Source organism: Nocardia sp. NPDC060255 (assembly GCF_042727395.1).
Taxonomy (GTDB): domain Bacteria; phylum Actinomycetota; class Actinomycetes; order Mycobacteriales; family Mycobacteriaceae; genus Nocardia.
Window position 1 is genome coordinate 1 of sequence record NZ_JBHXAU010000015.1, and the last position, 57002, is coordinate 57002.

Sequence of the window (57002 nt, forward strand, 5' to 3'; positions counted from 1 at the left end):
CAATGCCCAATGTCCACAGAACCGGGATCCCGAGCAGGAAACCGAGTACCAGCAAGACGACACCCAACGTAATAATGACGAACTCCTAACCGTGGTGCTCTCGCATCGCATCCGATCGGCTGCGCTGCGAGAATCTGTGATCGACCAGCTGATACCCCGCGTTGTTGATCTCAAACCGGCGACGCGACTGCATCTGCCACACTGAAGTCAGCCTGCGTGGATGCGGACTTGCGCTACTTATCGTGTATCGCCAGGAGGCTGATTTCCGAAGAAAGTCAGCAATCGCGCGGTCAGCCACAGCGGTTGTTCTTCGGGTACGAAATGTCCGCAGTCCGGGATGGTTTCGAGTTGCATGGCGTCGGTGTAGTCGGGGTAGCTGTGCGGGATCCCTTGGGAGAGAGGGTCCTCGGCGCCGTTGAGGTGCAGTGTCGGCACTCGTAGCCGGAGCAGGCGGTAGTGCCGAAGGAAGTGCGGGACTTCGTGGGCTATCACGTTGCGGTTGAAGGCGGTTGTCGCCGTATAGGCAGCGGGGGTGTGCATGCGCTGTTGATATACCTCGATCTCGTCGGCACTGAACCGGCCGTGGTGGCGCCATGCGTGCAGGCTTCGTTTACTGAGCCAGTCTTGCAGTGAAGGTGAATTCCCTTGTAACGCAAGCAGGTATACGTGCCAAGGGCCCAGGACTGCTGGAGGCCGGACGCCGTCGGCGGTCCATGGGTGGACCCCGGCTATGGCCACGAACTGCTCGAACCGATCAGGCCAGTTGAGACATGCGCGGTAACCGGCCACCAGTCCCCAGTCCCGCCCGACGAGCCGAGCCCGATGCATTCCCAGGCGATCCATCAGTTCGATCAGATCGCGCGCCAGCCGTTCGAAGGTGTACCCGCGGGCACTTCCCTCCGACCAGCCCAGTCCGCGGATGTCGGGGCAGATGACGTGGTACTGCCGGGCCAGCGGACCGATCAGGTGGCGCCATTCCCACCAGTGTTGCGGCCATCCATGCAGCAAGATCAGCGTTTCGCCCGCACCTGCCTCGGCATAGTGGATGCGCAGGCCGTCGATCCGCACGAATCGGTGCACCACGTCGGCCTCGATATCAGACGAGAGTGATTGCAGCACAAGGGTTTCTGGGTCTCTCAGCGGTGTGGTCACGGTGTCTCCTATCCGTCGCCGGGCCCCGGAATCGACGGTACTATATAATTTTAAAGTAAGCACTAGATGATTCAGTATCCAGAGGAACCGAGATGTCGAAACGCTCCTACAACCAGTACTGCGGGCTATCTCGCAGCCTCGACCTTGTCGGCGAGCGCTGGACGCTGCTGGTCGTGCGCGAGCTCATGGTCGGGCCCAAGCGCTACTCCGATCTGGTCAACGCCCTCGACGGCATCGGCACCAACCTGCTCGCCACCCGCATCAAACAGCTCGACCAGGACGGCCTGATCGTCCGCAAACATCTACCGCCCCCGGCCGCCTCACAGGTCTATGAACTGACCCCGGCGGGTCGTGAACTTGCCGCCGCCCTCGTCCCGCTGGCTATGTGGGGATTACGTCATCGGTTCGACGAGCCGCGTCGGAGTGACGAGAACTATCGCGCGGAGTGGACGGTGGTATTTCTGGCGGCCCTGATCGACCCGGCCGCCACGACAGCGATGCATCGGGTCGTCCAGTTCCGCCTCGACGACTCCGCTGCGACACTGGTTATCGACGACGGCCGAGTGTCGGTGACTCCGGGGGCGGTCGACCACGCCGACGTGGTAGTCACCACTGACCTGAAAACACTCGCCGAATTCGCAACCCGCGCCCCGGCTTCCGACTTCACCAAGGTTGCCGAATGCCTCACTGTCGAAGGTGATATGGCAGTCGCACAGTCATTCTTCGAATTGCTAGTCGGCAGCGGGACCGGATAACCCCTGGGTTGTAAAGTCCTTTGACGGCCGTCCTCAACCCGATCGCACTGGCCAACTGTCCCGATCAAGAGGCGCGATCATCGGCAGAAGCGGACGCTCTGCACCGCAGCTGATCTCGCCGCGCAGAACGCCCGCCCAGCGGCTAGTTACCGGATGGGTGATCGGCCCAGGGCTGCGCTCGTGATCAACCGGAAGCCAGGCCACAAGCCCAGACCGAGTAGCGATACTGACTCAACCGACCGGCTTCAGCATCCACAGAAATTCGGCTGCGAGGGCGTCGCCCTTGATCGACTCGCAGTCGGTGGCAGTTCGGATGCTGCCGACAGCACCGGTGCTGCTCGGGCCGCCCGCATAGGTGAACGCCTGCCAGCACCGGGCGGGAGTACCGCGTGAGTACGCCTCTCGTTCGATCACTCCTCTGTCGGAGTGCCCCGCTATGGTGACGTACTTCCACCGCTGTTCACTCAGACCGCTGTACCCGCAGTCGACGCCCCGCAGCCGCACGGCGCCCTCGAATGACTCGGCCAACAGGCATTTCTGGGTGGCGCCGTTGCGGACGCGTGTCCCTTTCACCCCGTCCACCGCCACCCACGTCTGGTCGGTGCTGACCGGGCTGGCGCAAGGCTTCAGAACGACAAGCTCGCCCTCCGCACTCAAGCAGGTACCGGAAACCTTCACATTGGTAATGCTGAAGCCCTGTGGGGCAGCGGGCCAATCCGCCGACGCCGGACCGGCTGCCACGACACCGCCGAGCACGACCGCACCAACGGCAGTCCACACGAACCTTCGACGCGAGATGCCACACGAATTCCGCACCACGACAAGTACCTCCGAGCCTCGGTTATGGGCAAGCAGAGCTTTCAGATGATTCGGTGCACCCCACGTCACGCAGACGCTCCTTCTGGCATTGCACCGATGAGGTTTTGGATCTAGACAGGACAACAAGGTCCTGTCTGCTCATGCAGTATTCGGTACCGGTCGAGCAAGGGATTGGCCGATCGCACGGCACAGTTCCAGGAGTCGTACCGGCGACGTACTGAAATCGGCAAGAGCGGACGTTGAGAAGCTCTGCCGGTCAATCATTCTGGACCACTGACCAACGCCCGGCTCGCGGCATAGAAAGACGTTTAGTGCGTCGATTCCGTCCGCTGTGTGTAGGCAGTCGGTGGTGCGGCTACCCTCGCGGGCCAGTGTCCGCTGCCGGACTTATCACCCACATCCGCTGGTCCCCGACCAGTCTGGCGACATCGCACGCGCCCCATGGACTCCACCAGGCGCGCGCCGAGTGCATCGCGCACTCACACCATGAACCCGCCATCTTGATATCCAGAGGCGCTGCCCAATCCTGTTGAGGTGCGGGGATACTCGACGTATGGGAGCGATTGCGGAGCAGCTGTTGACTTCGGTTGGACTGGTTGTGTATGCGGCGGCGATGTTTTTGGGGACGGCTTGGCGCGAGCGGGCGAAGTGGCGGCGCAGGCAGGATGTGCGGTTGGCGGCGTATGTCGATTACTCGAATGCGCTAGAAGAGTATGTGCAGGTGGCGTATCGGCTTGCGGCGGCGCATGAGTATCCGGCGGTCAGTCAGCCGATCGAGGTCGAGGCCGGGCTGGTGGCGTTGGCCCAGGCCGACGCTGTTCGGACGGTGAAGTGGGAGTCGCTGAAGTTGCTGGGGTCCCGCGAAGCGATTGCGGCGGCGCGTAGTTGGCATAAGGCGGCGTGGGAGCTCAGTTGGATTGCGCGGAGGCAGACGATGAGTCATGCCGAGTACATCGGTAAGCATGAGGAGATGGGGTGCAGGCGGAACGAGTTCTACACCCGCGCGCGAGCCCATCTCGGGGCGCGTAATGGCGACCATGCGTGGCTGTCGCAGCTGGAATCCGGAAACGGTGAGGGCGGCCGATAGCGAAGCTGCCTCCAACGTCACCGACGCAGGTAATACCGCTGCTGACGCCGCCGACGCCTTCGAGGCCGCTCGCGAAGCCGAGAAGGACCCTACCTGGCCAATAAGGCAGCCGAAGCTGAGGAGAAGGCCGTCAAACGTCTAAGGCGGCCTGGGGTAAACCTGAACTGGTAAAGATCCCGCGACTTACAGCAGCGCAGTCGTAGGCATCGCACGCTCGGCTCCTTCTACACTCAGCGCCCGTTTCTCGCGGAATTCGGTACTGCGCGCGGCGTTGCGCCAACACCGCATAATCGGCAGAAGAGTGTGTTCGGTGGGCGCGCCGATGCAGTGGGGCACGCCAATCGGTGACGTCAGTTTTCGCGGATATCGACAGGATTCGACTGTGCTGGCGCGACGCCACATTCGACCGATGAGCGATCTCCGATTTCGCCAGTACAGCCGATACGACCGGCGGGATCGATCTGGCGACCGTACGCGAATGGTCGTGGTATGACCGTGATTCGAAAGTGCCCGGCCCCGTCGGCGCCCCAGTTTACGCCGGGCACCGACGAGAGCCGGACCCTGACACCCGGTCGTCGGTGCTCAAGAGGCTACGGCATCCGCAGCCCCTCGCCGCTAATCCTCGTTGATGGTCTTGTTGGCCTGCACGCCCATGTCGTTCGCGCCTTTCGTGCTGAAACCGACGCCGATCCGCAGCGGTCCGAGATCAGCTTTATTCTCGGCATTCCCGACTTCGACGGTGATCACATGGATCTGGGAGGCACCGGTGCACTTCACCGGGGTCGGCTTGGTGGAGAACAAGCTATCGGTGTCGTCGTCTGGGCCGAGTAGGTCGCCAGTGGCCCAGACGTCGAACCCGTCCTGTTCGGAGCAGGTGTAGTCGGCGGGTGACAGCGTGGACCCTAACCGGTGGCGGGAGGAGTCAGGCTGGAGTGCTGGGCTGATTTGTCTCGGACAGTTGGCGTCTCGGCGGACGGTGTGCGTATAGCGCCGTCCCACAAGGAAACCCAGTGGTATCGGTGAACCGTGGCCTGGCGGTTCGCGTGATCCCTATATGGCCGGATGAAGGGTCCGGCCCGGTCAACTGAACTGAGAGAAAGTCATGAAAAAGCCTGTCGCCCTGTTGTTCGCTGTCGCGATGACAACCGTCGGTGTGGCGGTCGCATTGCCGGCAAGCGCGTCCGCCGCCCCGCGGGCGGGCTGCCTCGTCGACGGGGACTGGTCCGGTGTCACCGGCCACCCGCCGCACCTGAACCTGCACGGTGAAAATTCCTGTCCCCCGGGGGTTCGAACGGCGATCGGCGCTCACGTGTTCGCCAACGGGGTGTTGGTAGGGCAGCCGGGCAGCGGCGGCCCGAACCTCGACTGGTTCCACCTCTGCAACGGCACCGCGCCCACCGACTGGAGGGCGGAATGGAACGACGGCGTCCATGTCACCACGGGGCGCTTCAACTGCGGATGATGCCCGCTCCGGCTGGGACGCAGCGGAGTCATCTGGGTGGGCCTGGTCGGGTGACATCGAGCACCACGAAATGGTTGCGCTGAAGGCGATTTGAGCAACCATTTCGCCAACACCGTTGTTGGATAACACTTCTCGGTGTCGGCTCAATTGCTGGTCGGCTCCGTCTGCTACCGCGAATTCACCACGGGCGCGCTACGGCAACGCAGCTGGGCCGGACTACGCATCGACCGTCACCCCCGCGCCTCGAACGCGAGCCACAGCCCTGAGGGATTCTCGCGGCGGGTCGGCGAAACCCGGTGCCGCTGGGATGAAATGGCCCGCACCGGGCGCTACGAATCGTCGCCCCGAGCGTGTCGGCGCGGTCAGATGTACAGGGCGCGGCCGCCGTCGACAAGGAGGCGTTGGCCGGTGACGAAACCGGCTTGTTCCGAGGCGAAGAACCCGACGGCGTTGGCGACATCCGCGGGGGTGCCCAGGTGGCCGACCGGCACCGTGACGCGGTAGGCCTCGACATCGACTTCGGCTACGGCATAGTGGCGTTCGACCGGAATGAAGCCGGGGGCGACGGTATTCACTGTGATGCCGTAGGGCGCGAGTTCGCGAGCCCAGCTACGGGTGAGCCCGATCTGCGCGTTCTTGGCGGTGCCGTAAGCGGATCGGCCCGGTGGAGTGCGGTCGGCGACCTCGGAATCGATCTGCACGATGCGACCGAACCGGCGTTCTCGCATACCGGGTATCACCGCGTGGCCCAGCAGTATCGGGCTCTTGACGAAGAAATCGAGCTGGGTGAGATGATCGGCCCACGAGACCGCGGTCAGTGGCGCTTCCGGTTGCGGGCCGGTCGCATTCAGCACCAGCACGTTCACCGGACCAAGGGTGCCGGTGATCCTGACGACGAGGTCGTCGACCTGTTGCTCGTCTGTGATGTCGGCCGACATGGCCTCGGCGACACCGCCTTCGGCACGGATGGTGTGCACGACCGCCTCCGCCTTGTCGCAGTCATGTAATCCGTTGACCACCACGGCCGCCCCGTCGGCGGCAAGCCGCCGCGCGATCGCGCTGCCCAAACCGCGCGAACTCCCCGTCACCAACGCCACGCGCCGATCCGGCGTCACCATCTCTCGATCATGCCACGTGCCGGAGGCACCGTGCCCTGGGAATCTGACGTGTGATGGATCGAGTCACCCCGCCAAAGTCAAGGTCTATCCCGCGGACAGGAGCCAGAAATTCGGCGCGGACGATGTCCTGCAGGTGAAGCCGTTTCTCCTCGATGGCAGCGGCAAACCGATTGCCGAACAGACCGAGAGACCCTGCTGAAAGGGTGGGCCCAAGTTCTCGAATCCTACGTGCCACAGTGACTAGATTCGTCATCCGATGGACCATCACATTGGCATGGACGCGTTGAGAAGTGCTGTCAGCCAGTCAATTTGGATGGTTGACCAACGCGCCATGTGGCAGAAGCGGGTGTTAGGGCCGGAGGGGGCAGGGTTTCTCCGGATGTGTGTATTGTCGGCGCCTGCGTAAGGTTCTGGGTTAGTCCGGCGTCGACAAGTTAGCGGTCCGCGCTGTCGGTCGGGTGATGAGGAGGGGCGCGATGACATCGCCAACAGGCAGTGCTGGACGTACCTATGTGGTCACCGGTTCGGCATCCGGAATCGGCGCGGCGACTGCCGCGTTGCTGCGTGCACGCGGTGCCGGGGTCATCGGATGCGATCTCGACGACGCCGAGGTCCGGGCCGATATCTCTACGCCTCGGGGACGTCGCTCGCTCGTCGACCAGGTCAGTGCGCTGGGGCCGGTCGATGCGGTGCTGGCGATCGCGGGCGGCGGCCGGACCGGCATGCTGGAGACGAACTACTTCGGCGCTGTCGCGACATTGGAGGGTCTTCGTCCGCTGCTGGCACAAAGCGCCGCGCCGCGGGCGGTAGTCGTGTCCTCGACCTCATCGCTGGCACCCGCGGACGAGCGGATCGTGCAGGCATGCTTGGCCGGAGACGAAGCTGCCGCGGTCGCGTATCTGGCGAACGATCCGGCCACCGGTGGCGCGACTGCTGGTTACGGGACTGCCAAGCGCGCCTTGAACCGCTGGGTGCGCAATGTCGCTCCCACCGAGCAGTGGGCCGGGGCCGGTATCGCGCTCAATGCTGTTGCCTCCGGCGTCGTCGACACTCCTGCGGCAGCGTGGATCTTCGCTGACGACAACGTGCGCAAGGCAGTCGAAACCGCTGCGCCACAACCTTTCGGCGGGTTTCCGGGCCGTCCGGAATGGGTGGCAGAACTCATCTGCTGGCTTTCCAGTGCGGCCAACCGTTTCGTCACCGGTCAGGTCGTCTTCGCCGACGGCGGTGCGGAAGCAGCGGCGCTCGGCGACCGTCACTGGCGGTAGTCCGTACCCACCGATTCAGTCCACGAGATGAGCTCTGCCCGTTCATCTTCGACCGACCGGCGGGTGGCACGGTCGTCGGCATTGTGGGGACCTCCACGGAGTCGGCCAGGTCCCCGATTGGCCCGGAGGATGCGGGTAATTCGGACTGGAGTCTGATATGGCGTAGTACCACAGTCCAATGTGCTTGCGGGCCTGGGTTTCCTACCGTCAGATTATGCGTATACACATTTTCGCTCTCCCGATCTGCGCGGCCGCAGTACTCCTGTCCGCCTGCACGACGCACCCGGCCGAGGCGGACCCTTCGGTTGCTCTCGTCCGTGTGGACAAGGTGCGTGGCGACCTCGACGCGCTGATCGGCTCGGGCGCTGTCGGCGCCATCGCCACCCTGACCGACAACGGCACCACCACTGTCGCGACCGCCGGCCGCACCGATACCACCGCACGAACCCCGATCCCGACCGACCGTCCCGAGCACGTCCGGATCGGCAGCATCACCAAGACTTTCACCGCCGCGATCGCCCTGCAGCTGGTGGCCGAACACCGAATCGACCTCGACCAACCGATCGACACGTATCTGCCCGGCCTGCTCACCGGTGACGGCGTCGACGGACGCACCATCACCGTCCGCCAGATCCTGGGCCATCGCAGCGGGCTGCCCGAACCGGCCGAATCCCCCGCCACGAACGAGCACACCGCGGCGCAGGACGGCCGAACCTACACTCCCGCACAGGAAATCGCACTCGCCCTGCAACAGCCCGCGCAGTTCGCCCCCGGCACCCGATTCCAATACGCCAACACCAACTACATCGTCGCCGGCATGCTGATCGAGGCGGTGACCGGACACGGCTACGCCGACGAGTTGCGCAACCGCATCCTCACTCCACTGGACCTGTCGGACACCTACCTACCGGCCACCGGCGAAACCGGTTTGCGCGACCCGCATCTGTCCGGCTACGACACCGTCGATGGCACCGTCACTGACCAGACGCTCATGGAACCTTCGCTGCCCTGGGCCTCGGGCGCGCTGATCAGCACCGGCGCGGACCTGAACCGATTCTTCACCGCACTGCTGGCCGGGCAGGTAGTACCGCAGTCCCTACTGCAGCAGATGCTCGACGGCAGCGACATGGGCAACGGTGACGGCATGTCCTACGGTCTCGGCCTCGGCTACACCCAACTACCTTGCGGCGCACAATATGTCGGCAATGTCGGTGGTGTCCACGGGTTCACCGCCATCTCCGGCGCCACCGCAGCCGGACGCGCAGTCACCATCTCCTTCACCGGCACACCCACGGCCCTCGACATCGGCAGCTTGCTGGACCACGCACTGTGCTGGTGACCATCCCGAGCGCGTCTCGGCGGCGGGCAGACTCTATAGGGATTGGTACCTGAAGAAATGCGGTGCGCCCGAAACAGGCAACGCAGGATGATGATCCGATGCCCACCCTGCTCTCGTGTATGGATCCGCTCAACCAGCGCCGCACCGATCCTCATTTCGCCGCCGAGACAGCCACCGCCCGAGCACTCGGCGCGGACATCGGGCTGATCGACCACGATCTGCTGCTGGCAGGCGACGCCACTGCGGCGGTGCGTTCCGTGCCACGCGATCGCGGACCGGCCTGGTATCGCGGCTGGATGATCCCCTCGACCGCATATGCGGCACTCGCCGCCGCCCTCGCCGCCCGCGGCACACCCCTGATCGTCACCCCGGCGTCCTACCAGGCAGCACACGAATTACCCGGCTGGTACCCAACATTCACACCCCTGACCCCGCCAAGCCGCTGGCAGCCCAACTCGCCGAACCAGGTACCGGACACCGCCACGCTGTCGGCACTGGCCGCCACACTCGGCACCGGCATCGTCAAGGACTACGTCAAATCAGCCAAACACGCCTGGACGGAAACCGCCAACGAGATCGCAACCCGCACACTCGACGAGGTGCGTGCGGTGATGGGAACGGCGTACTGAGATGCGCGACAGGAATGTAGACATCGTGGCGGCGGCTCCGACGTTCGGGTATGGATGAGTCAGTCGGACGCATCCGCAATCGCCGAGGAGCAGCGATGAAATACGTGATCCTGATTCACTCCAACCCACAGCCCTGGGGACATCCGACGGGCGATTATCTGCCCGAGTTCCAGGCGATGCCGCAGGAAGAACGGGAGCGGATGACCGCCGATTTCGAGAAGTTGCTCGGTGAGATGCAGGAGAAGGGTGAGTTGGTGACGGGTGAGGCGCTCGGGGCACCCGAGTCGTCGCGGCTGTATCGGTGGGCTGACGGGAAACCGCTGGCAACCGATGGTCCGTATTCGGAGGCCAAGGAACATTTGGCCGGGTTCTTCCTGATCGATGTCGAAAGCCACGCGCGCGCCGAGGAGATCGCGGCCCAGTTCGCCGGTCCTGGCGAAACTGTCGAACTGCGGCCGACGATGTGGCCGGGCGGCGACGACCAGTGAGTAATCGGGTGGTGGAGGACGTGTGGCGACACGAGTCACCGCACGTCCTCGCCGCCCTGCTGCGCAGGCATGGCGACCTCGGTGACTGTGAGGACGCTGCTCAGGAGGCGGCCGAGGCGGCGACGGTGCAGTGGTCGCGCGACGGGGTGCCCGCGAATCCGCGCGGCTGGCTCATCACCGTGGCATCGCGACGGTTGATCGACCGGCTCCGAGCCGACAGCGCACGGGCCGGGCGCGAGGAGGCGGTGGCCGTCGCACAGCCGAGCGACGCGCACCTCGTGCCGTCGGCGGAACCAGGCGACGACATGCTGCAGATGTTCGTGCTGTGCTGCCATCCGAGCCTGAGCCGCTCCTCCCAGGTCGCGTTGACCCTGCATGCCGTCGGCGGGTTGGGCGTCGGCGAGATCGCCGCGGCCTACCTCGTTCCGCAACGCACCATGACGCAACGTCTCACCCGAGCCCGGTCCACCTTGCGGTCGGCCGGTGCGGTGTTCGAACTGCCGAGCCGATCGGACCTGCCGGCGCGCATAGCGTCCGTCCTCGATGTGTGCCATCTGCTGTTCACCGAGGGCCACACCCGCTCCGCCGGTGGCGCGCTGGTAGACAGGAATCTGACCGACGAAGCGATCCGGCTGACTCGCCAATTACATTGTGCGATACCGGATCACGACGAGGTCGCGGGCGCACTGGCGCTCATGCTGCTCACTCACTCCCGAGCCGCCACCCGCACCGAGAACGGCAACCTGATCCCGCTGGCCGAGCAGAACCGTTCCCGGTGGGATCGCGACCTGATCGCGGAGGGCGTCGGCATCCTGGAGCGGGTCCTGCCCCGCGGCCATGTCGGCCGGTTCCAGTTGCAAGCGTCGATCGCCGCCGTGCACGCGGAGTCACCCACCTGGGCGAGCACCGATTGGCGCCAGATCAGCGTGCTCTACGACATGCTCGACAGCGTCGCACCCGGCCCGATCGTGACACTCAACCGAGCAGTCGCCCTCAGCATGGCCGTCGACCCGAAGCACGGTTTGGACCTGATCGCACCCCTGCTCGACAACCCGGCCATGCGCCGTCATCACCGCACGCACGCGGTACGCGCACATCTGCTGGAGATGATCGGTGACCGGCCCGGCGCCATCGAAAGCTACCGTCGCGCAGCACAACTCACCGCGAGCGTCCCCGAACAGCGCTACCTCAACGATCGCGTCCGCCGCCTCACCGACCCGGCCTAGTACACCTCCCGCGGCCGCTTGAACCACGCTCCCGCGCTGGCCCGCGACAACGTGATGATCACGGTGACCCCGACGATCAGGCCGAGCAGCCCCGGCGGCAGCTGCGCGCCTATCCCCGCCAGTCCGAAGAGCGCCTCGATCGAGGCGAGCACGATCACCGTCGTCCGCACCCCGTTCCCCGCGGATCCGAAGGCGAGCGCGAAACCCGCGATGATGATCGCGAACAGGAAGCCGGCGATGAGCCCGCCCGCCAGTTCGTACCTGCCGAGCGCCATCGCGACCACAACGAGCAGGATCCCCAAGGCGCCGAAGATGATCGACACCACCTGGGCCGCGCGCACCGACCCGGGCATCGTGGTCAGCGGCGGCGGGAACTGCCCATACGGGTTGCCGCCGTAGGGATTCGGCGGATATACCCCCTGCGGCACTGCCTGGTATGGCGCGTAACCGCCCTCTAGCGCAACAGGATAGGGTGGATATTCACCTTGCGACGCCCCGGGATACGACGCGAATCCGCCCTGCGGCGCGGCCAGATCAGCTTCGTATCCGCCCTGCGTTCCCTCATCCTGCGGCGGATGGGCCCCATACCCACTATCCGACGCCAGCGAGTACGACTGCTGATGCCCAACATACGACCCGTTCGCCGCTCTCCCCGGCGGATTCCACTCCGCAGCAGAACCCGAATCCTTGCCTACCCCTGCATCTTTCCCGAACTCCACCAAGGCCCCACCCCTTATTTCCGTACGGAGGCGACATGCTCCGCCCCCGGCCCACCCGCAGAACCGTACCAGTCCAATCCGACAGCTAACGCCCGAATTGTCCTGTAGTCGAAAGCTACGACGACCACACGTCCGCTCGCACACCCCGCATAGGCAAACCTGCACCCTAACTCGGGACCTGCACTGGCTTTAGGGCCCTATTCCGAGTGCAGATCCCGAGTGAGAGTGCAGATCTTCAGCGACAGCAACGGACATCGCGCACTGGAAGCCGGGTACGGCGCACGACAACACACTGCGATCCGGTCGGCGGCAGCTGCTGGGCAACTGCCCGGAACCTACTGCCCCACAGTCGATCCAGCACACACCCGCACGGAAGCGATCTCGAGTAAACCGTCGAGTTCGACCTTCCCGACAGTCTGCTTCGGGTCGACCCGGAGCCCGTCGCGGCGCACGAGGTCGAGGATGCGTTCGGCCAGCGGCATGACCATGTGACGGCCCCAGCACCGTTCCGAAGCGGGGCCGAACGGGAGGTAACCGGGGTGATTGTCGGGGTCGAGTCCATCCCATCGCTCGGGACGGAATTCGTCCGGAGCTTCCCAGAGCCGCGGGTCGCGCTGGCTGAGCAAGGGCAGCAACAGCAGGTCGTCTCCCCCACCTATCCGTGCGTCGACGGCCGGATACTCAGAACCCTTGAGGCGCAGAATATTCCAGGACGGCGGCAACAACCGCAGGGTCTCGAGCAGAATGTTCCGATTCGAGGTCTCCGGATCCAGCGGCGACGCCAGCCACAGTGCGCTGGTGACCAGGGCCGCCACCGTGAAACACACCGGCGCCGCGACCCGGCGATAGAGGTACATGGCGTACCGGCGATCGCGAAACCCATTGGCCTGGAACACCTGTGTCGCCAGCTTCGACAGCGGTCGCTGCTGACTCGTCCGGCCGATCAGCGCGGCACCCGAGGTGACCGCCGACCAGGTCAGCTTCGGAGTCAACTCGAGCCTGCGGTCGACCAGCAGCCGGAATCGGAAATCCTCACCGCCGAAGACGAGATCGCGAACGTAATCGTGCGCTCGCTGCGGCCAGACGCCGACGAGCGGACGATCGGCATCGAGTGGAGCCTTCAAAGCAGCGCGCACGTCCACGCTGACGGCCTGCATGAATGCGGCGGAATCGGCCCGGCTCACCGACCGTCGACGCACGGGCTTGAAGGTCGGTCGTTCGTCGTGCCGCGCGGGCCTGGCGCCGAGCACCGCGTCCAGCAGATCGGCTCCGGCAATGCCGATGGTGTCGGGCTCGAGGCGGAACAGGTCCTCGGCACGATACTTTTCGAAAAGCTCGGCGATTCGCGGCGCAAACACAACGGTCCGGATATCTCCGGCACTGTGCTGTATGGACATGACGAACTCCCGGATGACTGGACGGGACTCGCGCCCGCTACGGTAACCAGCGGGCGCGAGTGCGATAACCTCGCGTGAGCGTCAGATCCACCCGTACCAGGCGTACTTCTTCAGGCTCTTTTGCTGCTTCATCCGTTTGACCATGCGTACGAGAGTCATGACTCCACCTCCGGTTGTGAGCGTGTCAGAAGAATGCGCCTGGATCACAGGCACCTAACGAGGGTAAGCGAAACATGTTGCGCTCTGGCGCGTTTCGGCGAAGCTTAGCGCCGAATTATTGTTTTGTGACGCATAAATTACGCCTCCTGCGTACCGTGGAAATTGGTCAATCTTGCATACGCGACGAATAGCGAAGGCGCACTATGAATCTCGCTGCCTCGACTCGGATCGAAACGCTGGACGACGACTTTCACGCCAATCCACACCGGTACTATCACCGGTGGCGAGAGCAGGGACCGGTGCTGCGCATCCACGCACCCTCCGGAGTGGTGAGCTGGCTGATCGTCGGCTACACCGAAGCCTATGCGGCACTGCGGGATCCGCGACTACGCAAGAGCGCCGACGGCATCGGAGAGCTCTTCCGCCGAAAGTACCCGGCGGCACCGGCGAACGCGCCACTTGCCAACCTCGATCACAACATGGCCAATAGTGACTCGCCCCAACACATCCGGCTGCGAAGGCTCGTCAACAAAGCCTTCACCCACCGAGCCATCGCCGAGCTGCGGCCACACATCGAGGAGACCACCCGGTCGCTCCTCGACGAGATGGCCGAACACGACGAGGTCGATCTGCTCGCGGCATTCGTGCTGCCACTGCCAGTCCGAATGATCTGCGACATGCTCGGAGTACCGCGCAGCGACGTGCCGGGATTTCAAGAGTGGGCACGGGAGCTGTTCCGGGTCGTCGGCGACGAGCGCGCCGAGGCCTTCCGCGAGTTGCGCTCGTATCTACGAGGATTGGTGACGCGAAGACGAGCGAACCCGGGTGCCGATCTGCTCTCCAAGCTGATACACGCTCGCGACAACGGCGACTCGCTCTCCGAAGTCGAACTGCTGGACATGACCGTCATGCTGCTGGTGTCCGGGCACGGAACGACGGTCGATCTGTTGACGACCGGGTCACTCGCACTACTGCGTGATGATTCGCTCTCGGATACGTTGCGCGCCAACCCCTCAGCGCTACCCGCAGCCGTCGACGAGTTCCTCCGCTTCGACGGCCCGATCCACTTCTCCACAATTCGCTACACCGCGGAACCGGTGCTGATCGGAGATACGGAAATCCCGGCAGGTGAATTCGTGCATATCGCCGTCGCCGCCGCAAACCACGACCCGGCGATTTTCCCCGAGCCCGACCGCCTCGATATCGGCCGCGATGCCGGGCAACACCTGGGTTTCGGTCACGGCGCTCACTTCTGCGTCGGTGCCCCCTTGGCACGCATGGAGGCAACCGTCGCCTTCTCCGCCTTGCTGCAGCGCTTCCCGGACATGCGATTGGCGTGTTCTTACGCAGATCTGTCCTGGCACCACAACTTCGGCTTTCCCACTCTCACCGCATTGCCAGTTCGGCTGGGGCGCAACGAAGTACCGCGCCACACGGCCGGCATCCCACCTGCTGCACCCGTTCCCGATTCGGCAGCGACCGAAGGCGAAATCGAAGTGCCCCAATACTGATTCGACCAGCACCTACCCAGGATCCGCGCACGCGGACGCGAATCCTGGGCGTGACCGCTCACTAACCCTGACAGGCCTTCGCGGCGGTGAGGATCACGTCGATCACCAGGTCGGGCTGGGAGAGCATCGGGACGTGGCTGCTATCCGCCTCGTAGGTGGCGGCATCCATCCGCTTGGCGCAGAACCGCTCCAGCTCCGGTTGGACGGTGCGATCGTGCTTGCCCACGATGTACCAGCTCGGCTTCGACTTCCATGCGGTGCCCTCGACCTTCTGGTCGAACAGGTCGGTGGCCGGCACGCCCTGGGTAGCCCAGACCAGCTGCTGCTCCTGCTCGGAGAGGTCACCCGCGAAGCACTCGATACCGTCCTGGCGCAACCAGATGCGACCGTCCACGATCTCGATGTGCTCGAACACGTCCGTAGGCGGGAACTTGGCCTGCAGACTCTGCGACGTCTCGTCCTCGTCCGGGGCAAGGGCGGCGATGTACACCAGCCCGGCGACGCGGTCGTCGATTCCCGCGCCCGTGATGACGGTTCCGCCGTACGAGTGACCGACGAGGATAGCCGGGCTGCTGACCCGGCCCAGTGCACGCTTGACCGCGGCGATATCGCCCGCCACAGTGTCGAGGCTGTTCTGGGTGGACACGACCTCGTGCCCCTGCGCCTGCAGTGTAGGAATCAGTTTGCTGAAGCACGAACCGTCAGCCCACAATCCGTGGGCGAAAACGATGCTCGGCTTGGTCGGCGTCGACATGATGCGCGCCCTTCCTCGGCGCGAGGCCACCGACCCGCACCGCCTATGGTCGTTCCCAGTGTGCGAACCGTGACGGCCGGGGCGGCCCCCACAACGACTATCGTCCTCCGGCCACCCGCCAACGCGCGGAACTTTCGCCAGGTTCGCCCCAACCGAAGCCTATGCACCGCAAACGTTCTCGAGCATTGCCGGATCAGTAGGCACCGAGCGACCTCGTTGGCAGGTGTGATCCGGTCTCGACGGCTCCTACGCGAATCATGGCCAATCGCGCCCGCACGATCTACCGTGGGTGCAGATCATCCATGCACGGGGGGATTTCATGGATCTCGGTTTTCACCTTTCCGATTTCGAAATCGACGGTGGCACCGCCGCCATCGCGAGCGAACTGGCCCGGGTCGGTGCCGCAGCGGAAGCTTCGGGTGCGACCTGGTTGTCGTTGATGGACCACTACTTCCAGATCGAGCTGACCGGCCTTCCAGCGGAGTCGGCCATGCTGGAGGGGTACACCACCCTCGGCTATCTCGCCGCGCACACCTCGACGATCGGCCTGGGCCTGCTCGTCACCGGCGTGACCTACCGACATCCCGGCCTGCTCGCCAAGATCGTGTCCACCTTGGATGTGCTGTCCGGCGGCCGGGCGATACTCGGCCTCGGCTGCGCCTGGTTCGAACGCGAACATCGCGGGCTCGGCGTGCCCTTCCCGCCGGTCGCGGAACGGTTCGAGCGACTGGAAGAGACCTTGCGTATTTGCGCACAGCTGTGGGATCCGCAGAGCAACAAGCCATTTCGAGGCAAGCACTATCAGCTAGCCGAAACTCTCTGCTCACCACAGCCGATCAACCGGCCCAAGATCCTCATCGCCGGTGGCGGCGAACGTAAAACGTTACGACTGGTCGCGCAATACGGTGACGCCTGCAACCTCGTCGGCTCATCTCCCGAGGATGTCGGGCACAAGCTCGACATCCTGCGTCGCCATTGCGACGACGTCGGCAGGGACTACAACGAAATCCGCACCACAATCGTCGCCAGCAACCCGCGCCCCACCCCCGCCACCTGCGACGAATTCGTCCGTGGGATGGCCGATTACGCGAAACTCGGCGTGCACGAGGTCCTGGTCATCCCGATGGGCGGCGCGCCGGCGGCGTGGATCGACGGCATGGCACCGGCCGTCCCGCAGCTTGCCGAACTCGGGTAGCGACCCGAGTCGGAGCGGCGGATCACCGTAATCTCCCTGGCCATCAGGCAAGATGCCAGGCATGAAGGTAATCCTCTTCGGCGCGACCGGCATGATCGGGCAGGGGGTGCTCAACGAGTGCCTGCGGGACGAGCGGGTCGAGCAGGTGCTCGCCGTCGGGCGCAGCGCGCTGGGCATCGACAACCCCAAGCTGCGCGAGCTGGTGCAGTCCGATCCGACCGACCTCGCCGCGATCGCCGACGAGCTGCCGGATTTCGACGCCTGCTTCTTCTGCCTCGGCGTGTCCTCCGTCGGCATGAAGGAGGAGAACTACCGCCGGATCACCTACGACCTGGCCTTGAAAGTCGGCCGCACACTCGCGGCCGCGAACCCGACGCTGATCTTCATCTATGTTTCCGGACAGGGCACCGACAGCACCGAGCAGAGCCGCACGATGTGGCAGCGGGTGAAGGGAAAGACCGAGAACGATCTGCTGGCACTTCCCTTCCAGGCGTACATGTTCCGGCCCGGATTCGTACAGCCGATGGACGGCGTGGTCTCCAAGACCCGGCTGTATCGCGCCGCCTATGCGGTTACCGGGCCAGTGATCCCACTGTTCAAACGGCTGGCACCGAACGCGGTCAACGACAGTCGCGAGATCGGTCGCGCCATGATCGCCGTCGCGGCGTCGGGGGCCGACACTCGTGTGCTCACCCCTCGCGAGATCACCGCGCGAGCTACGCCGTAGCGGTCGGCGAAGTGACCCTACCGAGGGCCGTCGGCACTGCGCGCATACTGTCCGGGCGTCGTGCCCAGAATGCGTTTGAAGTGCCGAATCAGGTGGGGTTGGTCATGAAACCCGGTGGCAGCGGCCACATCTCGCGCGGACATACCGCCGAGCAACAGCGGCCGGGCATGATCGACCCGGCGCGAGATCAAATACTGATGCGGTGGCATGCCGAACTCGCGGCTGAACGCCCGAATGAGATGGGTCGGGTCGGCGTGCAACACCGCCGCCGCCTCGGTGAGCGAAACACCTTCGGCGGTACGGGAATCGAGTAGTTCGCGCAGTCGATGCGCCAACCCGGGATCGGCGCGCCGAGGCGACGGATCGGTGCCGCGCAACAGGTTACCGAGCCGGTCGTGGATGAACGCGAGCCGACTGGCGGCCTCCAGTTCATCGCCGACGTGGCTCAGTACCGCATGCAATTCTCGGACGCGGCGGTGCAGCAGCGGATCGGTGAAGGTGGGACTGTCGACGGCGCGGCCGATCATCGCCTCGGGCAGATGGAGGTCGTCGAGGTACAGGACCCGCTTGCGGAATCCGTGCGCGGTCGCGGCCTGACCGTTGTGCGGGACATGCGGCGGCAGCAGCGAGACCACCGAGCCGAGGGCGCCGTGTTCGTGCCGGTCGAGGTCGTAGCGGACCGCACCGTCGTCGACGATCAGCAGCGTCCAGGAATCGTGGGCGTGCATCGGGTAGACGTGCCCGATGAAACGGGCATGAAAGACCTCGACGATGCCCGGCACCCGCGGCTGCCAGGCCCTGACCTGCTCGACCGCGCTGCCAACCATGCCAGGATCGTACAAGCCTCGGCGGGCCGGTCGGCGGCAGAGTCATCGGCATGGAGAACGTACGCTTCGACACCAAGATCGCGGTACTGCTGCGCGAAGACCTCCCCACCTGGCAGCGGCTGAACGTGACGGCTTTTCTGGTCAGCGGCCTCGGCACGGCAGAACCGGAGGTGATCGGCGAACCATACGTCGATGCGGACGCGACAAGCTACCTCGCGATGTTCCGGCAGCCGGTCCTCGTCTTCGAGGGTGCCAAGGAGGTACTACGCAGCGCGCACAGCAAGGCATTGACGCGGGGACTACGGACGGCGATCTTCACCTCCGACCTGTTCACCACCGGGAACGACCACGACAACCGGGCCGCGGTGCGAGCGGTCGGCGCGGCCGATCTGGACCTCGTCGGTATCGCCGTATACGGACCGCGCAACGTGGTGGACAAGATACTCAAAGGTGCGCGAATGCATCCGTGAAATCGAACCCGCCGCCCGGCATTGTTCAAGCAGAAGAGTCCTTCGTACCAGCCACTCCCACAACCACTTTGAAATCCCACGACCATCGCCACGTCCAAGACCATCGCCATGGCCATCGCCACGACGAACTGCCGCTGGTCGAAACTGCCGGGTCGGCGCCGCGCGGCGCAACGCCACCAGCTACTACGGCCGCAACGGTAGCGCTGACCAGCACCGTCTATCGCCTGCAACGAGCATGTCGTTTAATTACGACGAGGGCTGCCGACTCTGCGGGTTGGTCGATCGCCAGAGACCCGGTGTGTGCGCTTGGCCCGCCAGTTGGGGAGTTCGGGTCGTGCGAACGGGTGTGAAACGGACGGGCAGGGACGTGATTCCGCCTAGAAAGGGTGACGGACGTCGGACCAAATTCGCTGCGGGGACGGCGAGTTCGAGATCGGGCAGCCGGTCCAGGAGCACTTCGATGCCGGTCTGCGTGATGATCTCGGCGATCTGCTGCGCCGCGAACGGGCACCGGTACTCCCCGTGGCCGAAAGCGAAGTGTGCGCTGTTTCCGGTGTCGGCCGCCGCGCTGTTCTCGGCGGGCTGCCTGCCGACGTGTGGGTCGGCGTTGGCGGCGGCCAATCCGAGCAGCAGCATGTCCCCTGCTCGGATGTCCTTGCCGCCGAGCCTGGTGTCGGTGGCTGCCCAGCGACCCGGGAAGATTTGGATCGGCGTGTCTTCCCACAGCACCTCGTTCATCGCGTACTCCACACTCTGCGGCCCGCCGCCAAGTGCCCTGGCAAATCGCTCGTCGGTGCGCATCAGCCGTATCGAGTTCCCGATCCAGTCGACGGTCGGCAGATACCCCGCGGCGATCACCGCCAGCAGATCCTGCGCATATTCCGCATCGGTGCACGACGCGGGATGGGTCAGCATCCGCGACACCAGATCGGCACCGGGCCTCGCTCTTTTGGCGGTGAGCAACTGCTGCATCCGCGTGGCGAGGCGCGGGTATACCGACCCTGCGGCGGAACTGCCGTCGGTCAGCGCCTTCAACATCCCGATGAACTGCGACCCATCATCCTCGGCGAAGCCGAAGATCCAGCCCAGCGCCGACATCGGCAGCGGTTCGGCGAACTCGGCAACGAGATCGGCTGTGCCCCTTCCGCAGAAGGTATCGATGAGTTGGTCGGCCAGGTGCTCACAGGTGTGCCGCAACGCGACGAGGTCGACCGACTCCAGCGCGGGCTCCACCATCGCCACCCGGCTGCGATGAATCGCACCCACGGTAGAGGTAATCGACGGATTCGGCCGGTCGATCATCGGAAGCAGCGGCCACTTCGCGGGGATGTTCGCCCGCTGGCTCCACAGTCTGCTGTCCCGGGGAAACAACACGGGATCGCCGGTAACCTGAAGCAATTCGAGGTAGCCGATGACCAGCCACGCCGGAACACCGCCTGGCAGTTCGACGGCGACCACCGGCCCGTGCTCGTGGCGCATCGTCCGATACAGCTCGTCGGGGTCGGCGCGGAAACCGTTGTCACTCAACGACACCCGTGTCAGCTCCCGGTGCACCGGGCAACCGCTGGGTTCGGTGATGGCATCAGCCCGCGGCGACCGGTGCTGCGCAGCGGGATCGGGCCCGAAGGCCGTGCCCATCGCGTGTTCGGTCATTGGGACACCTCCCCGTTTCCGGTGTGCGGCGACCCGAGGTAGTCGCCGTTCATAGCGGAAGGCGAAGGGTCACTGTCGGTTTCGGAACCGACCGGCACGCGCGAGCGCGGCGCCCAAGCCCCATGGATCGACATGCCATCCTGAGATACGGGCCGGAGCCCGACCAACGTGCGCCCCCGCTGTTGCGGCTGCCTCGAATCGGTGACGTCGGGTGCGTCTTCCGGCGCTGTCGCGTCGGGCCGGATGACCGGCGGCAGCGACTCCCGTGCCGTGGCCGTGGGAATCGATGCGGGCGAGCCGTTCACCGGGGTGGTCAGATCCCGCGGCACCAGCACCACCGCTGCCGTCCCGCCGATGGCGGAGGGGCGAAACGACACGGTGAGTCCGTGCTTGCGCGCCAGCGATCCCACCACCGCGAGACCGAGCCGGGTGCCGGTCAACGAGGAAGGATCCGAGGTGGCGCCTTGCCTGCTGTCCCCCAGGTCCGAACCCGATACGAGCAGCTCGGCCCGCCGCAGTGCCGATTCGCTCATGACCAATCCACTGTCCTCGATAGTGATCACCAGCCCGGCGGGAATCTCGGCCGTGTACACCAGGACCTCGGTGGTGGGCGGAGAGAAGTTGCACGCATTGTCGAGAAGTTCGGCGACGGTGTGCATCACGCCCTCCGCCGCATGGCCCGCGATCGCGATATCGATCGCGGTCCGCAGCCGAACTCGCTGATAACCCGCCACGCGCCCCATGGCGCCCCGCACGATCGACTCGACGGAAATCGGGTTGGGCCACCGACGCCCGGATCGACCGCCGCTCAGCACGGCGAGACTGTCGGCGAGCCTGCCCGCCTGCGCGGAGCGATGATCCAGCAGAAACAGATCGGCGAGCATACTCGAATCGTCGTGCCGGTCCTCCATGCCGCGCAGCTCCGCCAGCATGCCGGTGGTCATCGCCTGCAGGCGGCCTGCCACGACGGCGAATGCGGCCATCGCCGCGACCCGGCGGCCCTCACTCTCCGCCGACTCCCGCGCCCACCCTGCGGCAGCTGCGTTCGCGGCCTCGATCCGGACGGCCGCATCGGCGGCCGACGCTGCGCTGGCCTGGCGGTAGTGCGCAGCCGCGGCCACCGCGACGCACAACACTATCGAGACCACGGTGGCGCCCAGCGCGAGCGGAACCCGGAATGCCGCCGGCGCGCTTGACACGGCGGCCACGACGACAACCATGCTCGCGAGAGCGCACGCCAACGCCTCCGGATACAGCACACGTGCAGCTCTGGCGGCGTACTCCTCGATGCGGCCGCTCGACGACTTCGACATCTGTGACAAGTTTTGCATTTCTGCACCGCTTTCCAGGGGCGCATGCGGAGCAGCCTGGATAAATGAAAACCGCATGCGATGTATTTGCCTGACCGTAGCTGCCTAATTAAAGAACAATGTCCAAAATGCGACAATAGCAATTGTCTATGAATTTGGACACACCGCCAGCAGTGCCGCAGTGGCGAAGTGTTATGCACTCCAACAGGGAAAACCTGCCCGGCTTCGTCATGTTATCGCACGTTGACGCGCACTTCATATGATCCGCAGGCTCGATTCGCCGCCAGTTAACGATTCATCCATCAGATCAAAGTTGGACAACTGACCGAATTCCCGAATCGCCAATATGGCAAGAGGCAAGACATTTAAATTTGGTAAAGAAAATCCCCCTGCGGATAACTTCTCGAAGATTTCGATTGACGTACCGGACGTCAGCTTGTAGAGGACCGTGCCCGCCGAAGCGATCTCGCCGATGCCGCTGAATGCGGATTCGCCTAGCGGCCGGATCGCGACATCCGCAACCAGGGCCGGGCACGTAGAACCGAGTCGCCTCCGAGTGATGCGCAACACATTGAGCCCACCGATTGGGGCAATAGAATAATATTGTACCAAACGGTACAACCTCACTTCGGGCGCACGAACCTGGTCGAACAGGAGAATGTCGCGAACAGGTCGAAAGAGGTCAACCGCACGAATGTGAGATATCGACCCCACTTCCGAACAGGAGATCGATCATGTCTGAAAGCGCTTTGACAGCAGAGGTTTTCGTTACTCCGACGATCCCGGCGGAGACCGGCATTCCTGGGCAGAAGTCGATCTGGTCACCCATGTCGGCCACGCTGATCTCCGGTACGCGCGACGCAGTCCTCGTCGACGCCTTCCTAACCGTGGATCAAGCCCGGGACCTGGGCGACTGGATCGAGGCTTCGGGAAAGAACCTCACCACCATTTACCTCACCCACGGCCACGGCGACCACTTCTTCGGCATGACACCACTGCTACAGCGGTTTCCCGGCGCCCGCGCCGTCGCCACTCCCGGCACCGTCGCGCACATGCACCAAGAGCTGGAACCCGAGTTCTTCCAATCGTTTTGGGGATCGACCTTCCCCGGCCAACTCCCGAAAGGCCTCCAGGTGGCCCAGCCGCTGACCGACGGAGTGATCGACCTCGAAGGGCACGAACTACGCGCCGTCGAGGCAGGCTACAGCGACACCCACGACACCACATTCCTGCACGTACCCTCGCTCGACCTCGTCGTCGCGGGCGACATCATCTACAACGGCGTGCACCAATACCTCGCCCAAACCAGCAAAGCCTCACGGCAACAGTGGATCTCAGCAGTCGACCAAGTCGAAGCCCTGCATCCGAAGCGAGTCGTCGCCGGTCACAAAGCACCGGGCGCAGCGGACTCACCGCAGGCAATCGCCGAAACGCGCTCCTACCTAACCGATTTCGACCTGCTGCTCGACAAGGCCAGCGAACCGGCCGAACTCATCGATGCGATGCTCGCCCGCTACCCCGACCGCATCAACCCCAACGCCTTGAAACTTTCCGTACGAAGGGTCTTCGCCCGGGAAAAAGCCCCCACCCCTGCATGATCGGCATACTTGTGACGTGACGATCACGGTACGTCCGGGGCGACCGGATGAGGCGGCACTGCTCAGCGATCTCGCGTTGCGGTCCAAGGCATTCTGGGGCTATGACGAGCGGTTTCTTGCGTCGTGCCGGGACGAGCTCACTCTCACCGCGACCGAGGTTGCGGTCCGCCGGACGGCGGTGGCCGAGTTGAACGGCGGCGCCGTTGGTTTCGTGACCGTCGAGGGGACTGCGCCGATCGGTGAGCTCGGGATGCTCTACGTCACTCCAGAAGCGATCGGAAAAGGTGTCGGCGGCGAGCTGTTCCGGCATGCGGTCGAGACCGCGCGCAGCGCCGGCTTTCATCGTCTGACGATCGACTCTGATCCGAACGCCGAGTCGTTCTATCGCGCGATGGGCGCTGTGCGGGTAGGCAGCGTCGCGTCAGGATCTATCCCGGGTCGCGAACTGCCGCTATTGGCAGTGGATGTGATCCCAGCAGTCGGCCGGCTTTCAGCGACTCCCCGAAACCCGGGATCGCCGCCGGACGCCTGATTTGATTCCGCCGAAACACCCACCGACAGAAGAATTCCCGTGCGGTTGGAAGTATTTCCGGCAGGGCCAGTAGGGTCGGGGGCATGTCGACGACGCCCGACTCCTTCCCCCGGCTGAGTGCGCGCACCCAGCGATTTACGCTCGGCGCACCGCGAGCTTTCACCGTCGCACCCGACGGCACGCGCGTCGCATTCCTGCGCTCGACCTCGGGTACGGACCGGGCGAGTTCGCTGTGGGTCCTCGATCTGGCGCAGGGCGAGGAGCGGGTAGCGGCCGATCCGCGCGTCCTGCTGGGCGGCGCTACCGAGGACCTGCCGCCCGAAGAGCTCGCGCGTCGCGAACGCAGCCGCGAGGGCGGCGAGGGTATCGTCGGCTACGCCACCGACACGGCCGTGGAGTTGGCGGCTTTCGCTTTGTCCGGCCGGTTGTTCGTGGCCGACCTGAAGGCCGGCACGGCACGTGAACTCCCAGCCGCCGGATCGGCGATCGACCCACGCCCATCCCCGGACGGTCGGCACGTCGCGTATGTCGCGCACGGTGCGCTGCGGGTCGTGAGTGTCGAGGGTGAGGACGAGCGGGCGCTCGCCGAACCGGAGTCGGCCAACGTCACCTACGGTCTCGCCGAGTTCATCGCGGCGGAGGAGATGAGCCGCTACCGAGGATTCTGGTGGTCGCCGGACTCGCAGCGATTGCTGGTCGCCCGCGCGGACGACACGCCGGTACAGCGCTGGTGGATCGCCGACCCGGCCCGGCCGGCGGATGCCCCACGACAGGTCGCCTACCCGGCGGCGGGCACCGACAACGCGGACGTGCAGCTGTTCGTGATCGGCCTGGACGGGATGCGCACGGAGGTCATCTGGGATCGGGCGCGTTATCCGTACCTCGCGCAGGTGCATTGGTCGGGTGCCGGTGCTCCGCTGCTGCTCGTGCAAGCGCGCGATCAGCGCAGTCAGCTGTACTTGGCGGTGACCCCGGAGACCGGCGCGACCCGGACCGTGCACACCGACGAAGATCCGGTGTGGCTCGACCTGTTCCCCGGCGTGCCCTGCTGGAACCCCTCAGGACAGCTCGTCCGGATAGCCGACGAGGGTGACGCACGCGTCCTCGCGGTCGGTGAACGTGCGCTGACCGGCCCACAGTTGCACCTTCGCGCGCTACTCGACGTCGGGTCGGACGATGTGCTGATCACCGCGTCGGCCGGTGCCGAGGCCGACGCACCGGAAACCGGCGAGGTTCACGTCTATCGCGTCAACGAGCTTGGCCTGGAACGTGTTTCGCACAAGCCGGGCGTGCACTCGGCGGTGCGGGCCGGCGGCATCACCGTGCTGGTATCCGCCACACTCGACCGTCCGGGCGCCGATGTGCAGGTGCTTCGCGACGGGACGCAGGTGGCGACGATCGCCTCGTACGCAGCCGATCCCGGCCTGTCCCCGCGGGTCACCCTGACCGAGGCAGGCAAACGGCGCATCCCGTGCGCCGTCCTACTCCCCCGTGATCACAACGGCTCGACCCCACTCCCTGTCCTCCTGGATCCCTACGGCGGACCGCACGGCCCGCGGGTACTCGCCGCGCACAATCCACATCTCACCTCGCAATGGTTCGCCGACCAAGGTTTCGCCGTCGTGGTCGCCGACGGCCGCGGCACCCCCGGCCGCTCCCCCGCCTGGGAGAAAGAAATCCGCGACGACCTCGCGGCAGTCGTCCTCGAAGACCAGGTGGACGCGCTGCAGGCGCTCGCCGAAGATTTCCCCCTCGACCTGAACCGAGTCGCCATCCGCGGCTGGTCCTTCGGCGGTTACCTCGCGGCGCTCGCGGCACTCCGCCGCCCGGACGTCTTCCACGCAGCCGTAGTAGGCGCACCGGTCATCGACCTGCGCCTCTACGACACCCACTACATGGAGCGCTACCTCGGCCACCCGGACGAGCAGCCAGAAATCTATCGACGCAACTCACTCATCGACGACGCAGGCCTGGTCGACGCAGCCGACCCGCACCGCCCCATGATGATCATCCACGGCTTCGCCGACGACAACGTGGTAGTAGCCCACTCCCTCCGCCTGTCCTCAGCCCTACTGGCCGCCGGCCGCCCCCACGAAGTACTCCCCCTCTCCGGCGTCACCCACATGACCCCCCAAGAGTCGGTCGCCGAAAACCTACTCCTCCTCCAACTCGACTTCCTCCGCCGCTCACTCCCCTGACCAACCAGCTCGGCAACCACCGAACCGCCACTCCACCTAGCGGATTCGGGGTGCTGTCGCTCATAAGGTTCCCTCGGTCAAGTCTCGGGTGGTGGGAACGACGTCGCCGATCCAGCGGCGGAGTTGGGTGTTGTCGGCGGATTCGGGCCAGTAGACGAAGGTGTCGAAGCTGGTTTCGACGGCGAGGTCGGCCAGGATGCGGGCCCAGCCTGCGGCGTCGGTGCGGATCGGTTCTTCGCCGCGCAGGGTGATCGGGCCTGGTGCGTCGGTGATGGTGCCGACGAGTTGCGCCATTCGGGTGATGTCGGCCGGTTTGCGTCCCGCGTCGATCGCGGCGGACGAGATAATGTCTTGTGTCGCTTGCCATTTCTCGTACGGCAGATAGTGCGGGATGGGTGCGGCCCAGCCGTCGGCGATCCGACCGGTGAGGGCGTTGGCCTTCGGGCCGACGCTGCCGAACCAGATGCCGACCGGATGCGCAGGCGCGGGCCCGGCCTGCACACCGTGCACGGTGTACTGCGCGCCATGGACTTTCGCCTTCGTCCCCGGCAGCCACATGGCCCGGATGATCGCGGTGGCCTCCTCGAGTGCCTGCAACGCTTCGGGATTCGACCGCACCGGCCCGCCCATCGCGCCGATCGCGGGCCAGAACGCGCCCGCCCCCAACGCAAGTTCGAATCGTCCGCCGCTGAGCAGATCCAAGGTCGCCGCCTGCTTGCCGAGCATCGCGGGCCCGCGCAACGGCAGGCTGGCCACATCCGGAAACACCCGCAGCCGTTCAGTTTCCGACAACACCGTAGCCATCACCGCGAACGTATCCGCCAGCCCACCCGAGTACGGATGATCCTGAATGCCGAACAGCTCCAGCCCTTCCCGATCCGCCACCTTCGCCATCGCCCGCAGCTGTGGCAGCTCGGTCACCGTCGGCGCCACCTGAATCCCGAATCGTAAGTTCACACCATGATCATGCCAAGGCCACCGATCGGCGGTTTCGGTCGGCGGTGAGCACGACTGTCCGTCCAACTGCCCCGTTCATCTCGCTGCCACGAGCTCGCGTAGCGCCGAGCGCTGGATCTTCTTCGACGGGGTGAGTGGGAGTGCGTCGAGGAAGATGAAGCGGCGCAATCGGGTCCACGCGCCGATGCGCTCGGTGACCAGTGTCTGCAACTGTGTCTCGAGATCTTCCTGCGGGAGCTCGCTGCCGGGAGCGCGCACGATGAACGCGACGGGCACCTCGGTGTAGAACGGGTCCGGTGCGGCGACCACGGCGCAACGCTGCACGTGTGGGTGGCCGCCGAGGATGTGCTCGACATCGAGGGCGGGCAGACTGTCGCCGCCGACGTTGATGATGTCGTCGGTTCGCCCTTCGACCCACAGATACCCGTCCGCGTCGAGGTGGCCCGCGTCCGAGGTGTCGTAGTAACCGGCGAACTTCGTCAAATACGTGGCAACGAAATGATCGTCGCGCTGCCATAGCGTCTGGATGGTGCCCGGCGGCAGCGGAAGTTTGAGCACGATGTGGCCCGAAACGCCTTGCGGGACAACCCTGCCGGTCGGGTCCACGATCTCGAGTTGATACCCGGGCAGCGGGCGGGTGACCGAGCCTGGCTTGGCCGGCTGCAGGCCGAGACCGAGCGTGTTCGAGGCGATGGGCCAGCCCGCTTCGGTCTGCCACCAGTTGTCGATGACCGGGCAGCCGAGATATTCACTCGCCCAAGCCATCAGCTGCGGTTCGACGCGTTCACTGGCGAGGAACACGCCCCGCAGCGTGCCACCGCCTGGTGTGCGGGACGGCGCGGCCGCGCGAATGCGGCGCAGCGTCATCGGCGTCGTGGACAGCACGCTCACCTCGTATTCGTCGAGCAGCCGCGCGAAGGCGTCGGCGTCGGGAGTGTCGGTGGCCGAGCCCTCGTACAGAAGTGTCGTGCAACCGGTGACCAGTGCGCCGTAGACGGTGAAGGACTGCCCCATCACCCAGCCGGGGTGCGAGTCGGTCCAGAACACCTCGCCCGGCCGCACACCGAAGACGTTGCGCACGGCCCAGTGCAATGCGGTCAGATAACCACCGGTGTCACGCACCACCGCCTTGGGCCTGCCGGTCGAACCGGAGGTGTAAAGCAGGTAGAGCGGATGGCTGGACTCGACCTGAACAGCATCGCGGTACGGCAATGCCGCCGCAGTCAGTTCCGACCAATCCACATCCCGCCCTTGCACCAGTTCGCTTGGCGCCCAGGGACGTTGCAGCACCACGCAGTGCCTCGGCTGATGGTCGGCCGCCGCCAGCGCGGCATCGACGACAGCGTGATACGGGGTGAGGTCGGGGTTCTCGAATCCCGCTGACGCCGTGAGGATCACGGCCGGTGCGGCATCGTCGATCCGGTCGCGCAACATGGATACCGGGACGCTCGGCACGACGACATGGGTGATCCCGAGCCGCGCGCACGCCAGCATCGCGATCACGGTTTCCGGGATCGCGGGCAGGTGAATGAGGACAGTGTCACCCAGGCTCACGTTCAATGCGTCGAGCACTCCAGCGAACCGGGTCACCTCGTCCAGCAAGCGTCGATACGTGAAAGTCTGCTTGGTTCCGGTGCGCGGACTGTCGAACAGAATCGCTGCCACCTCACCGCGCCCCTCGGCGATATGCCGATCGAGACAGTTCACCGCCGCATTGAGCCGACCACCGGCGAACCAGCGGTGAAACGGGGAATTGTCGCTGTCCAGCCCGGCATCCCACCGACGGCTCCAGGCCAGCTCACCGGCCTGACTTTCCCAGAACCGCACGGGATCCGCCGCCCACGACCGGTACACGGAGTCGAACACGATGAAACCAACCTTCTCCCAGAGTGTTTCGCGAAACGTCGCGAGGAGTCCCGCGCCGACGGTCGGCAGCATCGCGGGAAAGGCAACCAGCTCAGGTATCCATCCCCCGGAGTGGCATCGCCCATCCGATCAGCCTCGCTATCGATCCGGTGAGCAGACATCACCGGGATCAGGTGATCGTGGCTCATCCAGCCCCCCGATCCGAATTCACCGGATTCAGGTGACCCCAATTCACCAGGCTCGCTGCGACTCTAACCGGGAATTCGTTGCGCAGCGCCCAGCCTGAACGGCTCCGGCGCACCCGGCCGCAGAACAACGCGAATCGCATGATTTTATGGACGTGTCAAATAAGTGCTCGTCAGGCACGAAGGAGATCGCATGAACTCCCATTCGACAATCTCACCTCAGGAGTCCGCCGACCGACTCGCGATCCGCGAACTGATCGATGCCTACGCCCATTGCGCCGACCGGCGTGACGCACCGGGACAACTCGCACTGTTCACCCCGGATACGCATTTCGTGGTGTACATGGATGCGACCGCGGCGGAACCGACGCAGGAACTACACGGCCGAGACGCACTCTTCCCGGTCTTCGATAACCTCAATACCTACCGCGTGACAACACATTTCAACGGCCAGAGCACCATCGCGTACGACGGCGACCGCGCGACCGGCGAAACGTACTGCCTGGCACACCACCTATCGATCGATGACTCCGAGCAGCGCGCGCTGATGATCGCGTCCATCCGCTACCTCGACGAGTTCGCAAAACTGAACGGCGAGTGGTTGTTCGCGGAGCGTCGGCTGATGGTCGACTGGACCGAAACCCGCGCTTCCCACCCCTGATCAGCATCGCAGGGTTGCCACTTCTCGCGACTTCAGTTGCGGCTCAGGTGAACTCGCAGCGGGTCGCCGACCGATGCCGGTGACCTGGGCCAGTCCCCACACAACCAGCGCGGCGAGGGAGTAAGCGGCACCGAGCCAGCAGGCGGCCGACCAACCCCACGTGCTGTAGGCCCAGGTGGTGGTGATCGCGCCGAGGGCGGATCCGAGGGAGTAAAAGGCCATGTACGCGCCGATGACGCTGCTGGCCCGGTTCGGGTGCGCTGCGGTCAGCAGGTGCTGACTGCTGACGTGTACCGCCTGGACGGCGAAGTCGAGCAGGACGATGCCGACGATGAGCGGCAACAGGGTTGATTCGATTCGGGCGATGAGCGGCCAGGAGGCGGTGAGCAACACCAGCGCGGAGCCCGTAATCACTTGCGCGCGTCCGGAATCGGCCCATCGTCCGGCTCGGGCGGCACCTAACGCTCCGGCCAGGCCCACCACTCCGAACAGGCCGATCTGCGTGGTGCCGAAATTCCATGGATCGGTGCCCAGCGGCAGGGCGAGCCCGCTCCAGAGGGTTCCGAAGGAAGCGAAGAGGAACAGGGTGATCAGCCCACGGCTCAGAAACAGCCGATCCGTACGTATCAGCCGCCCCATCGACGCCAGCACCTGCGCGTACGGCGCGCCGGGCGTTCGGCTGTCCGAGTCGAGCGTTGCGCGAACGGTGAGCGCCAACGCCACGCACAACACGGCGAGCAGCGCGTACACGGCCCGCCAGCCGACCGTGTCACCGAGGACACCCGCGAGAACGCGGACACCGAGGATGCCGATCACCACACCGGAGGTAACCGCACCGATATTGCGACCCCGCTCGCTCGGTGCGGAAACGGCGGCGACATAGGCGACCGTCACCTGAACCACCACCGCGAACAGACCCGCGACCGCCAGCCCCACCACCGCGACGACACCGTTCGGCGCAACGGCCACAACCGCAGCACCCACCGCGGTGAGTACCAGATGCACGGTGATGAGCCGACGACGATTCAGCACATCGCCGAGCGGGACCAGCAGGACAAGACCGGCACAGTAACCGACCTGCCCGGCGGCAACCAGCCAGCCCAACGACTCGCGCGCCAACCCCAACCCGATGCCCGCCGTCGCCAACACCGGCTGGATCGCATAGATCGTCGACACGGCCACCGCGCACACCAGCGCCAGCACCCACCGCTGCGACCTTGTGACTCCTACGGCCACAACACCTCCCGAAATTAGTAGCAAAATGCAACCATTTGACGATAGGGCATAATGGTTTCAAAGTGCAACTGATTGAATGGAGGCGCATGACCACGACAGCCGGCACCGGCCGCGACTGGACCGACCCCACCTGCCCGGTCGCGCGAACCGTCGACCTCGTCGGCGACCGCTGGAGCTTGCTGATCGTGCGCGACGCCATGGACGGCGCCACCACCTTCACCGACTTCCAGCAGCGACTAGGGATCGCGCGAAACATCCTCACCGACCGCTTGCGCAAGCTCGTCGACCACGGCATCCTCACCACCAGCACCGCGCCCGGCGGCAAGCGGCACAGCTACGAACTCACCGTCGCGGGCCAGGACCTCTTCACCACCGTCGTGGCACTGCGCCAATGGGGCGAACGCCACGCCTTCACCGGCGACGAACCCCACTCGACGCTCGTCGACCACGACGGCCGCCCAGTCGCCCGACTGCGCACCGAAGACCACGGGGGCAAACCCGTCACCGCGGCAACCACCCGAGTTCGCAAGGTGCCCAAGTCATCTCGGTAACCGCCGACACTAACCTCCGACGTGCCCTTCGGTCCCGTGGAGACCGGCGATGCCGGCGAGTACGAGATCGATGCCGATGAGGAACTGCTCCCGGTCGTCGTGCTCGCGCATCTGGCTCGCGACCGCACGGGTGAACGGATAGTCGGCGGGGTCGAGCCCCTCCCACGCCTTCGCTACGTCACCGAGGAACTCGCCGCGATCCAAGTCGGCCGCCAGAACTTGACTGTTCGTGACGTACTGACTGGTCGCGCCGAGGATGTAGTGCACCATGGCCGAGGTCGCGGTGAACCAGCTGCTCTCGGGGACACCGAGCGCCTGGACCCGCCGCCCGATGCTTTCGATGATCCGCGGCGCTACCGACCCCGATGGGCTGCGGGAGAACTGCACGGCGAGTTGCGTGGCGAGCCATGAGTGTTCGTCGATCGCGTCGAACAGCCCCAGCGCGACGGCACGGATCTCGTCCCGCGGGGAGGCCGCGGACTCGGTGGGTTCGACGGCCAGTGCCGCGGCGACAACCACGTCGGTCGCGGCGGCGAGCAACTCCCCCTTGTTCGCCACGTGCCAGTAGATCGCCCCCGGCCCGGTGGCAAGACGCTCGGTCAGCGCGCGGAATGTCAGCCCGCCCTCGCCGGTCGCGTCGAGCAGTTCGACGGCCGCCTCGACGATGCGCTCTCGGGACAGCGCGTCCGTCCGGCGCTTCTCTTTGCCTGCTCGCGATGCCATACCGCCATCTTGTCACGTCTGGAGCGCCGTTCCAACGCGTGCTATGTTGGAACGGCATTCCAGAGTTGCCGGACCACACCGGCCTCGATCCCGAAGGAGCCCACCATGCCCACTCCCGTCACGATCATCGGTGCCGGACTCGGCGGACTCGCCCTCGCCAGCGTCCTGCGGGTCAACGGCATCCCGGTCACGGTCTACGAGGCCGAGCCCTCGTCGACAGCCCGCGCGCAGGGCGGCATGCTCGACATCCACGAATACAACGGGCAGCTCGCCATCGAGGCGGCCGGACTGTCAGAGGAGTTCCGCAGTCTCATCTTGGAAGGCCGTCAGGCGATGCGGGTCCTCGACCGCGACGGGACCGTCCTGCTCGACCAGCCCGACGACGGCACCGGTGGCCGCCCCGAGGTGCAGCGCGGCGCACTGCGACAGCTGCTGATCGACTCGCTGCCCGCCGGCACCATCCGGTGGGGCCACAAGGTCAGCGGTACCCGCGCACTCGGCGAAGGACGCCACGAGGTCACCTTCGCCGACGGCAGCACCGTCACGACGAGCCTGCTGGTCGGCGCCGACGGCGCCTGGTCCCGGGTCCGTCCGCTATTGTCCAGTGCCACACCCGAATACACCGGTCTCGCCTACGTCGAGACCTACCTGTACGACGCCGACACCCGCCACCCCGCCGTCGCGAAAGTAGTCGGCGGCGGATCGCTGATCGCACCGGCGCCCGGCAAGGGGATCCAGGCGCACCGCGAAAGCGGCGACACTCTGCACACCTACGTGACGCTCAACAGGACGCTGGACTGGTTCGCCGCCATCGATTTCACCGATGCCACCGCCACCAAGGCGCGGATCGCGCACGAATTCGACGGCTGGGCACCAGAACTCACCGCACTGATCACCGACGCCGACACCGCCCCGGTCTTCCGCCCGCACTACACCCTGCCGATCGGCCACAAATGGGACCGGGTGCCGGGCGTAACACTGGTCGGCGACGCCGCCCACCTCGCGCCGCCGAACGGCGAGGGAGCCAACCTGGCCTTGCTCGACGGCGCCGAACTCGGCAAAGCCCTCGCCGCCCATCCCGGCGACATCGAGGCCGCGATCGCCGAATACGAGCTCGCCATGTTCCCCCGCAGCACCGATATCGCCATCGACGGCGCCGAGCTGCACGAGTTGATGTCCGGCGACAACGCACCACACAGCCTGGTCACCATGTTCACCGGACACGCGTAGACCCGCCGGATCGGCTCGACATCCATCCGGCGAGAATCACAACGCCGTTGCGGCGCTTCCTATGTGGCGACACCTGCTTCCGCAGCGTCTGATCTACGCGTCGGCTCGAACAGCTTGCCGCTCAACGTAGCGAAGACCAGTCCGATCGACAGCCACAGGATTGCCTGCGCGGCAATCGAATACAACCGGAACCGATAGAGGTCATCGGCGGGGAATCCCGGATACACGATGCCGCCCGACGAATCCGTCAGCGGCTGCGGTGTTTCGGTCGCCTGCCTGCCGAATTCGGCGGTGTTCGCCGAAAGATGCCCCAGCTGAGGCAAAAGCAGCATCACGATCCCGATAGCCACCACGAAGGCGAGTGCCGCAAGCAGGCTCGCAGTCCAATTGCCAACGCGCGCTGCCAATCTCCGACCCAAGAGGACCGCGCCGAGCAGGAACAGCGAGGACAACACCACCATCGTCAGATACAACGCCGTCCGGTCCCTGATCGTATCCGGATGCCCGATCGAGGGCGGGTTCGCCGGATACTTCAGGAACGGCACCAGATACACCGCCGCGAAGAACGCCCCGGCCAGCAGCAGCGCCAGGTTGCGCGCCGACACCTTGCCGACCCGGCCGACGCTCAGCGCGTAGGCGACCGCGAACAGTCCACCCATGGCGACACCGAACAGGATCATCCCGAGGCCGATCCCGACATTGGACTGCACCGTCCGGGTGAACACCTCCGCGCCCATATCTCCCATCGGGTGGCCCGCGGCCTTGTCCAGCGCCTCCTGCGCCTCGTCCCTACCGCTTTCGTAGTCGATCGCCCGCTGGATCACCGGCTCGGCGAAAATCCGCGCGAACACGAACGCCAGCAACCCACCGATCGCGCCCGCGAGCAGGCCGCGACCGATTATCTGCTTCTCCATACCGCTACCACTCGCTCCGGCCGAGCCGACTCAATGGCACGGGAAGCCGAGGAAATGCCTTGCGTCGTGCACGAATTCGTGGACGTGGGTGTCGCTGCCGAAAATCGACACCGCGCCCTGATCGATACCGACGAAGTAGTAGATCAGCAGTGCCCCCAGCACCGTGCCGACCAACCAGAGCGTGCTCGAGACCGAGGCGCTGAGCGGACGAACCGTCACACCGGCATGCGGAACATAAGTGGCCATGCGGGACTCCTTCCAGGGATTGCGCGTCCCTACGTCCAGAATGAAAACTCCTGCCGAACCGAGTTTCTGACTCACACACCGCTATTCACAGCATGTTCACAGCGGCGCGACCGCTCTGGATTTACACCAGATTCCTCATACCCAGCAGACGTCAACTCTAGAAGCGGTCGAAACGACAGGTCAAGGATCGCCGAACGCCGTTACCCGAGCGTGTTCCGAAACGCCCTATTGCTTACGCCCGATCGCGGCATATCCGGCAGCGGGCGGTTTCAGCACAGCGGCGGAGTCCGCAACGGCCAGCGGGACAACAGCGTTCGGATCCGGCGCGGTGCCGCCGGGAAACCACCGGCCGATCGGCACGATGCCCGGTTCGATCAATTGCAAACCCGAGAAGAAGCGGGCGACCCCGTCATACGTACGCGCTTCCATCCGTATACCACTGGCCTCATAGGCGCGCACCGTGCCCTGGACCGCCTCCGGATCGAGGTCGGCGGTGAGGTGCGTCATCACTAGAAACGAGCCTGGCACAAGCGGTTCCAGCAACTTATCGATGACCTGGTACATCTGCTCGCCGGGCACGAAGTGGCACAACGCGATCAGGCTCAGCGCGACCGGCTCGGCGAAGTCGATGGTGTCGCGAAGTTGCGGCGCGGCAAGGATTTTCGCCGGTTCGGTGACATCGGCCTCGATGTACTGGGTTCGCCCCTCCGGCGTGCCGATGAGCAGCGCGCGAGCATGGGCGAGCACGAGCGGATCGTTGTCGACATACACCACCCGCGCATCGCGGGCCGTCTCCTGGGCCACCTGGTGCAGATTGGGTTCGGTGGGGATGCCGGTGCCGATGTCGACGAATTGACGGATGCCCTGTGCGCCGAGGTAGCCGACCGCGCGACGCATGAACTCGCGGTTCTCTCGTGCGACCAGCCGAACATTGGGAATGGCCTGCTCGATCGTGTCGGCAGCCAACCGGTCGGCCGCATAGTTGTCCTTGCCGCCCAAGAAATAGTCATAGATGCGGGCACTGTGCGGCTGTCCCTGCTTCAGATCGGTCATCCCGTTCGCCTCCGCCATGACACCCTCCTGCCCTCGACACCCAAGTCTCCCTATCGAGTTAACCACTCCACCCGACCCGCATGCGTCGAGTCACGGCCGCTGCGGCGCCAGTTCCTCGGGTGCCGGTTCGATGCCCCGGCGGCGCAGGTCGGCGCCGGACAGCAGCGGCCACCCCTTGCGCAGCACATAGTCGAGCCAGCAGCCACAGGCCTGGGAGGTGAGCACGGCGGTGAGCACCAGGGTTGTGTAGAAGGTGGCGTTGATGATGCCCGCGTCGAAGGCCACCGAGGCCATCACGATGCCCGGCCCGCCGCGGGCATTCTGGGTGATGGCGAGATTGACGATGTCGAGGCGGCTCATCCCGGCCAGCTTGGCGCCGAGACCCACGGACAGGAACACCACCAGCGACGTGCCGACCAGGAACCCCACCAGCATCAGCGGGTCGAACGTCGTGGAAAGGTCGAGCCGGTAGCCGACGATGGCGAAGTACAGCGGAACGAAGAAGTGTCCTGAGACATCGCTGATGGACTGCATTGGGTCCCGGAATCGTTCCTGCTCAGTACCTTTCATGCCGCCCATCACGCCGAAGCCGGCCAGCAACGCGGCGAACGCCGGCGTCACGTCGAGGGCGGCGGCCAGGGAGACATAACCCAGGAACACGATGAGCATCCACGCGATGGGCGAATTGCGCGCCACCACATTCCATTCGGCCCGGGAGAGCGTACGCAGCACGGCAGGCATAACGGTGAGCGCGACGATCACGTAGGCGGCGTTGACCGCGATGTGCCCGCCGATGGTCGCGGTCAGCTCATCACCGGCCGCGCCGAGGGTGGCGCCCGCGATCGCGGTGGCCACGGAGAGCACTCCCCACAGCGCAATGTCCTCCAGCACAGCGGATCCCAGCTGCAGACTGGCGAAGCGGGTATGCAGGATGCCGAGGTCGTAGAAGATCTTGGTGATGACCGGGATCGAGGTCACCGCCGTGGCGGCCGCGAAGACGAGCACGACGGCCTGCTCGCTCCCCGCGGTACCGGTGAAATCCGCGAGCGGCAGCAGCGGCGCGGCAACGAGGGCGATGAGGAACGGCAGCGGCGTGCCGATCCCCAGAATCCACGCGGTGGCCGTGCGATTCTGCCTGCCCAGCAGATGCTTTGCGGCGCAGCCCGACACGAACATCAGCAGCAACAAGCCGAGGTTGTACAGGAACCCGAGCACCACCGCGCTGGGATCAGCCTGGTCGCCGCCGAACATCTCGGCCGCGACGCCGGGCGCGACCTTCCCGAGAACCGTTGGGCCGAGCAGAATTCCGGCCAGGATCTCGCCGACGACCTTGGGCTGACGCAGTCGGCGGAACAGCTGACCGAGCAGGTTGGCCCCCAGCAGGAGCACCAGGACGGCGAGAAGGATTTGCCCCAGCTGCGTATTCGTCATCGATGCTCTCTGCCTGTCAGGGGCTCCTACAAGAGTTCGTGTTCGAGCCGACGCAGCGTCCGGTACGACCGTTCGATCTCGGCGGCGTCCTGATGCACGAGAAACACCACACCCGGCGACGAGTTGAGATCGACCGTCGGCCTGGTCATCGCCTGATCGGCGATACGGAAGCGCACACTCTCGATAGCGGGCAGCCGTTCGAGCTCCGCCCGCAGCGCCTGGGCAGGCAGCGGAACCTCCCGGTGGGCAATGAGATTCACGCAGCGCGCCTGCTCCCGCCGCGAATAGACCGGCGGCTGCGCCGCCAGCGCGCGTCCCTCGCCGAGGTAGCAGTCCATCGTCAGGTCGACCTGGTTCACACCCGTGACGCGATCGAGGGCGCGCGGGTTGGCCAGTCCTGAGAGCCGCGCCCCGGTCTCCAGCAGCACGGGACCCGCTGCGGTGTAGATCAATTCGGTGTGCGCGGGCCCGTTCGCGATGCCGAGCGCGTCGAGCACGCCCGAAACGTAGTCGATGATCTCGGTGAAGCGCGGATCGTCCTGCGACAGCAGGTCTTCGCAGTCATAGATCCGGCGGTTGTCCCGCACGGTCACCTTGTGGCTGATCCACGCGTCGGTGAACCAGTGCTTGCCGTCCCGGCTGACCGAGTTGACGATGAACTCGTCTCCGACCAGATATTCCTGCGCCAGCACCGCCGCATTGGTCCGCAGCATCAGATTCGTCTTGCCGATGATCGCCTGGACCGCCGCCCGAACCTCCGCCTCGGAATCGCTGATGAACACGTCATCGGATCCCGCACTGTCGAGCGGTTTGACCACCACCCGCCCGAGCCCTTCGGCCCGACGCCATGCCAAAAGCCGCTCCGCATCGCTGCCGCGCCGCTGCCGTGCCGTCCGCAGACCGGCACCGGCGACCGCCTCGAGCATGTAGAACTTGTCCCGCCGCACGTGCGAGAGCGCCGGATCATTACCGCGCAAGCCAAGTTTCGCGGCGATCTCGTCGGCCACCTCGACGCCGTACTCGCTGCCCGCGATGACTGCGATCGGTCCCAGTTCGCCGAGCCTGCGCAGGACGTCGTCGGCCTGGTCCGCATAGGAGAGATCCTCCGCGAACAACTCGGCGGGCAGGCTCGCGGAGAAGGTCGCGGGCAGATGGGAACGAGACTGGACATGGATCAGCCGGTGCTGATGCCGCGCCTGCCGCGCGAGCAGCGCTCCCGTGGAAAACGCATCCACCAGTACGACAATGGACGAATCATCCTCGGGCATCGAATCTCTCATCGGTTCGGTCATGGAATCAGCCTGCTGTCATAACTATTCGCCACGTGGTCGAGCATCCCGTAGAGCGCGTCGGAGCCGAGCCGCGCCAGATCCTCGCGACCGGCGCCGGCGGGCAACGGAAGTCGGCCCAATTTCCCCCAGCGCAGCGCGCCCTGCTCATCGATCACGGAGGTGGCGGCCCCGAAGTTGTCGGTGTGCAGGCAGAACGGGACATCGAGCAGGCCTTCGGTAAAGGCCTGCAGCAGCGCCACTCCCACGTCCGCGTCGAGCTCGAGCACCGTATCGATGAGGGTCCGCGCCTCGTCGAGCACCTCGCCGAAATACTGCGCCTCCGCCGGGGACGCCGGGTCCAGCGGCCCGTCCGCCTCTTCCGACGCAATACGCAGCGCCGCGATGTTTTCCGCGACGGACGGAATCTGCCACGCCTCCGACACCGTCTTCACGATCATCCGTTCACACCCGGTCGCCATGGCCAACCGGGCGCTGTCGCGGATCAGCCGGGTCGCGCCGTCGGGTGTCCTCGGGAAAAGACCCATGTACGTGTAGAACACGACATGCCAGGTCACATCGCCCAGATACGCGGCGGCCAGGGTCCGCAACGCCCGCAACGCGCCCCGATCCTGTTCGGCCAGTGTCCCTTGCGCGTAACTGAACGACATGTACCGCAGGCCGTGCTGCCGGAAGAAGCACCCCTCCAGAATCCCCATCGCCACCAGCAGCGACGGCGGGCACAGCTGGCCGAGCAGGCAGCCACCGAAGCTCTCGATATGCCCGAATTCGGCCGCGTCGGCGAGAAACCGGGTGCTCTCCGCCCACGCCTCGATCGCGTCGCGCAGTGGCAGCCTGCTGTAGGGCAGGCAGTACGAGACCGGCCCACCTTCCGTCGCGTCCAAGCCGACCTCGACCAACCGCTGAAAGACCCGCAGCGGCAACGCCGTACCGTGTCGCACCTGGACCGGGAACGTCGGCCCGTACAGGTCGGCGAGCACCCGCTTGGTCTCCTCGATCGAGTGGGAGACAAGTGGATACCCGTTCAGCTCCTCCCCCGCGGCGAGGCGTTCCAGCGGGCTCTGATAATCGCCGACGCGGGTGTAGCTGTCGAGCGTGAGCGTGCCGATCACCGGAAAATCCAGGTGCGCCACCCGGGCAAGGCCGGACCGCATCTCCGACAAGCTGCCCATGCCCATCCGCGGCTGGACAACCAGCTGCCCCGCGGCGGCGCGGTCCGCTACGAAACTGTCGAAGAACCCAGCCACGTCACCGACCCGAGATCAGCTCGAGCGTCGGCAATCCCGAGCGCGCGTCGACGGTGTGCACCTGGGATTTGTGCGGATCGCCCGCGCGCACCCGCGCCATCACCGTGTCACCGGCCGCGAAGTCGACCAGCGCACTGCGATACAGCGTGCGCAGGTGCGTGATGGACAGCCCGGACACCTCAGCCAGCCACCCGGCCGCGCTGTCGCTCCCCGGCTCGCCACGCAGCGCGGCGTGCAAGACCGGTACCTCGTCGATCCGCTCCGGATGGCACCGTTCGACGAATTCCGCCAGCCGCGCCCCCTCATCGGTGAACGGCGAGAAGACCATCGCGACCAGCTCGTCCTCCCCCAGCCCGAACGCGTTCTCGGCGTACGTGGCCGCCACCTCACGCTGTTTGACGACCTTCTCCGGCGTTTCATAGCGACCGAGAGCGAGCGCGATGAGGCTGTCCGGCATCTCCTTCCGGCGCATCATCGTCTCGGCGAACTCCAGATACTCGGAGATCCCGGCCTGGTAGGTCCGCCCCTCGACATACTCGACGCGCAGCCCGCGCAGGTGCGCCATGAGAGTCGGGTTGGCGCAATCGGATTCGGTGAAACTGAAGGCCAGATCATCGAACCGGAAGCCGAGGAAATGGACGATCAGATCCCAATGATCGTGCACGCGATAGCTGACCAGGTCATAGATGGAAACGAAGGTGGGCTGCACCGACCGATCACCCACGGCCACTTCGCGTTCGGCGGGCTCGTGCTCGTCGTCGCCGAACAATTCGCGGAAATACGCGTCGCCGACGCCACGCAACGCGGCAAGCAGGTCCTGGAATGTCATCCCCTTGCGCTGCACGTCGATGCCGATTCCCTTGGCCAGCCGGAGAATCCACGCGGCATAGAGGGCCTGCTCCCGCCGGGAGTCGCCGGTCATGATCGCGTCGACGCCGCCACGCCACCAGGCGGCCCGACCGTAGAAGTCGGCTACCGCCAGGTTGCAGCTGTTGCAGAAGGTAGGTCGTCCATCACCGGCCGACCGGTGCCCGTTCATCAACACGTCGAGCCGGTTGATCGCCACCAGCTTGTCCGGCAGCGGCAAATCGACACGGAACCGGCGGATTTCGGTGTGGTCGATGGTGAGCAGCTCGGCCCGATCGTCGTCGAGCAGACCCAGCGCCGAGTACACCCGATCGATGTTCTCCATCACCGCGCTCACCACGCCCGCGTGCCGCATGTTCGCCACCCGCATCAAAAACGTTCTGCCGTAAGCGAGTTGCAGGCGCAGCTGCACGGCCCGCACGAAGGCCACCACGTAGGTGCTGTCCTTGCCGCCGCCGTAAGCCACCATGACCTTGTAGTCGGCGAGCTTGGTGAGACCGCCCGCGTCCTCGATCAGCTTGTCGCCGACCGCCGCCACTCCGCGTCGCTCGTCCGTGGTGAGGAATCCGATCAGCTGCTCGTAGCGCTCTAGGTCGTCTTTGGCATCATGTCCAGCGTTCATAGCGATTCCGCCTCGAAGTCGAAGTTCTCGATGATCTTTCGGATGCCGGCCTCGACGACGTGCTCATCCTCGTGCAACACGATGAAGCGCCCGCGATGCAGCGCGTCGTACGCGCCGCCCGGCGCCAGCACCGCGCCCGGCGCGGGCAGCAGCTCACGCCAGACGATCGGGACTTGGTCCCGCATGGACGAAACCCGCAGCACCCGTTCGGTCCGCTCGGCGGACTTGGGCATGATCAGCCAACCGCCGGAGGAGTCGACCACCTCGGGGACCGGCGGAACCGGACCACCCGAGAGCGCCCGCAGGAACATCTCGTACAGGTTGACGCCGAACACCCGGTAGAGCAGGTGCGGCACTTCGGCGCCACCTACTCGCCCACCGATCTCCAGAAACACCGGATCACCCGCCGGGGTGAGGAACACCTCGAGATGAAAGGGCAAGCGGCGCAAGCCGAGTGCCGTGATGATCTGCTGCGAGAAGTCCTCGATCAGCGTCCGTTGCGGCGACGGCCCCATCAGCACCGAGCCGAGCGGTGTGCCGTGCGCGAAGGACAGACAGTCGTTGATGTAGCGGGAGACCGCCTGGAAGGTGACGCAGGCATCGTCGTCCGCGAACCCGTCCACGTGGTAGATCTGCCCGGCGATGAACTCCTCGATCTCGTAGTCCGCCAACGCGATCGACGCCAGCGCGGCATCCAGTTCCACAGCGTTGTCCACCCTGCGCACGCCGATGCTGGCGGCACCGCCGAGCGGCTTGAGAATCAATGGATAGCCGCAGGATTCCGCGAAGGCCCGCACCTGCTCGACGCTTCTACAGTCGGCGAACCGGGGCACCGGGATGCCCGCCTCGTCCAGCACCTGCTTCATCCGCACTTTGTCCCGGTACACGGCGACCTCGTCGACGGTCGGGCCAGGAATCCCCAGTTCCGCACGGACTTTGGCCGCGATCTCCAAAGTGAACTCCGACAGCGCGATCAGCTCGTCGACCGGCCCGACCCGCTCTATGATCTCCCGGACGGCCGCACCGAGCGCCGCCACGTCGTTGACGTCCTCGACCCGCACCTGACAGGCGATCTTCGCCGGATCCGTAAGCACGCCATCGGCTCCTGGACCGTCCACGACGTAACTGACCTGATTGGCCTCGTGATCGACGAACTCCTCGTAGCGAGTGAGCTCGTTGTCCCAGCGGATCCCGTCGAAGAACCGTGGCCACCGATTGACGATGACGATATGCATCAGAACACCTCTCGCGTTGCCGCGTCCTCGCTGTCCCAGGGACTGATGAGCGCCCGGTCCGCGCGCCAGGCCGAAAACCCTTGCGCCAGACCGAAACGCAGGAAACCGCGGAACCGCTCGATGGCGTCGTCGCCGAGGAACACGTCGGTGTATCCCAGTTCGAGCAGTTCGCGGCGGACCCGGTCGTCGTCGGATACCGCGGTGGTCAGCTTGCCGCCGATCGCGCACGGCACCTCCAGCCCGCGTTCCCGCAGGCCGGACAGCAGCACCTGCGCGCCGTGGAAGCCGTGGCCGTTCACGCTCGACACGACCAGCAGGTCGGGCCGGTCCGCGCGGATCGCGTCGGCCACGTGCTGCACCGGCGTACACGTGCCGAGGTTGTTGACCGTCGCGCCGTGCTCCTCGAGCAGCTTTTGCAGATAGACCAGGTTCCAGAGATGGGAATCGGACTCGACGGTGCTCAGCACGCACCGGAAACCAGCGTTCATGTCACGACCTCAACGTTAGCGTTCTCGCGGGCCAGCAAGGCTTTTCGGAAACTGGCCATCGTCAACGGCAGAAAAACCGCGCCGAACAGGCAGAGCAGTCCGCCCATCCACAGCGCGAGTCGCTGTGCGCCGATGGAGGCGCCCAGACCGCCGATCAGCAGGCCCGCGATCGGATAGGACAACAGGTTGAGCAGATAGAAGGGACCCATCACCTTGCCGAGATGCTCGCCGGGAATCACCTTCACCCGCTGAGTGCGGTTGTAGATGTTGTAGAGCGCATCCCCGACGAGCATCGCGACGAAAGCGGGGGCATAGACCAGATAAGAGGGTGCGAGGGCGGCAATCAGTACCGTGCCGCACATCAGCCAAAAGCCGATCGCCCCAATAGGTTCCACTCCGAAGCGCCGCAGCAGGGCGGGCATCAGCAGGAGGTTCAGCAGCCCAGTGACACCGACGGCCGCATTGAGCAGGCCGTACGCGGAGTCGGGCGCGTGGAAGACATCGGTGACCAGCGCCGCGTTCGAAACGATCAGCACGCCGACCACCAGGTTGATGGTGAAGTTGAGAATGCCGAGCAGCAGCACCGGACGGATGCGCACCATGAGCTGCCAGCCGATCGCCAACTCCGCCAGCACTTCTCGGGCCGCCCACCCGACGGCGGTGCGCACCTTCGGCCGGGGCAGCGGCAGCCAGGTGGCCGCGCTGATCGCGAACGCGGCGGCGGCCACGAGCAGCAGCCACAGCTTGCCGAGGAACGCCGCGGCCAGGATCGCCAGGGCGGGGCCGAGCGCCATCGCGAGCAATTCCATGTTCTGCACCAGCGACTGCACCGTGGCGATCTGCGAGTCGCGGGCGATCTGCGGCACCATCCGCTCGATCGACATGCGGATAGGTGCCACGCAGACCGACAGGCACGCACCGCCGGTCATCAATGCGGGCACCATCCAGCCCGGCCGGGTGAGGCAGACCAGCACGACGATGACCAGGATCACCGCGCGCATCACCGCGACTCTGGTGAACAGCCTTGCGCCACCGTCCCGGTCCGCGAGCAGACCCGCGAACGGGTAGGCGATCAGCGCGGGCAACCATTCCAGCGCGAACGCGAAGCCGAGGGTGGAGACCTGCTTGGTGTCGTGAAAGATCAACAGCGGCACCGCGAACAGCACAACCTGTTCGGCAACCAGTCCGAGCAGAACACCCGTGGCGAACAGCGCGCTCTGCTTACCCACCCCGCCGGCTCCGCCAGCTGCCGACCCCGGGCGCCGAGGCACGGCCCGCTGCTTCATCCCAGCCGTCTCTCGTGTTCACGGATGAGCGGAAGCACGTGGGTGTAGAAGATGCGCATCTCGTCGCGAGTCGGCCAGCCGGAGAAGATGAATTCGCTGACCCCGACCGCCTTGTATTGGTAGAGGTAGTCGGCGACCTCTTGATAGCTGCCGACCACGCACAGCGCCGGTCCGCCGCGATAGGGCACGAAGCCGGAGTAGATCATCGGCGACAGCCAGTCGTCGGCGGCCTGCTCGGCCAGCCGGAACGAGGTTTTCACGGCCACCGAATCGGAGGCGGCCACGACCTGCGCGACCCACTCCCGATGCTTTTCGTCCGGGTTTTCCTGCATAGCGGCAAGGTCGGTGAGCGCCTGCTCCCGAGTTTCCCTGGCCAGGATGTGCATTCGAGTGCCGACCCGGGCGCCCTTGTCGAGCACCGGCCGAGCCGCCGCGCCCATGCCTTCGGGCGTATCGCCGTAGCGCAACCAACAGTCGCCGTACATCGCGGCCGTCTCCTGCGCGATCTCCGAGGCGCCGCTCAGATAAATCTCGGGCCGGCCGCCACCCTTGTAGCCGAGGCCGAGCGCGGCCTCCTTGATGACATAGTGCTCGCCCTCATACGACAGCGGCGACTGCCCACTCCAAAACCGGTGGCAGATATCGAGGAATTCCTGAGTGCGGGCATACCGTCCGTCATGCGCGACGAAATCGCCGTAGCCCGCCTGCTCCGCGGGCGAGATGCCCGCCACCAGGTTCAACGAGATGCGCCCGTCGGACATCCAGGAGATCGTGTTCACCACCTGGGTGAACAGCGTCGGCGAGAGCAGCCCGGGCCGGTAGGCGAGGATGAAGGTGACGTTCTCGGTCTCCCGGACCAGCGCGCCGATCATCGGCAGCGGATCGGGCATGTAGTCGGCGATGCCCATCAGCAGGGAGTCGACGCCCAGCGCGTCCGCCTCCTGTACGAAGTCCACCATCCCGTCGAAGTCGAGTTCGCCGACTCGGTACTTCTCGGTCGCCTTCTGCTGCCCGCTGTCCAGCGGCGCGCACCAGTGGAACCGCAACTCCCCGTGCTCGGGGTTTCGGGTATGAGACAGCGGGGCGAAGTTCGTACGGTCGTAGTTCATTGTTATCGGGATTCACTTCCGGTATCGCAACGGAGGCAGCAGAAGGTGTTCGGCACCAATTCAGACAATAGCCGATCCAAGACCACCCTCTCAGAATGCACGCGTCCGGAGCTGTATCCCCAGAAGCTCCCAAAGGAAGTCGCATCCCCGCTGCGACTCCCCCTGCCCTGTTAAGGCAAAGTTACATCGACTGTTCGTTGCTGTCAAAGGAGTATAAGCTGCCTGCAACGTTACAGTTGAACAATTGTTCGGCCAGCGGAACACTGTCGCTTTCAGCAAACGATCTTCTGCGGAAACCCCCCATTCGGGGGGTGGACGACAACGCCCGGACAGGGGAGAATTGGGCCGCTACCAGTGTGTTAGCACCATGTTACGACAGGAACGGGGGGTTCGACGTAAACCGTCAAGCAATAGTTTCCCACCAGTTACCGGGTATTCTGGAAAGACTCTCGGATATATACGTTAGCCGATAGTCGGCGCATTTACCTACGAGAGATCCTCGGGCATCTGTTAACACCATCGGCTTGCCTACATATTTTCAGATGGCGAATACGGGATAGAGCGACCGCGCCACACGCGTCCGGTCTTTTTTATTTCACGGTTGCGACGGACATCGCACCGCTGAACGACGAGCTCCCCCGCACGACTATTGAACGGATCGGACTTTGCCTGAATTGACTGAACCGACCGCAGCCACGCCGCCACTACCGCGTGCGCATCTCACGTCGAAACGCACCATCGCGGCGTTGACCCTGCAGGCCCGATTTCTGGCCGCCGCGCGCGAGTTCTTGACCGCGGAGGGTTTCACCGAGTTGTTGCCGCCCATCATCGGTCCGGTCACCGACCCGGGGGCGCGCGGCGCGAAACAGGTCGACATCGACTACTACGGGCACCGCTACAAGCTGATGACCAGCGGCATTCTCTACAAACAGACCTCGCTGCTCGCCTTCGACAAGATCTTCCACGTGGCCCCGAACGTGCGGCTCGAGCCGCTGGAAACCGCGGTGACACACCGGCATCTGGCTGAGTTCCACCAGCTCGACGTGGAAATCGCGAACGGGTCGCGCGAAGACGCCATGGACGTGGCCGAGCGGCTGACCAAGTACGCGGTGGAATACGTGCTGAGCAGCGCCCAGCGCGAATTGGAAGTCTTGGACCGCGATCTCGAACAGTTGAAGCAGGTACTCGCGGGTCCCTATGACCGCAAGCGGCACACCTCCGCGGTGACCGAGCTGCGCGACCTCGGTTACGACCAGCGCGAGCACACCGAAATCGACTGGCAGGGTGAGGAAATCATCTCCGCCGCGGCCACCCGCCCGTTCTTCATCACCGACTATCCCAAGGGGTCGCGCGGTTTCTACGACAGCGAAAACCCCGACGAACCGGGCATGTTGCGCAACTTCGACCTGATCTTCCCCGGCGGGTTCGGCGAAATGATGAGCGGCAGTGCGCGCGAGTCGGATTACCGCACGCTGCTGACTCGCATCCGCGAAACCGGTGAGAACCCAGCGAAATACGAGTGGTATCTCACCGTGGCGCGCGAAGGACTCTCGCCCAGTGCGGGTTTCGGCCTGGGCGTGGAGCGGTTCACCCGGTTCCTCGGCGGTCTCGCCGCGGTCTGGCAGGCCACCGCCTACCCCAAGATCCCAGGGGAGCTACGTCCATGAGTGTGCTGTCGGCTCCTGGATTTCCCGAACGCGAGGTGCGGGCGCGGGCGCGCACCGCGGCGGGTTCGGTGTTTCCGGACAATGCGCGCTACGGCTCGACCCTGTTCGGACAGGGTCAGCTCGCGGACGCGCCCGCCAGGGACGCGATCGACCACGCCCGGCTGGTCCCGCCGGTGTTCGTGCCGCTGCGCGAAGAGAAGATGTTCGACCTCGGCCGGGAACCGCTGGCCGGTGACGTCGACCTGACCACCACCATCGGCGGTCTGCGTTCGACGCTGCCGGTGTACGTTTCGGCGTTCGGCTCCACCGCGGTGGCCAACGGCGATCTCGGTGTCGCGGTGGCCGGACAGGCGGGCGCCGCCGGTGTGCCGATGGTGATCGGCGAAAACATCGTGCCCGTATCGGGTTACGGCCGGATGGTGGACGAGGAGCAGAGCTCGCTGCTGCGGCGGCTCACCGAATACACCAAGATGGCCGCCGACGATCTCGGCGGCGTGATCGTCCAGCAGAGCACCGAGGACGCCGACGCCGAGGTCTGGAACCTGGTGTACAGCGACCCGGCGAGCGAGCCGCTGCTGGCAAGCGGCCGCCTCGCCTTCGAGTTGAAGGTGGGCCAGGGCGCGAAACCCGGCATCGGCGGCATGACCCTCATCCCCCGCGAACGGGCCGCGCACCTGTCGGCGCAGTACGACATCCTGGACATCTACGACGCCACCGCGGCCTCGGTGCTGCGCTCGGCCACCCCCGGCACCTTCACCGCGGAGATCCTGCGTCAGCAGATCCGGTTGATGCGCAACAACTATCCGCGCTGCCGGGTCTGGGTGAAGCTGCCGCCCGCCCGGGATGTGGCCGACGCGGCCGAGGTCGCGTGGGCGGCGGGCGCGGACGCGGTGACCATCGACGGCGCCGAGGCGGGCACCGGCTGGGCACCGCACGGGTTCCTCGACCATGTCGGCCTGCCGCTGGCCGAATGCCTGCGCCGGGTCGCCGACCGCGAGCGGCACGAACACAGCCTGCTGGTCTCCGGAAGATGTTGGGAGGGAACCAGAGTCGTCAAATGCCTGGCCCTCGGCGCGTCCGCGGCCGGCCTCGGCCGGGCCGCCTTGGTCGCCGCCGACGAGAACGCCGATCATGGACTGACGAACCTGCTCGCCGCGTTCGACCTGGAGCTCCGGCTCCTGATCAGCGCGCTCGGCAAGTACCGGATCGCGGATCTGGCCGCCGAGGACATATGGTTCCCTGCTACCAACGAGAGGACGTAATGACTACAGAGCGACAGTGGCGCGTGGCAGTACTCGGCCCCGGTGGTGTGGGCGGACTGGTCGGCGCGCTGCTGGCCCGCGCCGGGCACCGGGTGACCTTCCTCAGTGGACCGGAGACAGTGCGCACCGTGCAGGAGCACGGGATGCACGTGCGCAGTGGGATGTTCGGCGACTTCACCGTAAAAGCCGAGGCGGACACCGAGTTACGTGAACCCGTAGACCTGTGTCTGGTAACGGTCAAACAGAACGTCCTCGGTGCGGCCGTCGACCGGGTGCCGCCCGCCGCGCTGGGCGACGGCTTGGTCGTGCCGCTGCTCAACGGAATCGAACATCCCGCAGTCCTCCGCGAGCGGTATCGCCCGGAACTCGTTGTGCCCGGCGTGATCCGGGTCGCGTCGAACCGCGTTGCACCCGGCACCATCGAACACGGCAGCCCGTTCGTAGAGATCGATCTGGCCAGCGCCACCACGCCTCCCGAACAGCTCGACGCACTGGTCGCGACGCTCAATGGCGCTGGCATACAGGCGAAAACGCGCGACGACGAATCCGCCATGCTGTGGGGCAAGCTCTTCTTCCTCGCCCCCTTCGCCCTGCTGACCACGCACCATGAGGTTCCCATCGGCGACCTCCGCACCGAGCATCGCACCGAGCTGGTCGACCTCGTCACGGAGATCGCCGCCCTCAGCAGCGCCGCGGGTGTGCCCGCCGATGTCGAAGCAGCCCTGCGCTTCTACGACGCCTTCCCACCCGAAGCCAAGTCCTCGATGCAACGCGACGCCGAGGCCGGACGTCCCCTGGAGCTCGATGCCATCGGCGGCGCACTGCTGCGCATCGCCCAGCAGCACACCGTCCCGATGCCACTGACCGAACGCCTGGTCACCGCTCTGACGCCACTGATCAACGGATCGACGGCCGAATCGGGGCATTGACGGCAGCACAGCATGTTCGAGTTCGCCTGCGGGCCACGCAGCACTGCGCGGACAATGACTGTGCGACCCCGGTTGCGGCGAATGTTGTTCGCCGCGACCGACGTTCATCACAGCGGCGAGCTGTTGCCCGATATCGCGGGTCGATCGCAGTGCGTGGGGTGATGGTCTCGTCGCGATACCAGTGCAGGGGATATCGATGGACACTTCAGGGATTCCCGAGGACGAACAGCTGTACTTGTTCACGGGCGGCACGATATTGACCGTTGACCGGGCATTCTCGATCGCCGAGGCAATCGCGGTTCGAGGCGATCGGATCATCGCGGTCGGCGCCGAGGCGACGGTACGCGAACTCGTGGGAGTGGGCGCCACGGAGATCGATCTGGCGGGCCGAACGATGTTGCCGGGCTTCGTCGATGCGCATACCCACGTATTGACCGGCAGCATGGTGGCGGCGCTGATGGAGTACGTCGGCATGGCGCGCTTCGCCACCGCGCAAGAGGTACTCGCTCATCTGGCAGACCTGGCAAGCCAAGCGCCCGAAGGCACATGGATCCTCGCCCGCAATTTCGATCCGGCGGTGCAGCCTGACCTGGCGGCGCTGACGTTCGCCGAACTCGACGCGGTGTCGACCACGCACCCGGTGTTCGTCCTCAACGCCTCCGGGCACATCGCCTACGCGAATTCCGCGGCGTTCGCCGCCGCGGGCATCGGGGAGGACGTCGAGGATCCGGAAGGGGCCGAGTTCGTTCGCGATGCCGACGGAAAGCTCACCGGGACAATGAAAAACGGTGTCGCATACAATCAGGTCCTGGGGAAATGCGACGCCGCTGCCGGATTGAACCCGGTCGACGCGCTGATCGAGCTACTCGAAGGTTGGCGGCAGGTCGGGTTGACCACGGTGAGCGAACTGGGCTTGGGCACCTTGAGCCACACGCCCGGCGACCTCGCCGTCCTGACGCAGGCGGCCCGCACCGGCAAGCTCGAGACCCGTATCCGCGCGTACCCCTTCTACACCCTCGGGACCGACACCTGGGACGCCGCTGGGGTGCGGCCGGGCGACGGCGACGCGCTGGTGCGTATCGCGGGCTACAAACTCGTCGCCGACGGCTCCAACCAGGGTTTCACCGGCCTGCAACGCGAGCCGTATCTCAATACCGACAACTACGGAATCGCGTACATGGAACCCAAGGTGCTGGCCGCGGAGGCGGTCGACCGCGCGAGCAAGGGCTGGCCGCTCGCGATCCATGGCAATGGCGACGCCGGTATCGACAACATCCTGGATGCCTGCGACGCGATCCGCGACGCCGGGGTGGAGCCGGGCGCTGTGCGGGTGCGGATCGAGCACTGCTCGATCCTGCACGACGAACAGATCGCCCGCATGAAAGACCTTGGCGTGTCCGCCAGCTTCCTGATCGGGCATGTCCACTACTGGGGTATTGCGATGCGCGACACAGTCTTCGGCGAACGGAAGGCCTTGCTGCTCGACCGATGCCGCAGTGTGGAGGCAGCGGGAGTCGGGTTCACGCTGCACTCCGACTTCATGGTCACCGACCCCAACCCGCTGCACATGATCGAGATGGCCGTCACCCGGCGCACCTGGAAAGAACCCGACTACGTGCTGGCACCCGACGAGCGCATCTCGGTGGAATCGGCAATCCGCGCTGTGACCTCGGAGGCGGCGTGGCAGCTCTCCTCCGAACATGAGGTCGGCAGCCTCGAAGTCGGCAAGTACGCCGACTTCGTCATCCTCGGCCAAGACCCGCGGGCAGTCCCACCCGATCAGATCAAAGGCATCACAGTCGTGGAAACCTGGATGAACGGCAACCAGGTCTATTCAGCGAGCTGACGCCTGACAGCGCGGGTTTCGTTCACGCCGAAGGTAACCATCGCGGTGCGCGGCCGCGGACCATAGCGTCGAGGGGTGGGTGCTACACGGCGGCGGCCGTTGAAAACCGTTACCGGAGTGAGTGGTTCGGCCGACGTTTATGGGGCCGCGGTGGATCCCGGACAATCCACCGTGGCCTCGGCCATCGAGATCGCGAAACTCGCCGAAGCCAACGGGTTCGACGCGCTGTTCGCCGCGGACCTGCTCAGTTTCGGGGCGCAGGGCGCGATCGGGGCGCAGGAACCGCTGATCTTCCTGTCCGCGCTGAGCGCGGTGACCAGCCACGTCGGCCTGATCGCCACGGTGACAACGACTTTCCACCATCCATACAACCTCGCCCGACTGTTCGGCACCCTCGACCACGTCAGCAACGGCCGCGCCGCCTGGAACGCGGTCACCTCGTCACTGGGTGAGGAGAACTACGGCGACCAGGACCTACCGTCGCCGGAGGAACGGTACGAGCGCGCCACGGAATCACTCGAGGTCGTCAACGCGCTGTTCGACAGCTGGCAGCCCGGCGCCCTGACCCCCGACGGACACGGCGGCGCGATCCTCAACGCCGACCTGGTCCGCCCGATCGACTACGCGGGCAAACACTTCACGGTCCGCGGACCCTTGAACATCCCGCCGCTCCCGCAACGCCGCCCCGTGCAATTCCAAGCTGGTCAATCCGTGGCAGGCCTCGAACTCGGCGCCCGCTTCGCCGAAGTCGTCTTCACCTCCCTGCCCACCCTCGATGACGCCATCACCTACACCAAGAAAATCCACACTCGCGCAGCAGAACTGGGCGGCGCGGACGGCCTCCCCCTGATCATGAGCTCGTTCCACGCCACCTACGGCGCGACCGAAGCCGAAGTCCACCAACTGGTCCGCGACCGAGCCGAAGCCACCGACTTCGACGCAGGCCGCCTCGCCCTAGCCGACATGCTCGGCGGCAACATAGACCTCTCCGACCTCCCCCTGGACAAGCCGATCCCGGAACACCTCCTGCCCGACCTACATTCAGTCCACCGCCGCCGCGGCCGAGTCGAAATCTTCAGCAACTTCGCCCGTTCCGGAAAAACCCTCCGCGAGCTGATCATCGCCGCCAAGGACACCGGCCACTGGGCCGTCGCAGGCACCCCCGACCAACTAGCCGACGCCATCGCCGAACGCTACAACGCAGGCGTCCTAGACGTAATCACCCTCGGCGGCCTCCCCGACCCCCGAACCCGCGACTTCCTCCTCAACGGCCTCCTCCCAGAACTCCACCGCCGCAACATCATCGACCCCGACTACGTCGGCGCCACCTTCCGCGACAACCTCGAACTCCCACCCCTGCCTACGACCTGACACCGGCCGAGCCTGCGGTCGCTTGTCAGGCGAGGTCGGTGATGTGGATGTAGTCGCGGACGCGAGTTCCGTCCGGCGTCGGATAGTCGTCGCCGAACGAGAGCATCACGGTGATCGAGCTTCCCGAGCTGGCCGCCGCTGCGATGGCGATGAACCGGCACCTGAATCTGGGCTAGTGTCTCATCCGGCGAAATCCGACATAGGCGTTCGGCCCGCCAGTCTAGTTCGGCCAACACTTCAACCCATCCGGGCTGTTCGTAGGTCCGAATACTTGGATGTACTGGTGAACTGGACTGGTCCATTTCCTTCGTCCCCGTCATTGTTGACGGGCGACATCGGATTTGTTGGATCGCACATATGAATGGAGAGTTGCAATGCGCGTTGATCGCGCTCGAATCATCGCTCTACTCGGTGTAACCACCCCTGTCGCAGTGGCGATGGTAGTGGCCGCCAGCCCTGCATACGCAACCGCGGATCATGTCTACACGTCCGATGTCACCGTAACGGTGCCGAAGGGCGTCAACACCATCACTGCCACCCTCACCGGTGCAGGCGGTGCAGGCGGTGGCCTTACCACTGATCTGAAACCCGGTAAATCCGGTGGTGCGGGCGGCGGAGGCGGCGGGGGTGCGACCGTGACCTGCACTCTGACCAATCTTACCGCAGGTCAGAAGCTGAAAATCAGTCCCGGGGCCGGCGGCAACGCCCATGCCCCCACCGCAGGCGCCCCTGGGGGCCCAGCCAAAATTCAAGATGTCGCCAGTGGCAATCTCCTGGCCCAGGCAGACAGCGGCGTGGGCGGCCAGGACGGATCGGAGGGCGCAATCACCGGTGGCCGCAGCGGTGCCGGCGGCTCCTTGGACGTCGACAGTACCTACTGTCGCGGAGGGGATTTGGTCAGTCACGTCAAGGGGCACGACGGACTCAACGGCTCCGACACCAAAGGCGGCAACGGCGGCGCTGCCGGAACACCTTCGAGCGCATGCCCCGCCACGGCCGGTGAAGGCGGCAACGGCGGCGACGGCGGAACCAAGAAGAACTACGGTCAGAACGGCGACAACGGCTGTATCAACCTCGTCTACTAACTCAATAAGAGAGCCATTTTCAAGATCCGCACTCGAAGGAGGCGACCCCCAGGGGGGACGGTCCCTTGGGGGTCCTCGGCATGTTCTACCGGCTGGCAGAGAACCTCGGTGACGGGCTGCCGCTGGACGACCTCAGCGGTCGTCCCGTCCTCAGCGGCCGGCTCGTGCCACCACCCTCGCGGCGCTAGTTCCGCGCGGCCAGGATTTGGGTGAGGTAGTCCGGGGTGCCGTCGATGCGTTGCAGGTGCGGGTAGCGGAGGCCGTCGTGATAGTTCAGTTCGATGGTCCGGGTCTGGTCGAAGTCTTTGACCTGCAAGCGGATCGGTGCGGGGTTTGCCTTGGCTGCCTCGATCGCGGCTTCCATCGTGGCTTGGGAATAGGGGGCGTCGTTGACCGAAACCACCGTCATCCCGGTGCCGACTTTCGCCTTGAATGCGGGTCCGTCCCAGCGCACGTCGGTGACCTTGCCCGCACCGGACACATTGAGACCGATCGAGTAGGTGTAGTTGACGGCGCCCTCGGCCTCTTTCCGCAGAGCCGTGAGGAGGTCACCGGGGTTGTTGTCGTAGACCAACTTCCACCCCGTCTTCTCGACACTCGAGGCGAACGGTTCCTTTCCGTCGAGGCGATCGCGCAGGTACTTGGCCCAATCGTCGGCGACTACGCCGTTCAGCGTCGAGACGACGTCGTCGAATTTGTAGGTATTCTGCGACTCCCACTTACTGTCGTCGACACCGAAGAACGCGCGAGCGAAATCATCGAGTGACTTTGTGTTCCCGGACAGTTCGCGGATACGCGCGTCCACCCCCAGCCACACCAGTTGACCGCCCTGGTAGTAATCCTCGCTGAGCTGCCACGCCCGATACGGCTTCGTACGCCGCTGCGCGACGATCGGATCGTTGGTGGTGTCCTGCAGACTGCGCCAGCTGAGTCCGGGCCGGTTATCGGTGTATGTGGCGACAACCGCAGCCAGCGCATCACGAGAGACTTCCGCGGGCCGCAAGCCGGACCGGCCGGTGAGCACGTTGCCCCAATACTGCGTCTGTCCCTCGTAGACCCACAGCAAGCTGTCTTGCATCGGGACGTTGTAGGTGGGTGTCCACAGGTCTGCCGGGCGACGGAACTTGCCGTTCCAGGAATGGGTGTACTCGTGCCCGAGCAGGTCGTCGCTGCCGAGCGTGGGGTTCCACCCGGTGAAATAGTCCGTGCCTTCGCCGTTCTCGCTGGATCGTTGGTGTTCCAGTCCGTTGGAGCTGAGCTGATCCGACAACGACAGCAGGAAGTCGTAGTGGTTGTAGTGCTGTGAGCCGTACAGTCCCACAGCCTGTTTCACCAGAGCCCTGTGCAGCTCGATGTGCTCGGGCTTGGCCTCGAGCTGCTCCGGCGCGTCTGCGAATACTTGCAGCCGCACCGGGGTTTTCGCGCCGGGAGCCAGGTCGAACTCCTTGTGATAGCGCCCCGCGTACACGGGCGAGTCGACGAGGATGTCCAACGGAACAGTCTTGTAATTCACGGTGTCGCCGTTTTTGCTATCGACATCCAGCGCGGTTCCGGCCTCGAATCCCGGCGGGTAGGTGACGCTCGCGGTGAACGGAATCCGGCTGACGGGAGTACCGGCCGGATAGAGGACCACCGCATTCCACTGCACATTCAGCATATTCGGCGTCATCACCACGCGCCCCTGAGTGGAATCGGTGGGGGTGAGGTATTGGAAACTCGCGTCAATTGAATCCACGCCGTCGGGCACAGTCACCTTGAACGCGTACACGTTCGACGGATCACGCTTCCACTCCAGCTTGTTCCCGGCGCCGGTGAAGACGATGCCCCCGATCTTGTCGATCGGACCGGACGGAGAGTGGTTGCCGGGCAGCCACTGCGGATAAAGCAGATCTACCTCACCCGACCGAACGGGGATCGTCTGTTTCACCTGAATCACGCGTTGCGGCAGATTGGTCACGTCGACCGCCACCGAGATCGCTTTCTGATTCGCCGGAGCTTCATCAGAATTGTTGCGCAAGCCGAAGTACAGCGAGCCGGCCAGGAGAATGAGAACGACGACGCCAACCGCGCCGATAATACGAATCTTGGTCAACGACACTCCCAGTCACACAGACGATCTAGCCGACACGACGAAATAGCAACAATGCCCACCCCGGCGGCTCGTACTCATCGCCAAGGATGGGGACCTACCGATTGCCGTTATAAACAATGCAGCTTATAGCGGCAACAAGCTCGCGTACAGAGCGGTCGCCGCGACTGCATCCCCTATCCCCTCCTCCGGCGTCAACGCTTCGAGTAGCTCGTTCAGGTCGGCGACCGTCCCTTAGGTTGCTGAACTAATGGTCGATCCTACGAGGGTTGGTATCGCAGAGTGCGAAGAGCGAGTGTGGTCTGCGTCATAGTTTCGGCGGCGTGCGGCATCTGCCGAAGAAAGCACCAAACCGATGCTCTACGGCAATGAACGGCCGTCTACCTAGAATTACCTCTGAGTCAGAGCTAATATGGCGGCATGGAGGAGACGCTGGAGACCGCCGCGCAGATGGAACTGGTCGGGCGACTGCTGAACACCTTCGGCCGCTTTCGCCGACAGATCGCGCGGTTGGTCGGCCGCTCGTTCGATCAGCCCGGGGTCAGCGCCTCGCAAGCGGAGTTCCTGCGTCTGGTCGGGCGCAATCCGAATATCTCCGTCAAGGCGGCAGCCACCGAGATGGGGCTGGCCCCGAACAGCGTGTCGACCTTCGTCACCGCACTGGTCAAGGCGGAACTGCTGGTGCGCGAGCCGGATCCGGCGGATCGGCGCGCGACCCGGCTGAGCCTGCCCGAGCCGGTGCAGCGCACGGTCGACGAAACCCGCAGGCGCAGGCACGGACTGGTCGCCGCCGCCCTCGACGAGCTGTCCGCCGACGAGCGCGAACAGCTGATCCGCGGACTGGCGGTGGTCGGCAAACTGACCGGAATTCTGCACGAACACGAACAGAGGACACGGCGATGAGAACGAATTCCCTTGCCCCACCAAAGAACAGCCCGGCTGTCGAATGCGCGGGCCTGACCCACCGCTACGGCGAGCACATCGTGGTGGACCACGTGGACCTGCGCATCGACCGCGGCGAGGTCTTCGGCCTGCTCGGCCCGAACGGTGCGGGCAAGACCACCACGATCCGGTTACTGACCACACTGATGCCGGTACAGGAGGGCACGGTCCGGGTACTCGGGTTCGAGGTCGGGCGGCGCGATATCGATATCCGCTACAACC

At 65.3% G+C, this 57002-nt stretch carries 55 protein-coding genes and 1 riboswitch (1 of these 56 running past the window's edge); of the genes, 27 read left to right on the forward strand and 28 right to left on the reverse strand.

Annotated elements, in window-relative coordinates:
• Positions 1–205, forward strand: a 205-nt coding sequence (locus ACFWF1_RS25695) for a hypothetical protein (protein WP_379292133.1), incomplete at its 5' end; no start/stop codon positions are given.
• 32 nt (positions 206–237) lie between these two features.
• On the opposite strand, the gene ACFWF1_RS25700 is transcribed toward ACFWF1_RS25695, so the two are convergent.
• Positions 238–1152, reverse strand: a complete 915-nt coding sequence (locus ACFWF1_RS25700) for an alpha/beta fold hydrolase (RefSeq protein ID WP_379292132.1) — start codon at positions 1150–1152, stop codon at positions 238–240.
• A gap of 92 nt (positions 1153–1244) precedes the next feature.
• Here ACFWF1_RS25700 and ACFWF1_RS25705 point away from each other — a divergent pair, with 92 nt between their 5' ends.
• On the forward strand, positions 1245–1907 hold the full coding sequence (locus ACFWF1_RS25705; RefSeq protein WP_379292131.1) for a winged helix-turn-helix transcriptional regulator: 663 nt from the start codon (positions 1245–1247) through the stop codon (positions 1905–1907).
• A 231-nt stretch (positions 1908–2138) separates the two neighbouring features.
• Here ACFWF1_RS25705 and ACFWF1_RS25710 read toward each other — a convergent pair whose 3' ends face one another.
• Positions 2139–2687 carry a hypothetical protein gene (locus ACFWF1_RS25710; RefSeq protein ID WP_379292130.1) on the reverse strand — a complete coding sequence of 183 codons (549 nt, stop codon included), beginning with the start codon at positions 2685–2687 and terminating at the stop codon, positions 2139–2141.
• A 592-nt stretch (positions 2688–3279) separates the two neighbouring features.
• Between ACFWF1_RS25710 and ACFWF1_RS25715 the strand changes: the two genes are divergently transcribed.
• Positions 3280–3813 carry a hypothetical protein gene (locus tag ACFWF1_RS25715; RefSeq protein WP_379292129.1) on the forward strand — a complete coding sequence of 178 codons (534 nt, stop codon included), beginning with the start codon at positions 3280–3282 and terminating at the stop codon, positions 3811–3813.
• 615 nt (positions 3814–4428) lie between these two features.
• On the opposite strand, the gene ACFWF1_RS25720 is transcribed toward ACFWF1_RS25715, so the two are convergent.
• A complete protein-coding gene (locus ACFWF1_RS25720) occupies positions 4429–4614 on the reverse strand; it encodes a hypothetical protein (protein ID WP_379292128.1) in 186 nt (61 codons plus the stop codon).
• A 301-nt stretch (positions 4615–4915) separates the two neighbouring features.
• Between ACFWF1_RS25720 and ACFWF1_RS25725 the strand changes: the two genes are divergently transcribed.
• Complete coding sequence (locus ACFWF1_RS25725; protein WP_379292127.1) at positions 4916–5275, forward strand: hypothetical protein; 360 nt, start codon at positions 4916–4918, stop codon at positions 5273–5275.
• A 362-nt stretch (positions 5276–5637) separates the two neighbouring features.
• On the opposite strand, the gene ACFWF1_RS25730 is transcribed toward ACFWF1_RS25725, so the two are convergent.
• Positions 5638–6393 carry an SDR family NAD(P)-dependent oxidoreductase gene (locus ACFWF1_RS25730; protein WP_379292126.1) on the reverse strand — a complete coding sequence of 252 codons (756 nt, stop codon included), beginning with the start codon at positions 6391–6393 and terminating at the stop codon, positions 5638–5640.
• Positions 6394–6869: 476 nt separating this feature from the next.
• Between ACFWF1_RS25730 and ACFWF1_RS25735 the strand changes: the two genes are divergently transcribed.
• From ACFWF1_RS25735 to ACFWF1_RS25755, 5 genes are all read left to right on the forward strand, one after another.
• The gene (locus ACFWF1_RS25735) at positions 6870–7661 is read left to right on the forward strand and encodes an SDR family oxidoreductase (protein WP_379292125.1); all 792 of its coding nucleotides are present in this window, start codon (positions 6870–6872) and stop codon (positions 7659–7661) included.
• 214 nt (positions 7662–7875) lie between these two features.
• Positions 7876–9000 carry a serine hydrolase domain-containing protein gene (locus tag ACFWF1_RS25740; protein ID WP_379292124.1) on the forward strand — a complete coding sequence of 375 codons (1125 nt, stop codon included), beginning with the start codon at positions 7876–7878 and terminating at the stop codon, positions 8998–9000.
• A 98-nt stretch (positions 9001–9098) separates the two neighbouring features.
• Positions 9099–9629, forward strand: a complete 531-nt coding sequence (locus ACFWF1_RS25745; RefSeq protein WP_379292123.1) for a hypothetical protein — start codon at positions 9099–9101, stop codon at positions 9627–9629.
• A gap of 95 nt (positions 9630–9724) precedes the next feature.
• Positions 9725–10117, forward strand: a complete 393-nt coding sequence (locus ACFWF1_RS25750) for a YciI family protein (protein WP_379292122.1) — start codon at positions 9725–9727, stop codon at positions 10115–10117.
• A complete protein-coding gene (locus ACFWF1_RS25755) occupies positions 10114–11343 on the forward strand; it encodes an RNA polymerase sigma factor (protein WP_379292121.1) in 1230 nt (409 codons plus the stop codon). The genes ACFWF1_RS25750 and ACFWF1_RS25755 overlap by 4 nt, the downstream gene beginning before the upstream one ends.
• Here the strand turns inward: ACFWF1_RS25755 and ACFWF1_RS25760 are convergent.
• From ACFWF1_RS25760 to ACFWF1_RS25770, 3 genes are all read right to left on the reverse strand, one after another.
• Positions 11340–11771 (reverse strand): hypothetical protein, encoded by a 432-nt coding sequence (locus ACFWF1_RS25760; RefSeq protein ID WP_379292120.1) that lies wholly within the window; start codon positions 11769–11771, stop codon positions 11340–11342. The two genes, ACFWF1_RS25755 and ACFWF1_RS25760, sit on opposite strands and share 4 nt — an antisense overlap.
• Before the next feature lie 626 nt (positions 11772–12397).
• Positions 12398–13459 carry a cytochrome P450 gene (locus ACFWF1_RS25765; protein ID WP_379292119.1) on the reverse strand — a complete coding sequence of 354 codons (1062 nt, stop codon included), beginning with the start codon at positions 13457–13459 and terminating at the stop codon, positions 12398–12400.
• 81 nt (positions 13460–13540) lie between these two features.
• Entirely contained in the window at positions 13541–13618 is a 78-nt protein-coding gene (locus tag ACFWF1_RS25770) for a tryptorubin family RiPP precursor (protein WP_218023992.1), read from the reverse strand.
• A gap of 203 nt (positions 13619–13821) precedes the next feature.
• Here ACFWF1_RS25770 and ACFWF1_RS25775 point away from each other — a divergent pair, with 203 nt between their 5' ends.
• Entirely contained in the window at positions 13822–15129 is a 1308-nt protein-coding gene (locus ACFWF1_RS25775; protein ID WP_379292118.1) for a cytochrome P450, read from the forward strand.
• Between the two features lie 61 nt (positions 15130–15190).
• Here the strand turns inward: ACFWF1_RS25775 and ACFWF1_RS25780 are convergent, their stop codons facing one another.
• A complete protein-coding gene (locus ACFWF1_RS25780; protein WP_379292117.1) occupies positions 15191–15883 on the reverse strand; it encodes an alpha/beta fold hydrolase in 693 nt (230 codons plus the stop codon).
• Between the two features lie 319 nt (positions 15884–16202).
• Between ACFWF1_RS25780 and ACFWF1_RS25785 the strand changes: the two genes are divergently transcribed.
• Positions 16203–17078, forward strand: coding sequence for an LLM class F420-dependent oxidoreductase (locus ACFWF1_RS25785; RefSeq protein ID WP_379292116.1), 876 nt, complete (start codon positions 16203–16205; stop codon positions 17076–17078).
• A 61-nt stretch (positions 17079–17139) separates the two neighbouring features.
• A complete protein-coding gene (locus ACFWF1_RS25790) occupies positions 17140–17805 on the forward strand; it encodes an epimerase (protein WP_379292115.1) in 666 nt (221 codons plus the stop codon).
• A 17-nt stretch (positions 17806–17822) separates the two neighbouring features.
• On the opposite strand, the gene ACFWF1_RS25795 is transcribed toward ACFWF1_RS25790, so the two are convergent.
• Entirely contained in the window at positions 17823–18632 is an 810-nt protein-coding gene (locus tag ACFWF1_RS25795) for an AraC family transcriptional regulator (RefSeq protein ID WP_379292114.1), read from the reverse strand.
• Between the two features lie 50 nt (positions 18633–18682).
• Here ACFWF1_RS25795 and ACFWF1_RS25800 point away from each other — a divergent pair, with 50 nt between their 5' ends.
• Positions 18683–19102, forward strand: coding sequence for a DUF2000 family protein (locus ACFWF1_RS25800; protein ID WP_379292113.1), 420 nt, complete (start codon positions 18683–18685; stop codon positions 19100–19102).
• A gap of 246 nt (positions 19103–19348) precedes the next feature.
• Here the strand turns inward: ACFWF1_RS25800 and ACFWF1_RS25805 are convergent, their stop codons facing one another.
• The 3 genes from ACFWF1_RS25805 to ACFWF1_RS25815 form a co-directional block, all read right to left on the reverse strand.
• Positions 19349–20755, reverse strand: coding sequence for a cytochrome P450 (locus ACFWF1_RS25805; RefSeq protein ID WP_379322222.1), 1407 nt, complete (start codon positions 20753–20755; stop codon positions 19349–19351).
• Positions 20752–22068: a sensor histidine kinase gene (locus tag ACFWF1_RS25810; RefSeq protein ID WP_379287557.1), complete on the reverse strand. Its 1317-nt coding sequence runs from the start codon at positions 22066–22068 to the stop codon at positions 20752–20754. Before ACFWF1_RS25810 ends, ACFWF1_RS25805 begins: the two co-directional genes overlap by 4 nt.
• Positions 22069–22320: 252 nt before the next feature.
• Positions 22321–22779 carry a hypothetical protein gene (locus ACFWF1_RS25815; RefSeq protein ID WP_379287559.1) on the reverse strand — a complete coding sequence of 153 codons (459 nt, stop codon included), beginning with the start codon at positions 22777–22779 and terminating at the stop codon, positions 22321–22323.
• Between the two features lie 20 nt (positions 22780–22799).
• On the opposite strand from ACFWF1_RS25815, the gene ACFWF1_RS25820 reads away from it, so the two are divergent.
• From ACFWF1_RS25820 to ACFWF1_RS25830, 3 genes are all read left to right on the forward strand, one after another.
• Entirely contained in the window at positions 22800–23663 is an 864-nt protein-coding gene (locus ACFWF1_RS25820) for an MBL fold metallo-hydrolase (RefSeq protein ID WP_379287561.1), read from the forward strand.
• 16 nt (positions 23664–23679) lie between these two features.
• Positions 23680–24195, forward strand: a complete 516-nt coding sequence (locus ACFWF1_RS25825; protein WP_379287563.1) for a GNAT family N-acetyltransferase — start codon at positions 23680–23682, stop codon at positions 24193–24195.
• A gap of 83 nt (positions 24196–24278) precedes the next feature.
• The gene (locus ACFWF1_RS25830) at positions 24279–26393 is read left to right on the forward strand and encodes a prolyl oligopeptidase family serine peptidase (RefSeq protein ID WP_379287565.1); all 2115 of its coding nucleotides are present in this window, start codon (positions 24279–24281) and stop codon (positions 26391–26393) included.
• Between the two features lie 60 nt (positions 26394–26453).
• On the opposite strand, the gene ACFWF1_RS25835 is transcribed toward ACFWF1_RS25830, so the two are convergent.
• Positions 26454–27350, reverse strand: coding sequence for an LLM class flavin-dependent oxidoreductase (locus tag ACFWF1_RS25835; protein ID WP_379287567.1), 897 nt, complete (start codon positions 27348–27350; stop codon positions 26454–26456).
• A 75-nt stretch (positions 27351–27425) separates the two neighbouring features.
• Positions 27426–29288, reverse strand: a complete 1863-nt coding sequence (locus tag ACFWF1_RS25840; protein ID WP_379287569.1) for an AMP-binding protein — start codon at positions 29286–29288, stop codon at positions 27426–27428.
• Between the two features lie 306 nt (positions 29289–29594).
• On the opposite strand from ACFWF1_RS25840, the gene ACFWF1_RS25845 reads away from it, so the two are divergent.
• Complete coding sequence (locus ACFWF1_RS25845; RefSeq protein WP_379287571.1) at positions 29595–30062, forward strand: nuclear transport factor 2 family protein; 468 nt, start codon at positions 29595–29597, stop codon at positions 30060–30062.
• Here ACFWF1_RS25845 and ACFWF1_RS25850 read toward each other — a convergent pair whose 3' ends face one another.
• Positions 30063–31298, reverse strand: a complete 1236-nt coding sequence (locus tag ACFWF1_RS25850) for an MFS transporter (protein ID WP_379287573.1) — start codon at positions 31296–31298, stop codon at positions 30063–30065.
• 86 nt (positions 31299–31384) lie between these two features.
• Here ACFWF1_RS25850 and ACFWF1_RS25855 point away from each other — a divergent pair, with 86 nt between their 5' ends.
• On the forward strand, positions 31385–31849 hold the full coding sequence (locus ACFWF1_RS25855; RefSeq protein ID WP_379287575.1) for a winged helix-turn-helix transcriptional regulator: 465 nt from the start codon (positions 31385–31387) through the stop codon (positions 31847–31849).
• Positions 31850–31858: 9 nt separating this feature from the next.
• On the opposite strand, the gene ACFWF1_RS25860 is transcribed toward ACFWF1_RS25855, so the two are convergent.
• Positions 31859–32572, reverse strand: a complete 714-nt coding sequence (locus ACFWF1_RS25860; protein WP_379287577.1) for a TetR/AcrR family transcriptional regulator — start codon at positions 32570–32572, stop codon at positions 31859–31861.
• A 105-nt stretch (positions 32573–32677) separates the two neighbouring features.
• Between ACFWF1_RS25860 and ACFWF1_RS25865 the strand changes: the two genes are divergently transcribed.
• Positions 32678–33802 carry an FAD-dependent oxidoreductase gene (locus tag ACFWF1_RS25865; RefSeq protein ID WP_379287578.1) on the forward strand — a complete coding sequence of 375 codons (1125 nt, stop codon included), beginning with the start codon at positions 32678–32680 and terminating at the stop codon, positions 33800–33802.
• 59 nt (positions 33803–33861) lie between these two features.
• On the opposite strand, the gene ACFWF1_RS25870 is transcribed toward ACFWF1_RS25865, so the two are convergent.
• From ACFWF1_RS25870 to ACFWF1_RS25920, 11 genes are all read right to left on the reverse strand, one after another.
• Positions 33862–34716: a CbtA family protein gene (locus tag ACFWF1_RS25870; RefSeq protein ID WP_379287580.1), complete on the reverse strand. Its 855-nt coding sequence runs from the start codon at positions 34714–34716 to the stop codon at positions 33862–33864.
• A 30-nt stretch (positions 34717–34746) separates the two neighbouring features.
• On the reverse strand, positions 34747–34962 hold the full coding sequence (locus ACFWF1_RS25875; RefSeq protein ID WP_379287581.1) for a CbtB domain-containing protein: 216 nt from the start codon (positions 34960–34962) through the stop codon (positions 34747–34749).
• 39 nt (positions 34963–35001) lie between these two features.
• Positions 35002–35143, reverse strand: a riboswitch (cobalamin riboswitch).
• A 44-nt stretch (positions 35144–35187) separates the two neighbouring features.
• Entirely contained in the window at positions 35188–36033 is an 846-nt protein-coding gene (locus ACFWF1_RS25880; RefSeq protein WP_379287583.1) for an SAM-dependent methyltransferase, read from the reverse strand.
• Positions 36034–36105: 72 nt separating this feature from the next.
• Positions 36106–37446, reverse strand: a complete 1341-nt coding sequence (locus tag ACFWF1_RS25885; RefSeq protein ID WP_379287585.1) for a cation:proton antiporter — start codon at positions 37444–37446, stop codon at positions 36106–36108.
• A 26-nt stretch (positions 37447–37472) separates the two neighbouring features.
• On the reverse strand, positions 37473–38738 hold the full coding sequence (locus tag ACFWF1_RS25890; RefSeq protein WP_379287587.1) for an ATP-grasp domain-containing protein: 1266 nt from the start codon (positions 38736–38738) through the stop codon (positions 37473–37475).
• A complete protein-coding gene (locus ACFWF1_RS25895; protein WP_379287588.1) occupies positions 38735–39982 on the reverse strand; it encodes a methylaspartate mutase in 1248 nt (415 codons plus the stop codon). The genes ACFWF1_RS25890 and ACFWF1_RS25895 overlap by 4 nt, the downstream gene beginning before the upstream one ends.
• Position 39983: 1 nt before the next feature.
• Positions 39984–41471, reverse strand: a complete 1488-nt coding sequence (locus ACFWF1_RS25900; protein ID WP_379287590.1) for a hypothetical protein — start codon at positions 41469–41471, stop codon at positions 39984–39986.
• Positions 41468–42706, reverse strand: coding sequence for an acetyl-CoA carboxylase biotin carboxylase subunit family protein (locus ACFWF1_RS25905; RefSeq protein ID WP_379287592.1), 1239 nt, complete (start codon positions 42704–42706; stop codon positions 41468–41470). Before ACFWF1_RS25905 ends, ACFWF1_RS25900 begins: the two co-directional genes overlap by 4 nt.
• The gene (locus ACFWF1_RS25910; RefSeq protein WP_379287594.1) at positions 42706–43194 is read right to left on the reverse strand and encodes a cobalamin B12-binding domain-containing protein; all 489 of its coding nucleotides are present in this window, start codon (positions 43192–43194) and stop codon (positions 42706–42708) included. The genes ACFWF1_RS25905 and ACFWF1_RS25910 overlap by 1 nt, the downstream gene beginning before the upstream one ends.
• Complete coding sequence (locus ACFWF1_RS25915) at positions 43191–44423, reverse strand: MFS transporter (protein WP_379287596.1); 1233 nt, start codon at positions 44421–44423, stop codon at positions 43191–43193. The genes ACFWF1_RS25910 and ACFWF1_RS25915 overlap by 4 nt, the downstream gene beginning before the upstream one ends.
• 53 nt (positions 44424–44476) lie before the next feature.
• Entirely contained in the window at positions 44477–45589 is a 1113-nt protein-coding gene (locus ACFWF1_RS25920) for an LLM class flavin-dependent oxidoreductase (RefSeq protein ID WP_357383407.1), read from the reverse strand.
• A gap of 674 nt (positions 45590–46263) precedes the next feature.
• On the opposite strand from ACFWF1_RS25920, the gene ACFWF1_RS25925 reads away from it, so the two are divergent.
• The 6 genes from ACFWF1_RS25925 to ACFWF1_RS25950 all read left to right on the forward strand — a co-directional run bounded on the left by ACFWF1_RS25925 (position 46264) and on the right by ACFWF1_RS25950 (position 53749).
• Positions 46264–47256: an asparagine synthetase A gene (locus ACFWF1_RS25925; protein WP_379287598.1), complete on the forward strand. Its 993-nt coding sequence runs from the start codon at positions 46264–46266 to the stop codon at positions 47254–47256.
• Positions 47253–48518 (forward strand): glutamate synthase-related protein, encoded by a 1266-nt coding sequence (locus ACFWF1_RS25930; protein WP_379287600.1) that lies wholly within the window; start codon positions 47253–47255, stop codon positions 48516–48518. Before ACFWF1_RS25925 ends, ACFWF1_RS25930 begins: the two co-directional genes overlap by 4 nt.
• The gene (locus ACFWF1_RS25935) at positions 48518–49447 is read left to right on the forward strand and encodes a ketopantoate reductase family protein (RefSeq protein WP_379287602.1); all 930 of its coding nucleotides are present in this window, start codon (positions 48518–48520) and stop codon (positions 49445–49447) included. The genes ACFWF1_RS25930 and ACFWF1_RS25935 overlap by 1 nt, the downstream gene beginning before the upstream one ends.
• 196 nt (positions 49448–49643) lie before the next feature.
• Complete coding sequence (locus ACFWF1_RS25940) at positions 49644–51293, forward strand: amidohydrolase (protein ID WP_379287604.1); 1650 nt, start codon at positions 49644–49646, stop codon at positions 51291–51293.
• A gap of 75 nt (positions 51294–51368) precedes the next feature.
• Positions 51369–52664, forward strand: coding sequence for an NtaA/DmoA family FMN-dependent monooxygenase (locus ACFWF1_RS25945; RefSeq protein WP_379287606.1), 1296 nt, complete (start codon positions 51369–51371; stop codon positions 52662–52664).
• Between the two features lie 374 nt (positions 52665–53038).
• A complete protein-coding gene (locus tag ACFWF1_RS25950) occupies positions 53039–53749 on the forward strand; it encodes a hypothetical protein (RefSeq protein ID WP_379287607.1) in 711 nt (236 codons plus the stop codon).
• A 184-nt stretch (positions 53750–53933) separates the two neighbouring features.
• Here the strand turns inward: ACFWF1_RS25950 and ACFWF1_RS25955 are convergent, their stop codons facing one another.
• Complete coding sequence (locus tag ACFWF1_RS25955) at positions 53934–55847, reverse strand: M61 family metallopeptidase (RefSeq protein WP_379287608.1); 1914 nt, start codon at positions 55845–55847, stop codon at positions 53934–53936.
• A 411-nt stretch (positions 55848–56258) separates the two neighbouring features.
• Between ACFWF1_RS25955 and ACFWF1_RS25960 the strand changes: the two genes are divergently transcribed.
• Both ACFWF1_RS25960 and ACFWF1_RS25965 read left to right on the forward strand, forming a co-directional pair.
• Positions 56259–56741 (forward strand): MarR family winged helix-turn-helix transcriptional regulator, encoded by a 483-nt coding sequence (locus tag ACFWF1_RS25960; protein ID WP_379287610.1) that lies wholly within the window; start codon positions 56259–56261, stop codon positions 56739–56741.
• Positions 56738–57002, forward strand: partial view of an ATP-binding cassette domain-containing protein gene (locus tag ACFWF1_RS25965; RefSeq protein ID WP_379287612.1) — the 5' end (the start) only. 572 nt of this gene lie beyond the right edge of the window; the window shows 265 of its 837 coding nt (coding positions 1–265); it begins with the start codon at positions 56738–56740; its stop codon lies beyond the right edge, outside the window. The genes ACFWF1_RS25960 and ACFWF1_RS25965 overlap by 4 nt, the downstream gene beginning before the upstream one ends.

Bases quoted from the DNA above. Each gene is read 5' to 3' on its own strand.
- ACFWF1_RS25795 (WP_379292114.1), bottom strand. From the start codon at position 18,632: ATGGTTGGCAGCGCGGTCGAGCAGGTCAGGGCCTGGCAGCCGCGGGTG.
- ACFWF1_RS25855 (WP_379287575.1), top strand. From the start codon at position 31,385: ATGACCACGACAGCCGGCACCGGCCGCGACTGGACCGACCCCACCTGC.
- ACFWF1_RS25730 (WP_379292126.1), bottom strand. From the start codon at position 6,393: ATGGTGACGCCGGATCGGCGCGTGGCGTTGGTGACGGGGAGTTCGCGC.
- ACFWF1_RS25870 (WP_379287580.1), bottom strand. From the start codon at position 34,716: ATGGAGAAGCAGATAATCGGTCGCGGCCTGCTCGCGGGCGCGATCGGT.
- ACFWF1_RS25880 (WP_379287583.1), bottom strand. From the start codon at position 36,033: ATGGCGGAGGCGAACGGGATGACCGATCTGAAGCAGGGACAGCCGCAC.
- ACFWF1_RS25845 (WP_379287571.1), top strand. From the start codon at position 29,595: ATGAACTCCCATTCGACAATCTCACCTCAGGAGTCCGCCGACCGACTC.
- ACFWF1_RS25745 (WP_379292123.1), top strand. From the start codon at position 9,099: ATGCCCACCCTGCTCTCGTGTATGGATCCGCTCAACCAGCGCCGCACC.
- ACFWF1_RS25940 (WP_379287604.1), top strand. From the start codon at position 49,644: ATGGACACTTCAGGGATTCCCGAGGACGAACAGCTGTACTTGTTCACG.
- ACFWF1_RS25885 (WP_379287585.1), bottom strand. From the start codon at position 37,446: ATGACGAATACGCAGCTGGGGCAAATCCTTCTCGCCGTCCTGGTGCTC.
- ACFWF1_RS25820 (WP_379287561.1), top strand. From the start codon at position 22,800: ATGTCTGAAAGCGCTTTGACAGCAGAGGTTTTCGTTACTCCGACGATC.
- ACFWF1_RS25805 (WP_379322222.1), bottom strand. From the start codon at position 20,755: ATGACCGAACACGCGATGGGCACGGCCTTCGGGCCCGATCCCGCTGCG.
- ACFWF1_RS25765 (WP_379292119.1), bottom strand. From the start codon at position 13,459: ATGTCCATACAGCACAGTGCCGGAGATATCCGGACCGTTGTGTTTGCG.
- ACFWF1_RS25750 (WP_379292122.1), top strand. From the start codon at position 9,725: ATGAAATACGTGATCCTGATTCACTCCAACCCACAGCCCTGGGGACAT.
- ACFWF1_RS25905 (WP_379287592.1), bottom strand. From the start codon at position 42,706: ATGCATATCGTCATCGTCAATCGGTGGCCACGGTTCTTCGACGGGATC.
- ACFWF1_RS25810 (WP_379287557.1), bottom strand. From the start codon at position 22,068: ATGTCGAAGTCGTCGAGCGGCCGCATCGAGGAGTACGCCGCCAGAGCT.
- ACFWF1_RS25900 (WP_379287590.1), bottom strand. From the start codon at position 41,471: ATGAACGCTGGACATGATGCCAAAGACGACCTAGAGCGCTACGAGCAG.
- ACFWF1_RS25910 (WP_379287594.1), bottom strand. From the start codon at position 43,194: ATGAACGCTGGTTTCCGGTGCGTGCTGAGCACCGTCGAGTCCGATTCC.
- ACFWF1_RS25875 (WP_379287581.1), bottom strand. From the start codon at position 34,962: ATGGCCACTTATGTTCCGCATGCCGGTGTGACGGTTCGTCCGCTCAGC.
- ACFWF1_RS25860 (WP_379287577.1), bottom strand. From the start codon at position 32,572: ATGGCATCGCGAGCAGGCAAAGAGAAGCGCCGGACGGACGCGCTGTCC.
- ACFWF1_RS25930 (WP_379287600.1), top strand. From the start codon at position 47,253: ATGAGTGTGCTGTCGGCTCCTGGATTTCCCGAACGCGAGGTGCGGGCG.
- ACFWF1_RS25770 (WP_218023992.1), bottom strand. From the start codon at position 13,618: ATGACTCTCGTACGCATGGTCAAACGGATGAAGCAGCAAAAGAGCCTG.
- ACFWF1_RS25950 (WP_379287607.1), top strand. From the start codon at position 53,039: ATGCGCGTTGATCGCGCTCGAATCATCGCTCTACTCGGTGTAACCACC.
- ACFWF1_RS25830 (WP_379287565.1), top strand. From the start codon at position 24,279: ATGTCGACGACGCCCGACTCCTTCCCCCGGCTGAGTGCGCGCACCCAG.
- ACFWF1_RS25935 (WP_379287602.1), top strand. From the start codon at position 48,518: ATGACTACAGAGCGACAGTGGCGCGTGGCAGTACTCGGCCCCGGTGGT.
- ACFWF1_RS25780 (WP_379292117.1), bottom strand. From the start codon at position 15,883: ATGTCGACGCCGACCAAGCCGAGCATCGTTTTCGCCCACGGATTGTGG.
- ACFWF1_RS25740 (WP_379292124.1), top strand. From the start codon at position 7,876: ATGCGTATACACATTTTCGCTCTCCCGATCTGCGCGGCCGCAGTACTC.
- ACFWF1_RS25960 (WP_379287610.1), top strand. From the start codon at position 56,259: ATGGAGGAGACGCTGGAGACCGCCGCGCAGATGGAACTGGTCGGGCGA.
- ACFWF1_RS25725 (WP_379292127.1), top strand. From the start codon at position 4,916: ATGAAAAAGCCTGTCGCCCTGTTGTTCGCTGTCGCGATGACAACCGTC.
- ACFWF1_RS25775 (WP_379292118.1), top strand. From the start codon at position 13,822: ATGAATCTCGCTGCCTCGACTCGGATCGAAACGCTGGACGACGACTTT.
- ACFWF1_RS25920 (WP_357383407.1), bottom strand. From the start codon at position 45,589: ATGAACTACGACCGTACGAACTTCGCCCCGCTGTCTCATACCCGAAAC.
- ACFWF1_RS25800 (WP_379292113.1), top strand. From the start codon at position 18,683: ATGGAGAACGTACGCTTCGACACCAAGATCGCGGTACTGCTGCGCGAA.
- ACFWF1_RS25785 (WP_379292116.1), top strand. From the start codon at position 16,203: ATGGATCTCGGTTTTCACCTTTCCGATTTCGAAATCGACGGTGGCACC.
- ACFWF1_RS25865 (WP_379287578.1), top strand. From the start codon at position 32,678: ATGCCCACTCCCGTCACGATCATCGGTGCCGGACTCGGCGGACTCGCC.
- ACFWF1_RS25735 (WP_379292125.1), top strand. From the start codon at position 6,870: ATGACATCGCCAACAGGCAGTGCTGGACGTACCTATGTGGTCACCGGT.
- ACFWF1_RS25840 (WP_379287569.1), bottom strand. From the start codon at position 29,288: ATGCTGCCGACCGTCGGCGCGGGACTCCTCGCGACGTTTCGCGAAACA.
- ACFWF1_RS25890 (WP_379287587.1), bottom strand. From the start codon at position 38,738: ATGACCGAACCGATGAGAGATTCGATGCCCGAGGATGATTCGTCCATT.
- ACFWF1_RS25790 (WP_379292115.1), top strand. From the start codon at position 17,140: ATGAAGGTAATCCTCTTCGGCGCGACCGGCATGATCGGGCAGGGGGTG.
- ACFWF1_RS25705 (WP_379292131.1), top strand. From the start codon at position 1,245: ATGTCGAAACGCTCCTACAACCAGTACTGCGGGCTATCTCGCAGCCTC.
- ACFWF1_RS25715 (WP_379292129.1), top strand. From the start codon at position 3,280: ATGGGAGCGATTGCGGAGCAGCTGTTGACTTCGGTTGGACTGGTTGTG.